The organism is Synechococcus sp. FACHB-909, assembly GCF_014698945.1.
GTDB lineage: Bacteria > Cyanobacteriota > Cyanobacteriia > PCC-6307 > Cyanobiaceae > Cyanobium.
This window is the reverse complement of sequence record NZ_JACJTY010000010.1, coordinates 1-55591: the sequence shown is the minus strand read 5'-3', so window position 1 is coordinate 55591 and position 55591 is coordinate 1. Positions and strand designations below refer to the sequence as shown.

At 67.4% G+C, this 55591-nt stretch carries 55 protein-coding genes and 1 tRNA gene (1 of these 56 cut by a window edge); 20 read left to right on the top strand and 36 right to left on the bottom strand.

The window, feature by feature from the left end:
• Together H6G99_RS14525 and H6G99_RS14520 are read right to left on the bottom strand one after the other, a co-directional pair.
• Positions 1-222: the 5' portion of a phage holin family protein gene (locus H6G99_RS14525; protein ID WP_190612225.1), read on the bottom strand. Its footprint begins 144 nt before the window's first position; only the first 222 of its 366 coding nucleotides appear in the window; it begins with the start codon at positions 220-222; the stop codon falls past the left edge of the window.
• Positions 219-695 carry a glycine zipper domain-containing protein gene (locus H6G99_RS14520; RefSeq protein WP_190612223.1) on the bottom strand — a complete coding sequence of 159 codons (477 nt, stop codon included), beginning with the start codon at positions 693-695 and terminating at the stop codon, positions 219-221. The genes H6G99_RS14525 and H6G99_RS14520 overlap by 4 nt, the downstream gene beginning before the upstream one ends.
• A 100-nt stretch (positions 696-795) precedes the next feature.
• Between H6G99_RS14520 and smc the strand changes: the two genes are divergently transcribed.
• Together smc and H6G99_RS14510 are read left to right on the top strand one after the other, a co-directional pair.
• On the top strand, positions 796-4404 hold the full coding sequence (smc, locus tag H6G99_RS14515) for a chromosome segregation protein SMC (protein WP_190612222.1): 3609 nt from the start codon (positions 796-798) through the stop codon (positions 4402-4404).
• 92 nt (positions 4405-4496) lie between these two features.
• Positions 4497-5699, top strand: coding sequence for a PRC-barrel domain-containing protein (locus H6G99_RS14510; RefSeq protein ID WP_190612220.1), 1203 nt, complete (start codon positions 4497-4499; stop codon positions 5697-5699).
• A gap of 18 nt (positions 5700-5717) precedes the next feature.
• On the opposite strand, the gene msrB is transcribed toward H6G99_RS14510, so the two are convergent.
• From msrB to H6G99_RS14495, 3 genes are all read right to left on the bottom strand, one after another.
• The gene (msrB, locus tag H6G99_RS14505; protein ID WP_190612218.1) at positions 5718-6134 is read right to left on the bottom strand and encodes a peptide-methionine (R)-S-oxide reductase MsrB; all 417 of its coding nucleotides are present in this window, start codon (positions 6132-6134) and stop codon (positions 5718-5720) included.
• A 38-nt stretch (positions 6135-6172) separates the two neighbouring features.
• The gene (locus H6G99_RS14500) at positions 6173-7471 is read right to left on the bottom strand and encodes a glycosyltransferase family protein (RefSeq protein WP_190612216.1); all 1299 of its coding nucleotides are present in this window, start codon (positions 7469-7471) and stop codon (positions 6173-6175) included.
• Between the two features lie 41 nt (positions 7472-7512).
• A tRNA-Leu gene (locus tag H6G99_RS14495) sits at positions 7513-7594 on the bottom strand.
• Positions 7595-7753: 159 nt separating this feature from the next.
• Here H6G99_RS14495 and accC point away from each other — a divergent pair.
• Positions 7754-9103, top strand: coding sequence for an acetyl-CoA carboxylase biotin carboxylase subunit (accC, locus tag H6G99_RS14490; RefSeq protein ID WP_094586633.1), 1350 nt, complete (start codon positions 7754-7756; stop codon positions 9101-9103).
• A gap of 31 nt (positions 9104-9134) precedes the next feature.
• Here the strand turns inward: accC and H6G99_RS14485 are convergent, their stop codons facing one another.
• Entirely contained in the window at positions 9135-9464 is a 330-nt protein-coding gene (locus H6G99_RS14485; RefSeq protein ID WP_190612215.1) for a YggT family protein, read from the bottom strand.
• Between the two features lie 85 nt (positions 9465-9549).
• Between H6G99_RS14485 and psbX the strand changes: the two genes are divergently transcribed.
• The 4 genes from psbX to H6G99_RS14465 all read left to right on the top strand — a co-directional run bounded on the left by psbX (position 9550) and on the right by H6G99_RS14465 (position 11806).
• A complete protein-coding gene (psbX, locus tag H6G99_RS14480; protein ID WP_094586637.1) occupies positions 9550-9672 on the top strand; it encodes a photosystem II reaction center X protein in 123 nt (40 codons plus the stop codon).
• Between the two features lie 79 nt (positions 9673-9751).
• On the top strand, positions 9752-10726 hold the full coding sequence (locus tag H6G99_RS14475; RefSeq protein WP_190612213.1) for a Ycf66 family protein: 975 nt from the start codon (positions 9752-9754) through the stop codon (positions 10724-10726).
• Between the two features lie 55 nt (positions 10727-10781).
• Positions 10782-11303 carry a TolB family protein gene (locus H6G99_RS14470; protein ID WP_190612212.1) on the top strand — a complete coding sequence of 174 codons (522 nt, stop codon included), beginning with the start codon at positions 10782-10784 and terminating at the stop codon, positions 11301-11303.
• A 20-nt stretch (positions 11304-11323) separates the two neighbouring features.
• A complete protein-coding gene (locus tag H6G99_RS14465; RefSeq protein WP_190612210.1) occupies positions 11324-11806 on the top strand; it encodes a TolB-like translocation protein in 483 nt (160 codons plus the stop codon).
• Here the strand turns inward: H6G99_RS14465 and H6G99_RS14460 are convergent, their stop codons facing one another.
• The 3 genes from H6G99_RS14460 to H6G99_RS14450 form a co-directional block, all read right to left on the bottom strand.
• Positions 11807-12025: a CAB/ELIP/HLIP family chlorophyll-binding protein gene (locus H6G99_RS14460; protein WP_190612208.1), complete on the bottom strand. Its 219-nt coding sequence runs from the start codon at positions 12023-12025 to the stop codon at positions 11807-11809.
• Positions 12026-12029: 4 nt separating this feature from the next.
• A complete protein-coding gene (locus tag H6G99_RS14455; protein WP_190612207.1) occupies positions 12030-14051 on the bottom strand; it encodes an ABC transporter ATP-binding protein/permease in 2022 nt (673 codons plus the stop codon).
• A gap of 70 nt (positions 14052-14121) precedes the next feature.
• On the bottom strand, positions 14122-14466 hold the full coding sequence (locus H6G99_RS14450) for a histidine triad nucleotide-binding protein (RefSeq protein WP_190612205.1): 345 nt from the start codon (positions 14464-14466) through the stop codon (positions 14122-14124).
• A 56-nt stretch (positions 14467-14522) separates the two neighbouring features.
• Here H6G99_RS14450 and H6G99_RS14445 point away from each other — a divergent pair, with 56 nt between their 5' ends.
• On the top strand, positions 14523-16061 hold the full coding sequence (locus H6G99_RS14445; RefSeq protein WP_190612203.1) for a YifB family Mg chelatase-like AAA ATPase: 1539 nt from the start codon (positions 14523-14525) through the stop codon (positions 16059-16061).
• 331 nt (positions 16062-16392) lie between these two features.
• Here the strand turns inward: H6G99_RS14445 and rpsU are convergent, their stop codons facing one another.
• The 4 genes from rpsU to def all read right to left on the bottom strand — a co-directional run bounded on the left by rpsU (position 16393) and on the right by def (position 18397).
• Positions 16393-16563: a 30S ribosomal protein S21 gene (gene rpsU / locus H6G99_RS14440; protein ID WP_006172073.1), complete on the bottom strand. Its 171-nt coding sequence runs from the start codon at positions 16561-16563 to the stop codon at positions 16393-16395.
• Positions 16564-16624: 61 nt separating this feature from the next.
• Positions 16625-17467, bottom strand: a complete 843-nt coding sequence (locus tag H6G99_RS14435) for a DUF3747 domain-containing protein (protein ID WP_190612201.1) — start codon at positions 17465-17467, stop codon at positions 16625-16627.
• 122 nt (positions 17468-17589) lie between these two features.
• Entirely contained in the window at positions 17590-17787 is a 198-nt protein-coding gene (locus tag H6G99_RS14430) for a hypothetical protein (protein WP_015109112.1), read from the bottom strand.
• Between the two features lie 4 nt (positions 17788-17791).
• On the bottom strand, positions 17792-18397 hold the full coding sequence (gene def / locus H6G99_RS14425) for a peptide deformylase (RefSeq protein WP_015109113.1): 606 nt from the start codon (positions 18395-18397) through the stop codon (positions 17792-17794).
• Between the two features lie 85 nt (positions 18398-18482).
• On the opposite strand from def, the gene H6G99_RS14420 reads away from it, so the two are divergent.
• The 3 genes from H6G99_RS14420 to H6G99_RS14410 all read left to right on the top strand — a co-directional run bounded on the left by H6G99_RS14420 (position 18483) and on the right by H6G99_RS14410 (position 22222).
• The gene (locus H6G99_RS14420; protein ID WP_190612200.1) at positions 18483-20366 is read left to right on the top strand and encodes an alpha/beta hydrolase family protein; all 1884 of its coding nucleotides are present in this window, start codon (positions 18483-18485) and stop codon (positions 20364-20366) included.
• Positions 20363-21787 (top strand): sodium/glutamate symporter, encoded by a 1425-nt coding sequence (locus tag H6G99_RS14415; protein WP_190612198.1) that lies wholly within the window; start codon positions 20363-20365, stop codon positions 21785-21787. The genes H6G99_RS14420 and H6G99_RS14415 overlap by 4 nt, the downstream gene beginning before the upstream one ends.
• 291 nt (positions 21788-22078) lie before the next feature.
• The gene (locus H6G99_RS14410; RefSeq protein WP_190612196.1) at positions 22079-22222 is read left to right on the top strand and encodes a hypothetical protein; all 144 of its coding nucleotides are present in this window, start codon (positions 22079-22081) and stop codon (positions 22220-22222) included.
• Between the two features lie 839 nt (positions 22223-23061).
• On the opposite strand, the gene H6G99_RS14405 is transcribed toward H6G99_RS14410, so the two are convergent.
• Complete coding sequence (locus H6G99_RS14405) at positions 23062-23259, bottom strand: DUF8635 family protein (protein ID WP_015109473.1); 198 nt, start codon at positions 23257-23259, stop codon at positions 23062-23064.
• A gap of 1347 nt (positions 23260-24606) precedes the next feature.
• Between H6G99_RS14405 and H6G99_RS14400 the strand changes: the two genes are divergently transcribed.
• Both H6G99_RS14400 and H6G99_RS14395 read left to right on the top strand, forming a co-directional pair.
• A complete protein-coding gene (locus H6G99_RS14400) occupies positions 24607-24825 on the top strand; it encodes a helix-turn-helix domain-containing protein (RefSeq protein ID WP_190612195.1) in 219 nt (72 codons plus the stop codon).
• Positions 24822-25640 (top strand): DUF7687 domain-containing protein, encoded by an 819-nt coding sequence (locus H6G99_RS14395; RefSeq protein WP_190612193.1) that lies wholly within the window; start codon positions 24822-24824, stop codon positions 25638-25640. The genes H6G99_RS14400 and H6G99_RS14395 overlap by 4 nt, the downstream gene beginning before the upstream one ends.
• Before the next feature lie 64 nt (positions 25641-25704).
• Here H6G99_RS14395 and H6G99_RS14390 read toward each other — a convergent pair whose 3' ends face one another.
• Together H6G99_RS14390 and H6G99_RS14385 are read right to left on the bottom strand one after the other, a co-directional pair.
• Positions 25705-28116 (bottom strand): Eco57I restriction-modification methylase domain-containing protein, encoded by a 2412-nt coding sequence (locus H6G99_RS14390; RefSeq protein WP_190612192.1) that lies wholly within the window; start codon positions 28114-28116, stop codon positions 25705-25707.
• Positions 28117-29232: 1116 nt separating this feature from the next.
• Positions 29233-31344, bottom strand: coding sequence for a bifunctional aldolase/short-chain dehydrogenase (locus H6G99_RS14385; protein ID WP_199297227.1), 2112 nt, complete (start codon positions 31342-31344; stop codon positions 29233-29235).
• 58 nt (positions 31345-31402) lie between these two features.
• Between H6G99_RS14385 and H6G99_RS14380 the strand changes: the two genes are divergently transcribed.
• Entirely contained in the window at positions 31403-31867 is a 465-nt protein-coding gene (locus tag H6G99_RS14380) for a hypothetical protein (protein ID WP_353617256.1), read from the top strand.
• Between the two features lie 11 nt (positions 31868-31878).
• Positions 31879-32871 (top strand): zinc-binding alcohol dehydrogenase family protein, encoded by a 993-nt coding sequence (locus H6G99_RS14375; protein WP_190612190.1) that lies wholly within the window; start codon positions 31879-31881, stop codon positions 32869-32871.
• Here H6G99_RS14375 and H6G99_RS14370 read toward each other — a convergent pair.
• The 4 genes from H6G99_RS14370 to H6G99_RS14355 are packed head-to-tail and all read right to left on the bottom strand — an operon-like array spanning position 32868 to position 36237.
• Entirely contained in the window at positions 32868-33848 is a 981-nt protein-coding gene (locus H6G99_RS14370) for a class I SAM-dependent methyltransferase (RefSeq protein WP_190612188.1), read from the bottom strand. The genes H6G99_RS14375 and H6G99_RS14370 overlap by 4 nt on opposite strands.
• 21 nt (positions 33849-33869) lie before the next feature.
• Complete coding sequence (locus H6G99_RS14365; RefSeq protein ID WP_190612186.1) at positions 33870-34973, bottom strand: YeeE/YedE thiosulfate transporter family protein; 1104 nt, start codon at positions 34971-34973, stop codon at positions 33870-33872.
• Between the two features lie 26 nt (positions 34974-34999).
• A complete protein-coding gene (locus H6G99_RS14360; RefSeq protein ID WP_190612184.1) occupies positions 35000-35137 on the bottom strand; it encodes a hypothetical protein in 138 nt (45 codons plus the stop codon).
• A 35-nt stretch (positions 35138-35172) separates the two neighbouring features.
• Positions 35173-36237, bottom strand: a complete 1065-nt coding sequence (locus H6G99_RS14355) for a sulfurtransferase (protein WP_190612183.1) — start codon at positions 36235-36237, stop codon at positions 35173-35175.
• A gap of 125 nt (positions 36238-36362) precedes the next feature.
• On the opposite strand from H6G99_RS14355, the gene H6G99_RS14350 reads away from it, so the two are divergent.
• Complete coding sequence (locus tag H6G99_RS14350; RefSeq protein ID WP_094586776.1) at positions 36363-36791, top strand: hypothetical protein; 429 nt, start codon at positions 36363-36365, stop codon at positions 36789-36791.
• 75 nt (positions 36792-36866) lie between these two features.
• The gene (locus tag H6G99_RS14345; protein WP_190612182.1) at positions 36867-37235 is read left to right on the top strand and encodes a cytochrome c oxidase assembly factor Coa1 family protein; all 369 of its coding nucleotides are present in this window, start codon (positions 36867-36869) and stop codon (positions 37233-37235) included.
• 30 nt (positions 37236-37265) lie between these two features.
• On the opposite strand, the gene mtnA is transcribed toward H6G99_RS14345, so the two are convergent.
• Positions 37266-38378 carry an S-methyl-5-thioribose-1-phosphate isomerase gene (gene mtnA / locus H6G99_RS14340; RefSeq protein ID WP_190612181.1) on the bottom strand — a complete coding sequence of 371 codons (1113 nt, stop codon included), beginning with the start codon at positions 38376-38378 and terminating at the stop codon, positions 37266-37268.
• Between the two features lie 13 nt (positions 38379-38391).
• Entirely contained in the window at positions 38392-40032 is a 1641-nt protein-coding gene (locus tag H6G99_RS14335; RefSeq protein ID WP_190612180.1) for an amidase family protein, read from the bottom strand.
• 87 nt (positions 40033-40119) lie between these two features.
• On the opposite strand from H6G99_RS14335, the gene H6G99_RS14330 reads away from it, so the two are divergent.
• On the top strand, positions 40120-41802 hold the full coding sequence (locus tag H6G99_RS14330; protein WP_199297226.1) for a cation:proton antiporter: 1683 nt from the start codon (positions 40120-40122) through the stop codon (positions 41800-41802).
• On the opposite strand, the gene H6G99_RS14325 is transcribed toward H6G99_RS14330, so the two are convergent.
• Positions 41759-42475 (bottom strand): potassium channel family protein, encoded by a 717-nt coding sequence (locus tag H6G99_RS14325; RefSeq protein WP_106222779.1) that lies wholly within the window; start codon positions 42473-42475, stop codon positions 41759-41761. The two genes, H6G99_RS14330 and H6G99_RS14325, sit on opposite strands and share 44 nt — an antisense overlap.
• A gap of 37 nt (positions 42476-42512) precedes the next feature.
• On the bottom strand, positions 42513-45284 hold the full coding sequence (locus H6G99_RS14320; protein WP_190612179.1) for a cyclic nucleotide-binding domain-containing protein: 2772 nt from the start codon (positions 45282-45284) through the stop codon (positions 42513-42515).
• 147 nt (positions 45285-45431) lie between these two features.
• On the opposite strand from H6G99_RS14320, the gene H6G99_RS14315 reads away from it, so the two are divergent.
• Positions 45432-46139 (top strand): class I SAM-dependent methyltransferase, encoded by a 708-nt coding sequence (locus H6G99_RS14315; RefSeq protein WP_190612178.1) that lies wholly within the window; start codon positions 45432-45434, stop codon positions 46137-46139.
• A 6-nt stretch (positions 46140-46145) separates the two neighbouring features.
• On the opposite strand, the gene H6G99_RS14310 is transcribed toward H6G99_RS14315, so the two are convergent.
• From H6G99_RS14310 to H6G99_RS14260, 11 genes are all read right to left on the bottom strand, one after another.
• On the bottom strand, positions 46146-46430 hold the full coding sequence (locus H6G99_RS14310; protein WP_190612177.1) for a hypothetical protein: 285 nt from the start codon (positions 46428-46430) through the stop codon (positions 46146-46148).
• Between the two features lie 12 nt (positions 46431-46442).
• Positions 46443-46802 (bottom strand): endoribonuclease MazF, encoded by a 360-nt coding sequence (gene mazF, locus H6G99_RS14305; protein ID WP_190612176.1) that lies wholly within the window; start codon positions 46800-46802, stop codon positions 46443-46445.
• A complete protein-coding gene (locus H6G99_RS14300; protein WP_190612175.1) occupies positions 46802-47044 on the bottom strand; it encodes an AbrB/MazE/SpoVT family DNA-binding domain-containing protein in 243 nt (80 codons plus the stop codon). Before H6G99_RS14300 ends, mazF begins: the two co-directional genes overlap by 1 nt.
• A gap of 60 nt (positions 47045-47104) precedes the next feature.
• Positions 47105-47830: an oxygen-binding di-iron domain-containing protein gene (locus H6G99_RS14295; RefSeq protein WP_190612174.1), complete on the bottom strand. Its 726-nt coding sequence runs from the start codon at positions 47828-47830 to the stop codon at positions 47105-47107.
• Between the two features lie 95 nt (positions 47831-47925).
• On the bottom strand, positions 47926-48366 hold the full coding sequence (locus H6G99_RS14290) for a P-loop NTPase family protein (RefSeq protein ID WP_190612173.1): 441 nt from the start codon (positions 48364-48366) through the stop codon (positions 47926-47928).
• A gap of 252 nt (positions 48367-48618) precedes the next feature.
• Complete coding sequence (locus H6G99_RS14285) at positions 48619-48933, bottom strand: hypothetical protein (RefSeq protein ID WP_094586796.1); 315 nt, start codon at positions 48931-48933, stop codon at positions 48619-48621.
• Between the two features lie 75 nt (positions 48934-49008).
• Positions 49009-49866 carry an ABC transporter six-transmembrane domain-containing protein gene (locus tag H6G99_RS14280; RefSeq protein ID WP_094586798.1) on the bottom strand — a complete coding sequence of 286 codons (858 nt, stop codon included), beginning with the start codon at positions 49864-49866 and terminating at the stop codon, positions 49009-49011.
• Between the two features lie 40 nt (positions 49867-49906).
• Complete coding sequence (locus tag H6G99_RS14275; RefSeq protein WP_094586800.1) at positions 49907-50194, bottom strand: hypothetical protein; 288 nt, start codon at positions 50192-50194, stop codon at positions 49907-49909.
• 34 nt (positions 50195-50228) lie between these two features.
• A complete protein-coding gene (locus tag H6G99_RS14270) occupies positions 50229-51821 on the bottom strand; it encodes an alpha/beta hydrolase (RefSeq protein ID WP_094586802.1) in 1593 nt (530 codons plus the stop codon).
• Positions 51822-51845: 24 nt separating this feature from the next.
• The gene (locus H6G99_RS14265; RefSeq protein WP_286191180.1) at positions 51846-52724 is read right to left on the bottom strand and encodes a DNA alkylation repair protein; all 879 of its coding nucleotides are present in this window, start codon (positions 52722-52724) and stop codon (positions 51846-51848) included.
• Positions 52705-53754, bottom strand: coding sequence for an alpha/beta fold hydrolase (locus H6G99_RS14260; protein ID WP_199297225.1), 1050 nt, complete (start codon positions 53752-53754; stop codon positions 52705-52707). The genes H6G99_RS14265 and H6G99_RS14260 overlap by 20 nt, the downstream gene beginning before the upstream one ends.
• Before the next feature lie 125 nt (positions 53755-53879).
• On the opposite strand from H6G99_RS14260, the gene H6G99_RS14255 reads away from it, so the two are divergent.
• Entirely contained in the window at positions 53880-54662 is a 783-nt protein-coding gene (locus H6G99_RS14255; RefSeq protein ID WP_190612172.1) for a GGDEF domain-containing protein, read from the top strand.
• A gap of 56 nt (positions 54663-54718) precedes the next feature.
• On the opposite strand, the gene H6G99_RS16650 is transcribed toward H6G99_RS14255, so the two are convergent.
• Entirely contained in the window at positions 54719-55453 is a 735-nt protein-coding gene (locus H6G99_RS16650) for a DUF1214 domain-containing protein (RefSeq protein ID WP_190612171.1), read from the bottom strand.
• Positions 55454-55591: the final 138 nt, after the last annotated feature.

Here is a 55591-nt window from a genome sequence, read left to right as displayed (position 1 = left end):
CTGCAGCCAGCTGAGGCTGAAGGCCTCGCGGATCCAGAGCAGCAGCACCAGCTCGGCCGCCACCAGGGCCAGGGTCATCAGGGTGAGGCCCATGCCGAGCATCACCCCGCCGCCCACCAGGCGCCGCTTTTCCTTATCGGCCTCCTGCAGGGCGATGCGGACGTGCAGGTCCATCACCGAAGTGATCAGGGCCGTGACCCGGCTGAAGTTCGGACCCGTCATGCCGAACGCCGACCCGACGACAGCAGCAGCCCCACCAGCAGCCCCACGCCGGCGGCGATGCCGAGGGCCATCAGGGGCCGCTCCCGCACCGGCTTCTCGATCCGGGGCCGCAGGGTGGTGTTGAGCTCGTCGAGCAGGTGCTCCAGCTGCTCCTCCAGGGGCCGCAGCGAATCCACCACATGGCCCGCCTGCTCACCGGTGACGTTGACCAGATCGAGCAGTTGCTGCTTGACGCCGGCGGTGGTGAGCCCGCTCTGGCGGCTGATCACCTCCACCACGTGGTCGAAGCTGCCCCGGGTGGCCTCCAGGGTGTGGCGAGCCACCTCGGGCCACTCCTTCTGGATGCTGGGCAGAAGGCTCTCGAAGCGTTCGCGGAACAGGTTCTGCGCCTGCTGGGCCTCGCCGCTGCCGGCGGGCGCCGGGCCCGGGGCGGGGGCCGCCGGGGACTCGACAGGGGTGGTGTCCGTTTCCATGGGGCGCTCCGTGCGACGGCTGCACGGCATCACCGTAGGAAGAAGGGCTTGTGATCGTCAGCACCTCGGTTAAATTCGGCCTGCTCGGCGCACGGGCCTGTTGGTTCACATCAATCAGGTCGAGCTCACCCACTTCAAGTCCTTCGGCGGGTCGATGACCATCCCGCTGGAGGAGGGTTTCACGGTGGTGACGGGCCCGAACGGCTCCGGCAAGAGCAACATCCTTGACGCGGTGCTCTTCTGCCTCGGCCTGGCCACCAGCCGCGGCATGCGGGCCGAGCGGCTCCCCGACCTGATCAACAGCGCCGTGCTGCGGGAGGGGAAGGCCGCCGAGACCAGCGTCACCGTGCGCTTCGACCTGGGCGACTGGCAGCCGGATACGGCCGAAGAGGGGCTCGACGTCCCCGAACAGGGCCCCTGGCTGCAGCGGGGCCAGCGGGAATGGAGCGTCACCCGGCGGCTGCGGGTGGCCCCCGGCGGCACCTACAGCAGCAGCTTCAGCGCCGATGGGGTGCCCTGCAACCTGCAGCAGCTGCAGACCCAGCTGCGGCGCCTGCGGGTCGACCCGGAGGGCAGCAACGTCGTCATGCAGGGCGACGTCACCCGCATCGTCTCGATGAGCGCCCGCGACCGGCGCGGCATCATCGATGAGCTGGCCGGCGTGGCCCTGTTCGACTCCCGCATCGAGCAGAGCCGGGGCAAGCTGGACGAAGTGGTCGAACGGCAGGAGCGCTGCCGCATCGTCGAGCAGGAACTGCTGGCGGCGCGCCAGAAGCTCCAACGCGACTGCGCCAAGGCGCGCACCTACCAGGAGCTGCGGGAGCGCCTGCACCAGGGGCGCCTGCAGGAGCAGGTGCTGGCCTGGGAGGAGGCCCGCACCCACGGCCTGGCCCTGGCCGGTCGCCTCGAGAGCCTCGACCGCCAGCAGGAGCAGGAGCGGGAGGCGATCGTCGCCGGCGAAGCCGAAGTGGTCGCCGCCGCCGCCGCCCTCGAGCAGCTGCAGGCGGAGGTGAAGACCCTGGGCGAAGACCAGCTGCTGGCGGTGCAGGCCGAACTGGCCGGCCTCGAGACCAGTGGCCGTGAGCTGGCCCGCCAGGCGGAGCTCCATGGCCAGCAGGCCGAGGAGCTGCAGCGCCGCCGCCAGCAGCTGCAGCAGAACCAGGCGGAGCTGCGCCGGCAGCAGCAGGCCCTTGGTGAGCGGGCCGACGACGGCGCCATCGACCGCGCCGAGGCCCTCTGCCGCGACGCCGAAGCGGCGGTGGAGCTCTCCCGGCGCCGCCTCGGGGAGGTGGCCGGACGTTCCGGCAGCTGGCTGGAGGAGCAGCAGGAGCGCAGCCGCCGGCGCCAGGAGCTGCAGGAGCGCCTCGCCCCCCTGCTGGCCGAACGCCAGCAGCTGGAGGAACGGCTGCGGCAGGCGGGCGAGCGGCTCGAGGAGCTGGGCGGCGAGGAGCTCCAGGAGGACGCGGCCCATGGGGAGGCCGCCGCCGCCCTGGCGGCCCTGGCGGAGCAGGAGCGCAGCCTGCGGGCCGCCCTGGAGGAACGCCAGGAGCAGGCCCGGGAGCTGGCCGAGGCCGTGGCGCTGCAGCAGCGCACCCGCGTGCGGCTGGAGCAGGAGCAGACCAGCCTGGAGCGGGACATCGCCCGCCTCGACAGCCGCCGCGAGACCCTGCAGGAGAGCCGCGGCACCGGCGCCCTGCGCCTGCTGCTGGAGGCGGGGCTGGAGGGGATCCACGGCTCGGTGGCCCAGCTGGGCGAGGTGGAGGAGCGACTGCGGGTGGCCCTGGAGGTGGCGGCGGGGGGGCGCCTGGCCCAGGTGGTGGTGGAGGACGACCGCATCGCAGCCCGGGCGATCGAGCTGCTCAAGAGCCGCCGCGCCGGCCGCCTCACCTTCCTGCCCCTCAACCGCATCCGCGGTGGCAGTGGTGGCTCGGGGGGGGCGGCCCTGCAGCGGGGCAGCGCCGGCGGCAGTGGCGGGGCCGGAGGCCTGGTGGGGCGGGCGGTGGATCTGATCCGCCACGAGCCCGTCTACGCCGACGTGTTCCGCTACGTCTTCGGTGACACGCTGGTGTTCGCCACCCTCGCCGACGCCCGCCGGGAACTGGGCCGCTGCCGGGCCGTGACGCTGGAGGGGGAACTGCTGGAGAAGAGCGGCGCCATGACCGGCGGCAGCCTGCAGCAGCGCTCGGGCCAGCTGGGCTTCGGCCGCAGCGGCGACGGCGATGAGGCCGAGCCGCTGCGGCAGCGGCTGCTGGAGCTGGGGGAGAGCCTGCTGGCCTGCCGCCGCCGTGAAGCCGAGCTGGGCCGGAGCCTGGAGGAGGTCCGGCCGGGCCTGCTGGAGCTGCAGCAGCGCCAGGCCGCCCTCCAGGCCGAGCGCAGCGCCGCCGAGCGCACCCTGGCCCCGCGGCAGCAGCGCCGCGACCAGGTGGCCGGCCGGCGGCGGCAGCTGCAGGAGGCCCACCAGGCCGACCGCGGCCGGATGGGGGTGCTCGAGCAGACCCTGCCGCCCCTGCGCCAGGCCCTGGCGGAACTGGAGGAGGCCGAGCGCGCCGCCAGCGGCAACGACGACAGTGCCCGCTGGCAGGGGCTCCAGGGTGAGCTGGAGCGGGCCGACCGCGCCCTGGTGGAGGCCCGGCGCCAGCGGGACGAACTGGAGGCCGAGCGGCGCGACAGAGCCCTGGGGGCGGAGCGGCTGGGCAGCCAGCTGGAGGCCCTCGCCGGGGAGGAACGGCGGCTGGTGGAGGCGGTGCAGGCCCTGGTGGCCGAGCGCCAGCTCTGGAAGGAACGCCAGCAGGCGGAGCAGGAGCGCCGCACCCTGCTGGAGCGCCAGCAGAGCGAGCTGCAGACCCGCTTCGGCGAACGGCGCCGTGCCCGCGACGGGGCCGAAGCCCACCTGGCCGGCCGGCGCCAGGCCCTGCAGCAGCGCCAGTGGGAGCTGCAGCGGCGCCAGGAGGAGCGGCTGGCCCTGGCCGAAGAGCAGCGCAGCCACGGCCTGCGGCTGGCCCAGATGGAACGGGAGCTGCCCGACCCCCGCCCCGGGCTGCCCGAGGAGGTGCGCGAGGCCGGCCTGGAGGCGCTGCAGCAGAGTCTGCGCAGCCTGCAGCAGCGCATGGAGGCGCTCGAGCCGGTCAACATGCTCGCCCTCGAGGAGCTGGAGCAGCTGGAGCAGCGGCTGGCCGACCTGGACGACCGCCTGGAGGTGCTCAGCAAGGAGCGGGAGGAACTGCTGCTGCGGATCGAGACCGTGGCCACCCTGCGCCAGGAGGCCTTCATGGAGGCCTTCCGGGCCGTCGACGGCCATTTCCAGACGATCTTCGCCGGCCTCTCCGACGGTGAGGGCCACCTGCAGCTGGAGAACCCCGAGCAGCCCCTGGAGGGCGGCCTGACCCTGGTGGCCCACCCCAAGGGCAAGGCGGTGCGGCGGCTGGCCTCGATGTCGGGTGGTGAGAAATCCCTGACCGCCCTCAGCTTCCTGTTCGCCCTGCAGCGCTTCCGCCCCTCGCCCTTCTATGCCCTCGACGAAGTCGACAGCTTCCTGGACGGGGTGAACGTCGAGCGGCTGGCGGCCCTGATCGCCGCCCAGGCGCACCAGGCCCAGTTCATGGTCGTCAGTCACCGCCGGCCGATGATCGCCGCGGCCACCCGCACCATCGGCGTCACCCAGGCCCGCGGCTCCCATACCCAGGTGGTCGGTTTGCCGCCGGCGGCCTGAGCCGACCGCGTGGGCCACAATGGGCCGACCAGGCTGTTCCAGGCCGTGAAGTCGCTCCCGTTCCCCCTGCCGTCCAGCCCCGATCTCCGGATTTGACCTCCCCGATTCCCCCCTCCACCGAGCCCGCCGCCCCCAGCGACCGCCTCTGGCTGCGCTCCGAACTGATGGGCACCCAGGTCATCACCCGGGACACCGGCCGTCGCCTGGGCGTCGTTGGCGAGGTGGTGGTCGACATTGACCGGCGTGAGGTGATCGCCCTCGGCCTGCGGGACAACCCCCTCACCCGTTTCCTGCCGGGCCTGCCCCGCTGGATGCCGCTGGACCGCATCCGCCAGGTGGGTGACGTGATCCTGGTGGATTCAGCCGACTCCCTGGCCGAGGGGTTCAACCCCGAGCGCTACAGCAAGGTGATCAACTGCCAGGTGATCACGGAGTCCGGCGAGCAGCTCGGCCGCGTGCTCGGCTTCAGCTTCGACATCGAGACCGGCGAACTCACCACCCTGGTGATCGGTGCCCTCGGCGTTCCCCTGTTGGGAGAAGGGGTGCTCAGCACCTGGGAGATGCCGGTGGGGGAGGTGGTCAGCAGCGGCCCGGACCGGATCATCGTCTACGAGGGGGCCGAGGAGAAGCTCAAGCAGCTCGGCACCGGCCTGCTGGAGAAGCTCGGCATCGGCGGCGCCAGCTGGGAGCAGGAGGAGCGGGACCGGTTCCGCACTGGAGCCGTTCCGGCCGAGAACCAGCTGCCGGCGGGCCAGCCCACGGTCCAGGAGCAGCGCCGGATCCAGCCGGCCGCCAGCCGCAGCTTCCAGCCCGCCGAGGAGCTGGAGTACGTGGAACTGGAGGAACGGCGTGAGCGGGAGCCCCTGCGCCAGCGCCGCTACCTCGACGACGACCTGCCGGAACCGCGCCAGCGCCCCGAAGCCCGCCCGGCTGATGCCTACGGGCGCGAGGGCGAGCGGCGGGAGCGGGTGATGCCGGACCGCTACGACGACCGCATTCCTGACCGCACCCCCGACCGCAACCCGCCCCAGCGCTACGGCGAGGAGCGCTATCCCGAAGAGCGCTACAGCGAAAACCGCTACGCCGAAGAGCGCTTACCAGAAGACCGCTACTCCGAGGAGCGCTACCGGCCCGAGCGCGGTTACGAGCCGGAGCGGGATCGTCCTGAGCCCCCCCGGGGACGGGAGCCCCAGCGGGACCCCTACGCCCCCCCCGAAGAAGCACCACCCCGGGAGGCCCCCCGCGCCAAGGAGCCGGTGGATGTGGAGCCCGAGATCCTCGACGACCCCTGGTGAGCGGGAGGCCGTCCGGCCTCAGCCCTCGCTGAACTGCAGCGACGCCGAGTTGACGCAGTAGCGCAGGCCGGTGGGGGTGGGCCCGTCGTTGAAGACGTGGCCGAGGTGAGCGTCGCAGGTGGCGCAGCGGATCTCGGTGCGCTCCATGCCGTGGGAGCGGTCGGTGTGGGTGGTGATCGCTCCATCACTCACCCCCTGCCAGAAGCTGGGCCAGCCGGTGCCGGAATCGAACTTGCTGGCGGAACTGAACAGCTCGCTGCCGCAGCAGACGCAGTGGTACATCCCGGTGGCCTTGTTGTTCCAGTAGGCGCCGGTGAAGGCCCGCTCGGTGCCCCCCTCACGGGCCACCCGGTACTGCTCGGGCGTCAGCTTGGAGCGCCAGTCGGCATCGGCGGGGACGGTGCTGGCTGAGGTGGTGGAATCGCTCGGCTGCATGGTGGCGAACCCCGCATGGGGCCATGGTGAGCTGAATCCTATCCAGATCGCACCGGCACACCGGAGCGCTCCGGCGGCGGCAGCAGGCCCCGCACCATGGCCGCCACCGCCGCCACGGCGCCCGGCTGGCCCCGCAGGCTGCGCAGATCGTCGGCCATGGCCGCCAGGCGCTCGGGATGGTCCAGCCAGTCGGCGGCCTCGGCGGCGATCTGGGCCGGTTCGATCGGCCCCACCCGCTCCGGCACCACGGCGCGGCCGGCGGAGATGTTGGGCCAGGCCAGGAAGCCGCGGTGGCGCATCCGCCAGGCGGTGAGGGCCACCCCCACCAGGCGCCGCAGCAGGGGCAGCCGGGCCACCAGCCCCATCCAGCCGTCCCAGGCCTGCATCACCGCCAGGTGCTGGGTGGGCACCAGCACGATCATCGGCACGGCCAGGGCCCCCAGCTCCGCCGTGTTGGCCCCCACCGTGGTGAGCGCCAGGGCGCACTGGCTCAGGGCGGCATGGGCGGGATGGCGCTCCAGCACCAGGATGCGGGTGCCGGCCGCCGTGACGATCTCGTCGCCCTGGAGCTGGGGCTCACCGGCTCCCTGGTGGCGGTTCAGCGGGTTGGAGGGGCCGCCGTAGGCCAGCAGTTCCCGCACCGAGGTGGTGGGGGCCACCGGCAGCAGGAAGCGGCAGCCGGGCCGCAGGGCCGCCAGCCGGTCGGCGGTCTCGAGCAGGAAGGGCACCCCCACCAGCAGCTTGGCCCGCTTCGAGCCGGGCAGCAGGGCCACCCAGTCGCCGGGCGGGAGGGGATCGTCCTGGCGGGCCAGGGTCGAGAGATCGGCCATCAGGTCTCCCACCACCGTGGCCCGCTGCCGCCAGCGGGGGGCCAGGCGGCCGGCGGCGGTGGGCCCCATCACGGCGATGCGGTCGTTCCAGCGGGGCCAGCGGGCCACCCACTCGGCGTAGGTGAGGTGGCGGTAGCCCAGACGGGCCGAGAGCAGCACGGTCCAGAACTGGTCGCCGCCGAGGAACACCACCACGCCCCGCTCGGGCCAGGGGCCGTGGCGGCGGGGCCGCAGCAGCATCCACCAGAACCGGGAGGCCGGCAGCACCCGCTCGAACAGCCCCCACTCCTGGGCCACCCGATGCTCCGCCCCGGTGGCGTTGGGGCACGGGACCAGCACCAGCCGCAGGCTGCAGGGGGCGACGGGGTCCCGGGGCCGCAGGGGCTGCAGCTGATGGAGCTGCTCGGCCAGCGGGCGCACCCAGGTGCTCAGCTCGCCGGGGCCGTTGCTGACCAGCACGATCGCGCTCGCGGCGGCTGGAGCGGAGACCGGCGACGGCTGGGTCAAGAGAACCGCAGGTTCCGGGGGACGGGGCTGGAGAAGAAAAATGCGGATGGCGAGACTTGAACTCGCAAGGCCGAAGCCACACGCCCCTCAAACGTGCGTGTCTACCAATTCCACCACATCCGCGTGGTCGGATCGGGCCGGGGCCTTCACCGACTGAGCAATATACGCACAGGCTTCCCCACCCCCGGCGACCCCTAGGCAGGGGTGGTGCCGGTGAGCACTGATACAGTCCGCCCCGGCACGGCCGCACCCCCGCCAGCCCCTTCGCCCGGACCTGCACGGATGCCCATCGGCAAGCTGCTGATCGCCAACCGCGGCGAAATCGCCCTCCGCATCCTGCGCAGCTGCCGGGAGCTCGGCATCGCCACGGTGGCCGTCTACAGCACGGTGGACAAGAACGCCCTGCACGTGCAGCTGGCCGATGAGGCCGTCTGCGTGGGCGAGGCCCCCAGCAGCCGCAGCTACCTCAACGTTCCCAACATCCTGGCGGCCGCCACCTCCCGCGGCGCCGACGCCATCCACCCCGGCTACGGCTTCCTGGCGGAGAACGCCGACTTCGCCGAGAAGTGCCTCGACCACGGCCTCATCTTCGTGGGCCCCTCACCGGCCTCGATCCTGGCCATGGGCGACAAGTCCACGGCCAAGATCACCATGCAGCGGGTGGGTGTCCCGACGATCCCCGGCAGCGAGGGACTGCTGGAGGATCCCGCCGAAGCCGCCAGCCTCGCCGCGGCCATGGGCTACCCGGTGATGATCAAGGCCACCGCCGGCGGTGGCGGCCGGGGCATGCGCCTGGTGCCCGAGGCCAGCCAGCTCGAGGGCCTGTTCCGGGCCGCCCAGGGGGAGGCGGAGGCCGCCTTCGGCAACCCGGGCCTCTACATGGAGAAATTCATCGACCGGCCCCGGCACGTGGAGGTGCAGGTGCTGGCCGACCGCCACGGCAACGTGGTGCACCTGGGGGAGCGCGACTGCTCGATCCAGCGCCGCCACCAGAAGCTGCTGGAGGAGGCCCCCAGCCCGGGCCTCGATCCCGACCTGCGCCGTCGCATGGGCGAGGCGGCGGTGGCGGCGGCCCGCAGCATCGGCTACGAGGGCGCCGGCACGGTGGAGTTCCTGGTGGACCGCAGCGGCGCCTTCTACTTCATGGAGATGAACACCCGCATCCAGGTGGAGCATCCCGTCACCGAGATGGTGACGGGCATCGACCTGATCGCCGAGCAGCTGCGCATCGCCGGCGGCGAGCCGATCTCCGTCCGCCAGGACGAGATCCACATCACCGGCCACGCCATCGAGTGCCGCATCAACGCCGAGGATCCGCGCCACAACTTCCGGCCGGCCCCGGGCAAGATCACCGGCTGGCTGCCCCCCGGCGGACCGGGGGTGCGCATCGACAGCCACGTCTATACGGGCTACGAGATCCCACCCTTCTACGACTCCCTGATCGGCAAGCTGATCGTCTGGGGGACCGACCGGGACCATGCGATCCGACGCATGCGCCGGGCCCTGTCGGAATGTGCCGTGACGGGGATTCCCACCACCATCGAGTTCCACCTCGCCCTGCTGGATCGCAAGGAGTTCCAGCGCGGTGAGGTCTGGACCAAGTTCGTCGAAGAGGAGATGCTGAACCGCTGAGCGGGCCCCAGCTCAGCCTCCTGACCCCAGCTCAGCCGACTGACTGGCTGCGCAGCAAAGCGAGGGTGACCAGCCCCTGCTGACCCACCAGCAGCTCCCGCAGCAGGCTGACCAGTCCCACCCAGACCACCGGGGTCACGTCGACACCGCCGATGGGCTGGATCAGGCGGCGGGTGAGGGCCAGCACCGGCTCGGTGGGCGCACCCACCACCCGCATCACCCCCTTGCTGAGGTCGATGCCGGGGTACCAGGTGAGGACGATGCGGAACAGGAACAGCAGGGTCCAGCCCGCCAGGACCAGCCCCAGGGCCAGGTGCAGCAGGGGCAGGGGCGCCAGTGCGGAAAGGGCCGGGGCCGTCACAAAGCTCTAAGCGTCGGAACCCCGATCGTAGGAAGCCGCCGTCACTGCCTAGGATCCGCCGAGCTGTCCGGAGCGAACCCCTGCCATGACCCCTTCCCTCGCCAACTTCCTCAGCAGCCTCGGTTGGGGCGCGGTCATCGTGGTGATCCCCATCTCCATCGCCCTGGTGCTGATCAGCCAGAACGACCAGCTCGACCGGCGCCTCTGATCCGGCGGCCCCCCTGCGCCTGCCGATGACACGGTGGGCGCGGTCCTTAGAGTGGGGCCCGTCGCCCGGGTGAACCGCCGTGGTCAACGCCAGCCTCAACTGGGCCAGCATCGTCGGCATCGTCCTGGCGGTCGGTGGAGCCTTCCTCTATTTCATGAGGAGCTTCAAGCCGGCCCTGGCCCGGGACTACGACGTGTTCTTCGCCGCCATCGGCCTGCTTTGCGGCGGCATCCTCTTCTTCCAGGGCTGGCGCCTGGATCCGATCCTGCAGTTCGGCCAGTTCCTGCTGGCCGGCACCACGGTCTTCTTTGCCTACGAAAGCGTGCGGCTGCGGGGGGTGACCACCGAGCAGGCCCGCCGCTCCTCCTACTTCGACGACGAGGAGCCTGCCGCCCCCTTCCGGCCCCGTGGTGGCCTCGGCGGCGGCCGCAGCTGGGACGACGAGCCCGACCGGTTCGATGAGCCCGAACCGCTTCGGCGCCGCATCCCCTCCCGCGAAGAACCCGAAGACGACTTCTACCGGCCGCGCCGGCCCAGCCGGGCCGCCATCCCCGAGCGGGCCGCCAGCCGTCGTGACGAGCCGGACGCCTGGGACAACCCCAGGGGCGAGCGCGCCTCGGGCCGGCCCGAACGTCCCCCCCTCGACGACCGCCCGGACCGCACCGCCGGCCGCTACAGCGCCGCTGGCCAGGGCCGTTCCGCCGCCAGTGATTTCGGCGCCCGTCGCCGTGAGCGCGACAGCGCCCCGGAACCCCGCCGCGGCTCCCGCCCGGTGGCGGCGGCCGATGCGGCGCCCCGCTCCACCCGCCGGGGCACCGCCCCGACGGGCCGTGAGCCCGGCCCCGCGGCCGCCGGCCCGCCGGGAGCCCCGATGGGCACCCCGATCCGCCCCAGCTCCCGCGGCGGCGCCGCCGATGACGTCAGTGATGCCGACTTCTCGCCGATGGCCAGCGGCCGGCCCCGGCCCCCGGCCCCGGAGACCCGACCGCCGGCGACTGAGCCGCCCGCCCGTCCCCCTGGCGCCAGGGACAACAGCTCCCGTTTCGACGACTGAAGCCCCGCGCTGCCGGCTGCGGCGCCCCGCTGGCACCCGCCTGCCCCTGCTGGCCGTGGCGCTCCTGGCCCTGCTGCTCTCCGGCTGCGGCAGCTGGAGCTGGGGCCGTCGCAGCGCCGGTCCGGTGGGCTGGGGAAGCGCTGATCGCACGGATCCTTCCCTGAGCGGCAACGGCCGTTTGCTGGCCAGCGTGGTGCGCCGTGACGGCCGCGACACGGTGCTGCTGCAGGAGCAGCCCTCCGGCACGGTGCTGCCCCTGCGCCACCTGCAGCGGCTGCAGCCCCACCGCTCCCCGTCCCTGAGCTGGAACGGCCGCTATCTGGCCCTGCTGGTGCAGGAGGGCCCCCAGCGGCGAGTGGTCATCGAGGATCGGGCCACCGGACGGCTGCACCGCCTGCCGCTGCCGAGCAGCCTGGCGCCCGACAGCCTCAGCCTGGCCGCCGACGGCCGCCGCATCGCCATCGCCACCGAGGGGGACGGCCGCGCCCGGGTGCAGCTGTACGACCTCACCGCCCTGCTGGAGCCGGACCTGCCCGCCGGTCTGCCCGTGCGGGGCGCGCCGGGTGAGGCCCCATGATGGCGGGGGCCAGCAGGAGGATGAGGACGGCAGCGGTGGCGATCGTGGCGGCCCTGCCGTCACTGCTCGCGGGCTGTATGGGCCCCCTCCCCCAGCCCCTGCTGGGGCTGAACCAGCGCCTCGAGGCCGCCGGCCCCGCCCGGGCCCCCTCCCTTTCCGGCGACTGGCTGGCCCTGATCGTCAGCAGGGGCGGCCGCGACCGGGTGGAGCTGGTGGACCTGCGGCGCCAGCAGCCCGTGCCGCTGCCGGGCCTGGAGCGCCCCGACGCCCAGCCCCTGAGCGTGGCGGTGGATGGCCGCGGTGAGCGGCTGGCCCTGGTGCGCCAGCTGGAGGGGCGCACCGAGCTGGTGCTCTACCGCCGCAACCTGATGGCCCTGCAGCCGGTACCTCTCCAGCCCCCCGGCGTGCCCCGGCGGGTGTCCCTGCGGGCCGATGGCCGGGAGCTGGCGGTGGAGGTGAGCCGCCAGGGCCAGTGGCAGGTGGATCTGATCGCCGTGCCCTGATCAGGGCACCAGGCCCGCCCAGTGCAGGAAGGTGTCGTGGCTGAGGGCCTCGATCAGCAGCACGGCGACGAAGCCGAGCATGGCGAAACGGCCGTTGACCCGCTCGGCGTAGCCACTCCAGCCGAAGGCGGGCACCTCCGAGGTGGTGGCGCTGGTGGCGGGCGGGATGGCGGCCGCCGGTGGGGCGTCGGCTGATGGGGTGGCGGAAGGGTCGCTCATCGGATCAGTCCTCGCGGCCAAAGGTATAGCCGGCCGCCGGAAGCAGGCGCCAGCCGGCGTTGCCATCGAGCTCCAGCACGGTGTCGTGGTAGGCGGTGAGGGTGGGGCGGTGGCCCACGCTCACGAAGGCCATCTCCCGCTCCACCAGCAGTTCGTAGAGCGCCTTCTCCGTGGCCACGTCGAGGGCGCTGGTGGCCTCATCGAGCACCACGAACCGGGGCGAGTTGAGCAGCAGGCGGGCGAAGGCCAGGCGCTGCTGCTCGCCGAGGGAAAGCAGCCGGGGCCAGTCCTGCTTGATGTCGAGGTCGGGATAGCGGTGCACCAGCTCGGGCAGGCGCACCTCCTCGAGCACGTGGCGCAGCTGCTCGTCGCTGAAGCGGTCGGTGGGCTGGGGATAGCAGAGCTGCTCCCGCAGGCTGCCCAGCAGCATGTAGGGCTTCTGGGGGATGAACATCAGCTCGCCCACCGGCGGCCGCTGCACGTTGCCGGCGGCGGGCGGCCACAGGCCGCTCACCAGCCGCAGGAAGGAGGTCTTGCCGCAGCCCGACGGGCCCACCACCAGCAGCCGCTGGTTGGCGGTCACTTCCAGGTTGAGGTCCTGCACCAGCAGGCGGTTGGTGCGTGGCGGCACCAGATCCACATGGCTCACCAGGATCGATTCGGGACGCACGGCGCCGGCCCCGGCCCCCATGGCGCCACCGGCGGAGGCCTGCTCGGCGGCGACGAACTCAGCCATCTCGGCGCTGATCGATTCCACCTTGCCCTGGAAGCCCTCGAGACGGCTGATGGAGGCGGAGAAGGCGGCCAGCCGGTCGATGTTGTTGACGATGTAGCTGACGGAGAACAGCACCTGGGAGAAGGCGATGCTGGCCTGGCCGAAGACGCCGAAATCAACCTCCTTGGCGAAGTAGATCGGCGCGATCACCAGCCAGGGGAGGAAGCGGGAGAAGTAGTCGTAGGAGCGCTGGATGACGCTGATCAACGCCTCCCAGATGATCAGACGGTTGTAGTTGACGATCACCCCGTCCAGCCGTCGTTCCCCCTCCTTCTGCTCCTGGCGTTCGCCCCGGTAGAAGGCGATCGATTCGGCGTTGTCGCGGATGTGGACCAGGCCGTAGCGGAAATCGGCCTCCAGCTTCAGCTGCTGGTAGTTGAGGTTCACCAGCTTGCGGCTGGCAAACACGATCAGGGCCGTGCCGCCCACCGAATAGGCCAGCAGCCACAGGGCCAGGGTCTGGTTGATGCTCCAGAGAACGATGATGAAGCTGAAGAAGGTGAGCAGGGCGGAGATGATCTCCACCGTCACGCTCAGGCTGGTGGCGGTGAAGCTGGCCGCATCCTGGGAGATCCGCTGGTCCGGGTTGTCGATCTCCTCAACGCTTTCATCGTTGGGGTTGAGAACGTAGTAGGCCCGGTTGGTGAGGTAGCGGCCCAGCATGCGGCCGCTGAGCCACTCCCGCCACAGCAGGCCCAGCTTGGGAATCAGGTAGCTCTGGATGGCGCGGATCGGCAGCGCCAGCACCAGGCAGAAGGCGTAGATCGCGACGATCTTCCAGAACTCCTCCGCCTTGTACGCCACCAGGGCGTTCTCGATGTTCCGGGCGATGAAGCTGATGCCGACGTTGATGCCGTTGATCACCAGGATCAGCAGGGCGATGATGCCCAGCAGCAGCCAGGGCAGCCATCGCCCCTGGCGCAGCTTGGCCCGCAGGCTGATGAAGGCGCCCAGGCCGGCGGCGAACAGCACCATGATCACGATGCCGATCGGCCCTTTCCACACCGCCGCCACCTGCTCGGGCACCCCGGGCAGGAAGCGGTTGCGCAGCTCGGGGATCCAGGCCCCGGCCGCGGCCACCACCCCGGTGAGCAGCAGCAGGGTGAAGCCCACCACCACCGCCAGCAGGGCCACCACCAGCAGCAGAAACTGGCCGCTGCCGCCGCCGCCTTCATCGAGGGGCAGGAAGTAGGGCTGGGCCAGGCGCTGCAGCTTGCCCAGCTGCTCGCGAAGGGCCTTCAGGGGGGACATGGGCGTGGGCGGATCGCGCCATTCTCACCGCCGGCCCGACCCGGCCGGGGGCGCGGTGTGCAGCCGGTGATCAGCCCGGCGGCCAGGCCAGCGGGCGGCCGCCGATCACGTGCAGGTGCAGGTGGAACACGGTCTGGCCGGCCTCGGCGCCGCTGTTGATCACGGTGCGCCAGCTCTCGAGCCCCTCCAGCCGGGCCACCTTGGCCGCCACCAGCAGCAGGTGGCCCAGCAGGGCCTGGTGCTCGGGGGTGGCCTCGCCGAGCTGGGCGATCGGCTCGCGGGGAATCACCAGCACGTGCACCGGCGCCTGGGGGTTCACATCCCGGAAGGCGAGGCAGAGGTCGTCGGCGTAGACCTCCTGGCAGGGAATCTCGCCGCGCAGGATGCGGCCGAAGATGGTGTCGCTGCTGGCCATGGGACGCCGCGGAGTGGTCGGGAGGTGGCACTGAACGGGCAGTGGGCTCCGAAGGGATGTTGGCACGGTGCAGCAGCGGGGCCCTGCGGGGCGTGGAGGCCCTGCCGGTGACGGTGGAGGTGGACATCGCCCCGGGGCTGCCGGGGCTGCGGGTGGTGGGCCTGGCGGATGCGGCGGCCCAGGAGTCGCGGGAGCGGGTGCGGGGGGCCCTGCGCAACGGCGGCCTGCGGGTGCCCCTCACCCGGGTGGTGGTCAACCTGGCCCCCGCCGACCTGCCCAAGGCCGGCCCCGGCTTCGATCTGCCCATCGCCCTGGGGCTGCTGGTGGCCAGCCAGCAGCTCGCGGCCGCCCAGGTGGAGGGGGTGTGGAGCGCGGGGGAGCTGGGTCTCGACGGCCGGCTGCGGCCGATCCGGGGGGTGCTGGCCCTGGCCCTGGCGGCGCGCCGACACGGGGCCCGGGCCCTGGTGGTGCCAGCGGCCAACGCCACCGAGGCCGCCCTGGTGGAGGGACTGTCCGTCTGGGGAGCCGACCATCTGGGGGAGGTGGTGGCCCTGCTGCGGGATCCTGGCTCCGCGGCGGCGCCCGCAGCGGCGGTCGCACCGGAGCCGGCGATGCCCGGCCCCGACCTGGCCGAGGTGCGGGGCCAGGCCCACGGCCGGCGGGCCCTGGAGATCGCCGCGGCCGGCGGCCACCACCTGCTGCTGGTGGGGGCGCCCGGCAGCGGCAAGACGATGCTGGCCCGGCGGCTGCCGACGCTGCTGCCCCCCCTGGCGCACCAGGAGGCCCTGGAGGTCACCCAGCTCCACTCCCTGGCCGGACTGCTGGGGGAGGGGGCCGGCCTGCGGCGCCAGCGCCCCTTCCGCAGCCCCCATCACGGCTGCTCCGCCGCCGCCCTGATCGGTGGCGGCGCCGTGCCCCGGCCGGGGGAGCTGAGCCTGGCCCACCACGGCGTCCTGTTTCTTGATGAGCTGGCGGAGTTCCGCCGGGAGGTGCTCGACCAGCTGCGCCAGCCCCTGGAGGAGGGCGAGCTGTGGATCAGCCGCGCCCGGCAGCGCTGCCGCTTCCCCAGCCGTGTGCTGCTGGTGGCGGCCACCAACCCCTGCCCCTGCGGCTGGTACGGCGACCCCAGCCAGAGCTGCCGCTGCGGTGAGGCCCAGCGGCGCCGTCACTGGGGGCGCCTCTCCGGGCCCCTGCTCGACCGCATCGACCTGCAGGTGGTGATGCGCCGCCCGGAGGCCCGGGACCTGGGCGGGGCCTACCGGGAGGCCCCGCAGCAGGGAGCCCCTTGCGGCGAAGCCAGTGCTGTGGTGGCGCAACGGGTGGCGGAGGCGCGCCGGCGGATGGGCGAGCGCAACCCGCAGGGGGCCGCCAACGGCCAGCTGGATGGGCCCTCCCTAGCTGCCGTGGTGGATCCGGCGCCGGAGGCCCTGGCGCTGTGGGAGCGCGCCATCAACCAGCGGCGCCTGTCCGCCAGGGGGGCGGAGCGGGTGCTGCGGGTGGCGCGCACGATCGCCGATCTGGCCGGCGAGGAGCGGGTGGCCAGCGGCGCCATCGCCGAGGCCCTCAGCTACCGCTCCTTCGACCGGATTGACTGAGGGGCCGGATCAACGGAGTGAGTGGCTCGGCCGTAACGAAAGGGCGCTCAGCGGCGCCGGCGTCGCTGGGGGCTGTCGCTGTAGGGCTGCACCCCGATCAGGGGGGGCCGGTGCTGGGCTTCCTCACCGGGGTTTCCCCAGGCGTGGTTGATGGTTTCGGCCAACCAGTGGCCGAAACGCTCAAGCGCTGAGGCAGACCGTGCGTGGCCTGCGGTGGAGGCGACCGGATGGCCCATGGACCCTGCTGCGATGGCCCCTCCAGCCTGGAGGCGGGCGGAGGTCAGGGCAACAGGTACAAGCACCTGAAACGGTGCCCCCAGCAAGGCCAGGCTCAGCGGCGACGGCGGCGCTGCTGGGCCTTGCGCTTGTACTTCTCGGTGGGGGTTTCGTGGTGGCGCAGCCGCTTCAGATCGGCAAAGATGCCCGCCTTGGACACCTGGCGCTTGAAGCGGCGCAGGGCCGATTCGATGCCTTCGTTTTCGCCGACGGTGACCTGGGTCATGAAGTACTGCTGAGACGTTCGCAGCGTTGCACCCTAGCAAGCGGGGCTTCGGGCCCCCGCCTCAGAGCTTGGTGGCGGGGATGGCCGGCGGAGCCACGGGCTGCTGGGCGGCAGCGGGAGCCGGCTCCGTCGCGGGGGCGACGGCCGTGGGGCGGGTCGAGGGAATCACCCGGCGCCCGGCGGCGGCGGGCTTGGTGCTGGGGACTGACGCGGCAGGCCGGCTGGTCGGGGCGGCGGCGGCAGGCGCCGGCGTGCCCGTGGCGGCGGCGGGCTGGGCCGGCAGGGCGGGAGTGCTCGTGGCGGGCTGGGTGGCGGTGGCCGCCGTTCCCGGCCAGCTGTCGGCATAGACGTACAGGTGGCCGAGGTTGCGGCCGCCGAACTGGCGCCGCATCAGCCGCCAGCCGGGCTCCAGGTGGAGCTTGAGGAAGCCGGGCGCACTGCCCCGGGTGCGGGCCACCACCATCTCAGGGCCGGCCCCGGCCTTGGTGGGGAAGGCCAGCAGCAGCATGTCGCCGCCGCTGCGGGTGACCATCAGCCGGTAGGAGGTGGCCAGGTCCTGGCCGCCCACCCGCACCGAGTAGCCGTTGGCGTCGATGTAGCGGTTGCAGATGCCGGTGAAGTCGAAGGTGGCCAGCAGGGGGTTCACCGGGGACGGCAGGCCCGCGCCCACCTCGAAGCAGGGGCGCACCGGCTTGAGCTGCTCGTAGATGTTGAGCTGGGCCTTCTCGCCCCGGGTGCCGATGGGGGCCGCCACCATCAGGAAATTCTGCTGGTCCACCTCGGCGGCGGCGAACAGGGCGGAAGCGCGGACCGGAGCGGGGACGGCGGTGGCCAGGGTGGTCGCCAGCGCCGTCAAGGCCGCCAGGCCTGCGCGGGGAAGCACGGGGAGGGTCACGACGTTCATCGAAGCGGCCTGAATCGTATGAACGGCAACCACCGGAAACCAGCCCATGTGTCCCAATCGGCCGGCCGGTTGTCGGGCCGGCCGGGGGGTCGAAGCGGGGGCGCAGCGGGACCGCAGCGTGCTCAGGCGGGCTTGTTGATCCGGATCGCCACCAGCAGGGCCAGCACCGTGCCCGGCAGGCTGCCAGCCAGGATCCAGCGGGTGGCCTGGACGCCCAGATCGGGGTCGCCGTAGGAGAGCTCGAAGATCGAGCCGGTGGCGGCGATGCCGAGCAGGCAGGCCAGGCCCAGGAAGAGGCCGGCCAGGGGTTTCATCGGCATGGGATCAGCGGATCGACTGGACGTCGGAGCGGCGGAAGCCCTGCTGCTGCAGGCCCTCGTTGAGGCTGAGCTCGTCGGTGACCCGATCGACGAACAGCACGCCGTTGAGATGGTCCATCTCGTGCTGGATGCAGCGGGCCAGCAGGCCGTCGGCCTTGAGGCGGCGGGGGCGGCCCGTCTCGTCGCGGAAGCTCACCTCCACCACCGACGGACGCACCACATCGAGGTAGACCCCGGGGATGCTGAGGCAGCCCTCCTCGTAGGTGTTGAAGGAGGCCCCGGCGGCGGTGATCTCCGGGTTGATCAGCACCAGTGGCGGGGTGGCGGCCTCCTCCAGATCCAGGTCGATCACGAGCAGCTGGCGATGCACGCCCACCTGCGGCGCCGCCAGGCCGATGCCCTTGGCGGTGTACATGCTGCGCAGCATGTCGCGGGCCAGATCCCGGATCGAGGCATCCACCTTGCTGATCCGCCGGGCCGGGGCCCGCAGCTCCTTCGAGCCCAGCTTGTGAATCTCCAGCGGTGGCCGCTCCACCGGCACCTTCGGCACCAGCACGGAGTTGCCGCCCTGTTCGGCCGACCGTGCCATCTGGGCGAAGCTGCGGGCCAAGTCGTCACCTGAAACGATGGCTGGATTCTAGAAGCAGCCTGCGGAGGACTCGGTGGGGGCGCAGCCATGGCGGGACACGGAGCCCTTGCCCGTCGAGCTGGCGGTCGGCCGGACGGCCGGTGTCGCCGAACCGCGGCTGGAGGGCGGGCGCCTGTTCTGGCTGGAGCAGCGACCCGAGGAGCGGGGCCGCACCACCCTGATGGGGCGAGGCGGGGCCGGCGACGCGGCCGTGGACCTGACCCCGGGGACCTGGAACCTGCGCACCCGGGTGCACGAGTACGGCGGCGGCGCCTATGCGGTGGCGGGCGATCAGGTCGTGTTCGTCGACGACGGCGACCGCTGCCTCTGGCAGCTCGACCTGGCCGGCCCCAAATCAACGACGGCCGCAGGCGCACCCCGGCGGCTCACCGCCCCGCCCGACCCGGAGCGGCCGCGGGCCTTCGCCGATGGCCTGATCGACCGGCGGCACGGTCGCTGGATCGGCGTGATGGAGCAGGACGGCCTCGACCGGCTGGTGGCCGTGCCCCTGGCGGGCGGTGAACCGGAGCTGCTGCACCAGCCGGCCGACTTCTGCGGCTACGCCGTGCTGGCGCCGGACGGCGGCCACCTGGCCTGGGTGAGCTGGGAGCAGCCGTTCATGCCCTGGGAGCGCAGCCAGCTCTGGCTCGCCGCCATCGACGCCTCCGGGCAGCTGGGCCAGGCCAGGCCCATCGCCGGCTCGACGGCCGGGGATCCCCAGGGGATCTCAGTGTTCCAGCCCCTCTGGCTCGACGACGGCTCCCTGGTGGTGGCCAGCGACCGCAGCGGTTGGTGGAACCTGGAACGGCTGGCGGACGTGGCCGCCCTGGGGCCGGACTCCCCGCCCCGCTGGCAGCCGCTGTGTCCCATGGAGGCGGAGTTCGGCACGCCGCAGTGGGTCTATGGCCTGCGCACCACGGCCTGGGACGGCACGGGGCTGCTGACGGCGGTCTGCCGCCAGGGGCGCTGGGAACTGGGCCGGCTGGGCCTCGACGGCGGCCCCTGGGAGCCGATCCCCCTGCCCTTCAGCGACCTGGCGGCCCTGGGCGCCGAAGCGGGCCGGCTGGTGGCAGTGGCCGCCGCCCCCGCCATCGGCCAGGGGCTGCTGGAGCTGGACACGGCCAGCGGCACCTGGGAGCACACGCCGGCCGCCCCGGCGCCGCTGGCGGCCGAGGCGATCAGCCTCCCCGAACCCCTCTGGTTCGATGGCCACGGCGGGGCGCCCACCCAGGCCTGGTACTACCCGCCCCGGGGCGGCAGCCGGGCCGATGCCCCCCTGCTGGTGAAGGGCCACAGCGGCCCCACCGCCATGGCCGGCACGGGGCTGAATCTGACCATCCAGTTCTGGACCAGCCGCGGCTGGGGGGTGGTGGATGTGAACTACGGCGGCTCCACCGGCTTCGGGCGGGCCTACCGCGAGCGGCTCGACGGCCAGTGGGGCGTGGTGGACGTGGCCGACTGCGCCGCCGCCGCCCGGGCCCTGGTGGCGGCGGGCCGGGCTGACCCAGCCAGGGTGGCCTTCGAGGGCGGCAGTGCCGGGGGCTTCACGGTGCTGGCGGCCCTGTGCTTCACCGACGTGTTCACGGCGGGCGCCGTCCGCTACCCGGTGACCGATCCGCAGGCCCTGCTGGCCGTGGAGCATCGCTTCGAAGCCCGCTACACCGAGACCCTGATCGGCCCCTGGCCCGGGGCCCGGGCCCTCTACGAGGAGCGCTCGCCGCTGGGGCATGCGGAGCGGATCACGGCGCCGGTGGTGTTCTTCCATGGCCTCGACGACCGGGTGGTGCCGGCCAGTCAGAGTGAGCGGATGGTGGATGCCCTGCAACGACGCGGACTGGAGACGGAACTGCACCTGATTCCCGGGGAGGGCCACGGCTTCCGTGAGCGCGGTGTGCGCACCGCGGTGCTCGAGGCCACCGAAGCCTTCTTCCGCCGCCAGTTCCACCTGTGATCGCATCGCTGGTGCCGGGGGTGGTGGATCGGGTGGAGTGGCTGGCGCTGGCCCTGGCCGCCCTCACCGTGCTGCTGCTGATCGGCGCGGGCATCGGCGGGCTGCTGGGCATGAAGCGCTGGGGACTGCCGGAGGCCCTGCTGGCGGGCGGCCTGGGGCTGGTGGTGGCCCCGGCCGGGCTGCTGCCCCTGCTGCCCCAGCGGGTGATCGACCTCTGGGACCAGCTGCCCCTGCCCCTGCTGACCCTGGTGTTCGCCACCCTGCTGCTGGGCAAGCCGCTGCCGAAGCTGGGGGGCCTGTGGCGCCCGCTCTCGGCCCAGGTGCTGCTGGCCCTGACCCTGGCCTTCGGCCAGTTCCTGGTGGCGGGGCTGGCGGTGCTGCTGGTGCTGCAGCCCTGGCTGGGGGTGAGCCCGGTGATGGCCTGCCTGATCGAGGTGGCCTACGAGGGGGGGCACGGCTCGGCCGCCGCCATGGGGCCCACCTACGAGCGGCTGGGGCTGGAGGGGGCCCAGGCCCTGGGGCTGGCCATGGCCACCGTCGGGCTGCTGGTGTCCACGGTGGTGGGCGGCCTGCTGGTGGTGCTGGCCCGGGCCCGGGGCTGGCTGAAGTTCCCCGACGCGCTGCCGGTCGAGGAGGCGATGGCGATCGTCGAAGGGGAGACACCGCCGCTGCAGGAGGTGTCGGTGGATCTGCCCATGGAGGAGGGCACCGTCGAGGTGCCGGCGCTGTGGCGGCAGCTGGCCGACTGGGCCGTGAACCTGGGCCTGGCGGGGGTGGCGGTGCTGTTCGGCTGCGGGGCGCTGGCGGCCCTGCGGTTCGTCGCCGACGCCAGTGGCGGGGTCTTCGCCCTGGTGATCGACGCCCTGCCCGTGTTCCCCCTGGCCCTGGTGGGCTCCCTGCTGGTGCGCCTGATCCTGGAGAAGAGCGGCCAGACCCAGTGGGTCTCGACCGCCATCCAGGGGCGGACCGGCACCCTCTCGGCCGATCTGCTGATCACCGCCGCCACCGCCTGCCTGGACCTGAGCCTGCTGGCCCACGACTGGATCCCCCTGACGGTGCTGGCGGTGGCGGGCCTGCTCTGGAACCTGGGGGTGATCCTGCTGCTGGCGCCACGGATCCTGCCGAGCGACTGGTTCGAGCGGGCGATCATCGAATTCGGCCAGGCCACGGGGGTGGCCGCCAGCGGCCTGCTGCTGCTGCGCATGGCCGACCCGGGCGACCGCAGCCAGGCGGTGACGGCCTTTTCGATCAAGCAGCTGCTGCTCCAGCCCCTGCTGGCCGGGGGCGTGATCACCGTGGTGGCGCCGCTGGTGGTGGATGGCTGGGGCCTGCCGGCCTGGACCGGCCTCTGCCTGGGCCTGGTGGTGCTCTGGAGCGGCCTGGGCCTGTGGCTGGCGGCGCGCGCCCGGGCGGCGATTTAGCTGATCCACCTCAGAAAGGTGTTCAGTGAAAAGGTGCAGGCAGGCCGCTCCGGGTTGAGATGCGACTCACTAACCCAGAGATACCAAAAATTAACTCGGCCACCAAAAAGTACGACTGACCCATCGAGGTCTTCTCCTAGATCTGATCCGACTCATGGCCTATGACCGCAGCCCTGCCGAGCTCGCCACCGAGAAAGACATCTGGCTGCGCTGCGCGTATCTCTGGCTGGCAAGCTAGCGCTCAGGCGGTTCATCTTCACTTGGGTATCGACGAAGGGGCTCCCGCAAGTCATGGATCTACGCCGTCAGCGGCTGCACCTCTGGCACACCGCCCGGCTGCGGCGGGCTCCCTTCTCACCCCTGGCCCGGGCCCACAGCCGGCTCGGCCTGGGGCGATTGGAGAACGTGGAACCCAAACCACCCGAGCCGCGGTAAGCGTTAATGCGGCCAGGTGACCTAATGTAGATGGAAGTCAAATCACAGGCCTGGTTCCGAAAGATGGGCCACCGCATCACCAGTGATTGCCCATAGGGGGCTAAAATTCGGCGTCGGCTTCGACAAGCCCAATAGAGGCCTGGACGTCGTCACAAGGCTCGCTTACGGCGAATTGCTGGCAGCTAAGCAGCATCAACCGGTGATCGGCGATCTCAGCCGTGGATTTGGATGGTGCAACAGTCTGGGATGCCGCTGCGCGAAAGCCAAGGGTCCGAGTGCCAGCTGGTAAAGGGAAAGAACGACCCCGCCTATGCCTACAAGGAGTTCGCCACGGACTGCCGAACGCTGGAGTCTCGGAACATCTTCATAAGACCTTCAACGCCAAAAATGACAATCCAGCAAGGCACATCCGGATGCTATGCGTAGGATGAGCTTTCGCCAATACCTTCCATAGTTTCGAGCAATCTGACAGGTAAGCTCCAAGCCACCTCGGGATAGTTACCCGCATCAGGGAGGAATGCGACTTAGCGGTTTGTTGAGTTGATGGGTTAAACAAGATTATAACGGATCTAGCTGCCCATCGGCGCGCAGAATAGACTTTTCAGCGATCTTATACATAGAGGCTATTCGCGGAAAGCTCGAGTGGACTGAGCAAAGGATCCACCATTCTCCGCAAACCTGGATTTTGCCAAAGAGATTTTGAAGCCAGAGTCCTCGCCGCTAACAGGGATGACGTCAACCAAACAATATCTGGCCTGCTGTGCAAGGCAGAAAGTCGCCAGCAAGGAACTGCTACCTTTTGTTGCTCCAGAATAGGATTAGCCAAGAGACGTCGACAATCAGCCGTCACCATCCTTCTTGCGCGATCCTTTGCCCTCGAGCAACTCAAGCAGTGCTTCCATCTGGGCCATCACCCCCCTAACCTCGCCTGCTTCAGGCAATAATCCATCTTCCATGACCCCCTGGTGCATCTCACGCAACTCCTGTCGAATGTAACGGAGGTGACTGACAACCTGTTCGCGCTTGGACTGAGACATTGAACGAACTCCGGACCACCACCCCCTTTTACCTCATCGCCGATTTTTCAACGTCCGAAGCAGTCCCTGACTTGTTCTCAGAGGCCGGAGCCCACTCGGTCTGGCAAGCTTCAGGGCCAGAAAATGGGCTGATACCGAAGGGCAAGGGATCCTGCACGGGGGATCTTGAGGGGTCTTGTTTTAGCGTATTTGCTTCACGAAATCAGCGCGGCCGAGAAAAGGTAAATAGATGATACAGACCCAAAGCTGAAAAGGCAAGTATCAATCGAGCCGAGAGCCGAGTAAAGATATGATGATCCTACTATACCATGAAAGGCGAGCTTGGCATACTAGATGCCTGCGCCGAAAGCTCGGTGGGCCTGAAGGGATGGGATCAGCCATCTGAAGAAGTGCAAGCACCAAAGGCACTAAAGCTGATGTTGAGAACTGACTCTGAAGGGCTAAATCCCTTCAAAGCATCCACGCGATCAAGACGCCTTCCCCTGCCAATATCAGCCGGCTGCACTCTGACATCCCAATGAACTACCATCATGCCTGAGGGATGGGCGAGGGCGCGAAGACCAGGCTGATCAGAAAGAGAAGAACTCAAGCTTCGGTATTGCTAGTCGAGCATCGCTTCCTAACATAGTTCCGATGTCTCAGCCAGTTATCAGCAGACGATCTCAGACGCCATATCATGTTATACCAAGCTGTGAACAGGCCTGGAAAAGCGCAAGGCTCAATAGAAGGGTAAATCCTACCGTCCCTGATCACCACCTAGCCCAGGCGAGTTTCCATGAAGTCCAATACACCCCATGATTATGTCAGCTGCCAATTAGAATTATGGCCAAGAATGAAGAATCAGTCTTCAGAAATGATTGACGTTGGGGGTTGGTAACGCCAACCAAGAAGAACTTCTTTGGCCCCTCGATGCAGACACTTACCTGCTTTAGCCTGTGTCTTCACCAGCATCAGACGCGGCCGTGCCACCACTGGCATCAACAATCACACAGGCAAAGAAGTCTTTCATTCCTGTGGTCACTTCTCGACAGCCACACTAGGTTAGCTTCAAAAATTGTCGATCGCATAAGTGGCGAGAAGTCAGTTCAGCAGATCCGAATTGGCAGATCATCAATAGTGGGACGGTTTAAGACATAAATGGAATCGTGTACAAGCAGTATCTGAGGTGAGCGATTCCCTCCTGGGACTCAGCTGGTCGAAAAGATGGGGAAACCATCGCTAAGTCGATCCACAAAGTCGTCCTAAACACCAAGAGACAGAGCTGTGCTCATAGGCTCTGAGCTGTACTCATAGTCTCTGGACCGATAGGCGCTCAATGCTTATGGTGAAAAAGACAAGCCAATTCAAATGTCAGATGAAATCAAGATCATTGGTCTCACAATCCGAGAGTTTAGGTTGAAAAAGGGCTGGACTCAAGAGGCCTTAGCCAATGCATCTGGCCTACATCCCTCTTACATCGGCAGTGTAGAGCGTGGCCATCGAAATCTTGGGCTATTAAATCTTTTCAAGATTGCACGAGCACTCTCAGTTCATCCAACAGATCTCTTCGCACGCATTGAACGATGAGGCCAGATCCAAGATTCAAGTCAAAGTGCGGGAGATTCTGGGCATATGTAAAGTTTTTGTCGGAACAGGCTGGATACAGTAAGCGAAAAAGCGGAGTATTGCGAACTTATGCTAAAGAAGAATTGCTTGAGATATGTTCTGATCAGAAGATTTTGCCGCCGTCCAACGAGCTTTTGCTAGAGATTATTTCATACATGAACTGGAGGGCGGATCTTCTCAACTTAAACATTTCAAAGTTGTTTATGGACAGAGCAGAGGCCGAAAGAGCCTTTATCGACATAAAGGCACGAACATTGCCCACTAAGGCGCTTCCAATGAATAAACAGAAGGGAGAAAAAAGGCATCATGCTTACCTTGCATGCATCGTAGCCATGATTGCTGAACACGAGTTAGGTCCTAGCGGATTTATTGATGATGCACGAAGACTTTCTATTCTAACATCTGCAGACGGCCTAGAGAGAACATTCTCAAGGCGGTTTGACGGCGCGATTCCAGATACTAGGAATCCAATCGCCGTTTGGGAGATAAAAGAATACTATGGAACTACTACTTTTGGAAGTCGAGTTGCAGATGGAGTTTATGAAACTCTCCTTGATGGGTATGAGATTGAACTCGCTCAGAGAGAACTTGGCGCTTCAGTCTTCCATTTCCTGTTTATTGATGATCGTTATACTTGGTGGGACTGTGGCAAGTCTTATCTATGTCGCATGATTGACATGCTTCATACTGGCCATGTGGACCAGATCTTTTTTGGGAAAGAAGTACTGACAGAATGGAGGAAGACACTTATTGAATTGAAGACGCTGGCTTCATGAATTGAGCTTTATCGCGAATCACGGGAATGGGAAGAATCAGAATTAATCCGTAATGATATAAAGTTCACCCACCGCTAAGAAGTTCGCTGACAATTTTGTTTATTTCGGCTTCAATTCCAATAGTACTCAGTCCGGCACCAGCAAGCTTGTGTGCCGTTACCGATAATGAGCTCAGCTCCAGATGATTCACGCTTTGAGAGTTATATTTGCGCATTGAAATATAGTCCATGATATGCGTAGAAGCGTCGGTGCCGAGGTATCTGTTAAGAATACCTGAAACGACATCAGATCCCAAAAATGCACAAATATAATGAGCTTCTTCGGAACTTTCACAAGGAATAATGATTGCTTTTTGGTCTGGTATCGTAATCTGATCACCAGAGTCATCTAGCACTGAGATATTCAGGGATCGTTTGTAGCCAGTGTGCTGCCAAACTACTTTAATTGGACTAAATGTGTACGGGCCAATACGGTAGACTTCATAGAAAGGGCCTGAGCATCCCCATCTATGATACTCCTTTCTTGATTCTAAAGAACTCTTAAATTGACACAAGAAAGAAAAAGCCTTTGGATATAGTTCTCGAGCGATATTAGCTTGTATTGCCTTTTTGGGATGAGCGGGATCATACATTAATAGAATTCTCTTACTTGGACAGGCCTTCCATTTCTTCATGTCTGTTCCACATAGCAATGGGAAGACGACCGCTGATTCAACTTCTGCTGTAATAATTTTGCTTGAGCTACGTCTTGATTTTCCAGTATTTTGAATTGTCACAAACTCACCCCTTTCAGCTAGTAGATTTAGCTGGAGAATTGTATTGGCTCCCCCTGTATTGACGCCGCCACGTGCCCGATAATCACTCTTTCCAATATTGACATCAAGTGAACTACTGCCTTTGTCATATTGAACTATTGGAGAAGTTGGATCTCTTGGATTAATTGGGCCTCCCGTAGCTTCTTCATTAGTAAACTGGCCATTGTTAGACCGTGCCCATCGGTTATATTGAATTGGGAATGAAACACATCCGTCAAGTCTGAATACCCCTAGAGAAGTTCTATTGACCGCGTCAGGGAAGACCTTTACCTTGGAAAAGTCATCCAGCCGTATTAATCTAAAACTTCTTCCACTAGAAGTTTTAAAGCTTCTAAAGCCTTGGCCCGACAATCTACTTTGGAACAGCGATAACGGGAGAACAAATATCATAATTGCATTTGGTGATGCGAATCGCTCAGCCGATCGATAAACGAATAAGGATGAGAAGTCTGTTTTTCCTGCGGCGACTTTCGCATTCCAGCCTTTACTAGTAAAGAGAGATGATGTCGACCATTGGGGAGCTACTCTTTCTCGATAGATTGGGCTCAATCCGTCCCATGATATCCATGGAGGATTACCGACCAACACATCAGCATTTTGATTTTTTGTAGCAGAAAAGAAATCATCAATATAATTCAGCAGTGACACTCGAAAAAGATTTTTATCATTGGAGAGCAAGCAGAGGTTACTTACGATTTCTTGAGTAGCCTCGACGAGCGATTCGTCATTGACTACAAGGTTTCCAAAAAGGTTGATACTGTATGCGTGAGGTGAAAAAAGGAGAGGTGCTTCATAGTCGATGACTGGATCAACGACTGAATCAGCAAGACGCACGTCAAATTCAATTCTCACACAAGAGCCGCTAAGGACTGCTCTGGCATATCTTAGATTAGCAGTACAGAATAAGACTGCTACAGGATTTATGTCGAAACCACAAAGCCTGGCTTCTATACTTTGCCCACTATCGGCCAAATCAGCGGCGTAGTGCGCCAAGAAGCCTCCCGATCCGACAGCTGGATCCAAAACATGGAGATTACGCTTATCACGTTCTATCTCCCTGTGAGCATTCCCTATCGCATAGTCGATCAACCACGAGGGAGTGTAGTATTCACCAAGGAGATGCCTCAACTGAGGGGGCATTACTTCTTGATAGAGCCGCGCCAAGAAATTAGAAAACTGCTTGATCGCTACAGATGACTTATTGGAGTATTGCCAGTTACTTGTTGACAAAAGAGCATCAAGCTCAATTGGTGAAGCAAGGGTGATGCATTCCAGCCACCCAAACAAGGTGCCTGAGTATATTGGCTTGTGGTCATTCCCTTCGATCTGCAGAATTTCCATTATCCAGTTTAGCAATAGTGCACAATACGATTGCGCAAAGAATAAATTACATCCATGAGAAGTTGGCGGCATTATCTCACCTAAGATCGTATCAGCTTGCTCAATATCAAAATAGGATTTACAGTGCTCTCTCCATAGAGCAAACCAAGGATTGCTCTTGCCCCAGATTTGACTTGCTTTGGCCTCTAGAGCAGAAATCGTGCTTATGGCGAAACTTGATTCGAGAGAAAGATGATGAATGATGCGAGAAACAAGAACATCAAGTGCCGCTGAATTTTCTTGGAGGGCTGAATCAGAATCAGCCAGACTAACGTCAACCATGCACGGTCGAAAGCACGTAGAACTAGTGTACTACAATGAAGGCCTCTACCGCATAGAGGCTTGGAATGTATTGGTGGTTACACGGGTGTTGGTGCCTGCAGCTGAGCCTGCCGCATGGGGGGGCGCACTCAGTCTTTAGAGCACCTACAGCCGTTATAGATCTTCAGGCCGGCTTGTGGCAGCCATGTGAGAGAGGCTGATGTGCATGTCGGCATAACAGCGGCCCACTCCCCCCAGCATCGTTATCCTAAATTTGCTTAACCTTGTCATCGGCCCGAGTGAGTAGGACCTGGGCTTCTTCACTTAGCATCAACTCAACTTAACTTCGCTTTCTATACAAGGGACTTGAAGAAAGGGAATTACTCCTCGAGGACTCGTTGGCGCGCGACAAACTTACTCTTGTACCATGCAACCACAGGGCCCAGGTGGCCAATCGTTGCCAATAATTACATGCCGGGTAGCCCCTTTAGGCAAGTAATCCAAGTAACAACATCAAGCGCCAGGCTAACATTTGTCCAGGATCTTCCGGGGCTTGAAATTGATCACCGGTGTGAGATTCCCAATCCGCTGGAACCCTCTGCCGGCTGTTACTTTCTGACAGGTATCATGTTCTCCGGCTACACCCGCTGGCGAGGATGACGCTTCTGGTTGAGATCCAGGGTTGGCAGCAGATTTAACCCAATGCGCCACATCGCATGAGCCCGCATAGCGATCGTCACCAGCAGCAATTGGGCGATCTTCCGGAGGGGACTCCGCGGGTACCTGAGGTCAACAACCTTCTGCAATTGCAGTGGAACAAACGTCCCGCGCTTGCTGCGCAAAGAATCGCGTCGATCTACTAAAGCCGATGACCCCCCTGAGCGAGACGCAACAGCCTCAGCAAGCCGTGAAATTACTGATGACGTCTCTTGGAGCCATTTGAGCGAGGGTAGTGCACTCCTCGAGTCCTGCTAAATCAGACGTCGCCAATCGATGCTTGTTAGGCAGGACATTTGAGAGTGTATGGGTAGTGATGTGAAATTCGGCTTCTTGGCCGCACAACAACCGTGTCAGCCTCACAACCCTTTGTCAGCCGGAACAGACTGGCGGAACCACACAGTTAGCTAGTCAACACGGTCACCTCACCATCGCCGCCACGTTGCCGCCATCGACGGTGAGCACGGCGCCGGTGGTGCGCGGCATCAGGGCCAGGGCCACAAAGGCGTCGGCCACGTCGCTGGCGCGCACCTCGGCCCCCAGCAGGTTGCCGGCCATGTAGAGCTCCTCGCTGAGGCCGCGGGCGGCGGAGCGCTCCTTGATCATCGTGTCGTCGAGCAGGCCGGAGCGAATGCGGTCGGCGTTGATGGCGTTCACCCGCACGGCGGCCTCCCCTTCCTCGAGGGCGTACTGGCGCACCAGGGCCAGCAGGGCCGCCTTGCTGATGCCGTAGGCGCCGAAGTTGGGGCCGGGGTTGAGGGCCTGCTTGCTGACGTTGAACAGCAGCTGGCCCCCCAGCACCGGGCGGCCGCCGCCCTCGGGGAGGTCCTGGGCGCGGAACACCGCCAGGGCCGCCTGGGCCACGTGCTGATGGGCGAAGAAGTTGAGCTCGAAGCTGGCCCGCAGGTCGGCGTCGGCCAGGGTGGCCATCGGGCCGGTCCAGGCGGCACCGGCATTGCTCACGACGATGTCGAGCCCGCCGAAGTGGGCCGCCACCGCCGCGACGGCGGCCTGCACCGCCGCCGGGTCGGTGACATCACAGGCCGCGGCGAGGGCCCGCTTGCCGCAGGAGGCTGCCACCGCTTCGGCCGCCTCCCGGTCGAGATCGAGCACGGCCACCTCGGCCCCGGCGGCGGCGAAGGCCCGGGCGGTGGCGGCACCGATGGCGCCGGCGCCGCCCGTCACCAGCACCACCCGGCGGGCCAGGGGCTTCTCGGCCGCCTTGCCGAGCTTGGCCTGCTCCAGGCTCCAGTACTCCATGGCAAAGGTGTCGGCCTCGCCCACCGGCGCGAAGCGGCCGATGGCTTCCGCCGCCAGCAGGGTCTGGGCCCAGGCCTCGGCGATGTCGGCCACGGTGGCCGCCTCGGCGGCCGACTTGCCGATGCCCACCAGCCCCAGGCCAGGGATCGCCGCCACCCGCGGCAGGGGATCGAGCGCCTTCTTGGCGCCTCCGGGGGCGGCGTTCTGGCGCTGGAAGTAGGCGCGGTAATCGGTGGCGTAGGCCTCCAGGGCCTGCTCGAGGGAGCGGCCCCAGGCGGCCAGGGCCGGGCCGTCGCCACCGGACGGCAGGGGCGGCAGCACCAGGGGCTGGGCCTTGGTGCGGATCACGTGGTCGGGGGTGGCGACGCCGCGGCCGGCCCAGTCCGGCAGTCGGGCGTCGTCGCTGATGGCGCGGGCCAGGGGGGTGTCGCGCAGCGCCAGGATCCAGTGGGGACGGACGCCGGCGGCGACGGCGGCCCGGCCCAGGGCGCCCCGCAGCACCGGCAGCACCGCCGCCGCGGCAGCGGGGCGCTCCGGCACGGCCACGGCGTGCAACGAGCGCTCGCCCCGGGCCAGGCGCTCCTCGGCCCGCCGCACCAGGTCGATCATCCGGTCGTAGCTCTGCTCGGCCGTGGCGCCGAACGAGAACAGGCCGTGCTGCAGCAGCACCATGCCCTCGGGCTCAGTGCCGCCGGCCGCCGCGGCCTCATAGGCCAGGGCCGCCGCCTTGGCCAGGGCGAAACCGGGCATCACGTAGGGCACCAGGGCCACCCGATCGCCGTAGACCTCGCGGCACACCTCGGCCGCATCGGGCTGGTCGGCCAGGGCCAGCAGGGCGATCGAGTGGGTGTGGTCGACGAAGGTGTGGGGCAGGAAGGCGTGCAGCAGCGCCTCCACCGAGGGGTTGGGGGCGGCCGGATCGATCAGGTTCTGGCGCTGGGCCGCCACCATCGCCTCATCGCTGAGGGACTCCAGGACCCGCAGGCCCTGCAGGGGCTCCAGCCGCACCGCCGGATGGCCCGGTGGCTCGATCGTGCCCAGGTCCCAGCCCGATCCCTTGACGCACAGCACCCGGATCGGCTCGCCCAGCAGCCCGTGCACGGTGGTCTTGACCGAGGTGTTGCCGCCGCCGTGCAGCACGAGCTCGGGGTCGGCCCCCAGCAGCCGGGCCGAGTAGGTGCGCAGGGCCAGGTCTTCGTTCACCCCCTGGTCGCCGTAGCGGGCGATCGCCTCGCGGGCGGCGGCATCCGACCAGCGATGTTGCACGGCCATGGGGCGAAACGGGGACTCTGGGGGGAGACTACGGGGAGCGATCCTCCAGGGGCTGCCCGTGTCCATCCGCTGCCGCCGCCGCTGCCGCCGCGAGGTCCTGAAGCCGTGGGCCGGCGGCGCCCTGCTGCCCCTGATGCTGGCCATTGGGGTGATGGTGGGGGTCGGGGTGGCGGCCCCCGCCTCGGCCCAGGCGATCCCGCCCCAGATCCCCCGCGACGGCTGGAAGGACTGCGAGTACAACGACAAGCCCCTGGCCTGCGTCGATGAGCAGCTCCCGGGCGGCCTGAAGATCCGCTGGAAGGATGGCCAGTCCATGACCTACCGGGCGGTGTCCGCCAAGGGCAAGGACTCCAGCGGCAGCGACCTGCTGCGCGATCGCCTGGGGGGGATCTGGCGCCGGGAGCTCTACGTCCAGGGCAACATCACCCTCACCAACGAGGCCAACGGCAACCGGATCTTCGTGCCGCTGCGCTTCCCCTGCAAACCACCCCTGAAGGGAGAAGTGGGCTACTGCCGCTACTGACCCCGCCCGCCATGAGAGCGATTCTCGCCACCCCGGCCCTGGTGGACACGGAACTGCCGGAGCCCGTCCCCGGCCCCCACGACCTGCTGGTGCGGATCGAGGCGGTGGCGGTGAACCCGATCGACACCAAGCTGCGGGCCGCCGTGGGCGAAGGGGATCCGCCCCGGCAGCTGGGCTGGGACGCCGCCGGGGTGGTGGCGGCGACAGGGGAGGGGGTGGGCCGCTTCCGGGTCGGGGATGCGGTGATGTTCGCCGGTGATGCGGGACGGGCCGGCTGCAACGCCGAGGCCGTGCTGGTGGACGAGCGGCTGGTGGGCCACAGGCCGTCCCGGCTCTCCTGGGCCGAGGCGGCCAGCGTGCCGCTGACGGGGCTGACGGCCTGGGAGGCCCTGTTCGAGCGGCTCGACCTTGATCCAGCCGGTGGCACTGGGCGGGGCCGCAGTTTGTTGATCCTCGGCGGCGCCGGCGGGGTGGGCTCGATCGCCATCCAGCTGGCCCGGCGGGCCGGGGCCGTGGTGATCGCCAGCGCCTCGCGCCCGGAGAGCGCCGCCTGGGTGCGGGAGCTGGGGGCCGACCACGTCGTCGACCACCAACGGCCCCTGGCCCCCCAGCTGGCCGCCCTGGGCTACGAGGTGGTGGATCTCATCGCCAATTTCAGCGACACCGACGCCTACTGGGAGGTGATGGCCGAGCTGATCGCCCCGCTGGGGTCGATCGTGGCGATCGTGGGCAACCGCCACCCCCTCGACCTCAATCGGCTCAAGGCCAAGAGCGTGACCTTCGCCTGGGAGTTCATGTTCAGCCGCTCCCAGTTCCAGACCGCCGACATGGGGCGGCAGGGGGAGATTCTCGACCGGATCGCCGAGCTCTTCGAGGCCGGCGAGCTGCGCCCCACCCTGGGCCGCACCCTCAGCCCCATCAACGCCGCCAACCTGGCGATCGCCCACGCCCAGCTGGCCTCCGGCCGCACGATCGGCAAGATCGCTCTGGTGGGCTGGGACTAGGCCAGCCGCGCCACCAGCACCCGGTGGCGGGGGTCGCAGGCCTCCCGACGCACGTCGCGGAAGCCGGCCTGCTCCAGGGTCCTGGGCAGATCGAGGCTGAAGTAGTCGGCCAGGTAGGGCTCGGTGCTCTTGAGCAGGGTGGCGATCGGCGCCGGCAGGCGGCGGATCACATCGGAATCGGGGTCCTGATCCACCAGGGCCACCACCCCGCCGGGCCGCAGCAGGCGGGCCGCCTCCCGCAGCACCGCCTGGGTGGCGCCTGCGGGCAGCTCGTGGCAGACGAACTGGAGGGTGATCAGGTCGACGCTGGCCGCGGGCAGGCCGGTGGCTTCGGCGGCGGCGTGGTGCCAGCGGTGGATGCGGCCGCCGGGGTCGCGGACCCTGGCCACCGCCAGCATCTGGGGGGAGAGGTCGAGACCTTCGACGGCCACATCCGTGCCCTCGCGCCGCTCCAGCCAGTCCTTGAGGGCCAGGGTGCCGACGCCCACCGAGCAGCCGATGTCGAGGGCACTGTGCACCGGGCCGGTGAGGCTGGGCTCAATCGCGGCGAAGATGGCGTCCCGCAGCCGCCGCTGGGCGTCCTGGGGCTCCAGGGTTTCCCCCGGCCACACCCGCAGGGCCATGGCATCGGTGGCTTGCTCCGCCTCACCGGCCGCCTGCCAGCAGAGGTTGCCCTCCTGGTAGGCGTGGAAGCGGGCCCGGTAGTAGGCCGGCGTGGCGGTGGCCCCATCCGTGCTGCTGGCCAGCAGCGGCTCGGCCTGCCGCACCAGCTCCTCGCGACGGGCCCGCCAGGCGATGCCGCGGCGCTCGGCGGTGCGGATGATCAGCTGGCGGGCCTGCAGGAACAGCAGCCGCCGCAGGGGCTCGACCGCCAGCAGCCGGTCGATCAGCCAGCCGAGGGGATGGCGCGAGGCCACCCAGTTGGGGGGCGGGGCGGCGGCGGTCAGGGCCGAAGCGGCGGGCTGGGCCTGGGCCATGGACGGCGAAGGGGCGGCGACTCAGTCTGACGGGGCTGCGGGGCCCGGCGCCGGGCGCAACCGCAGCGAGGCGGCGAAGCCCGCCAGGGCCACCGCCAGCCAGATCCAGCCGTGCAGGCTGAAGCTCATCACCCCGCCCAGGAAGGCATTGACGTTGCACCCCGAGGCCAGCACCCCGCCGTAGCCCATCAGCAGGCCGCCGAAGCCACGCCGGGCCAGGTCCGGCAGGGGCTCGGACCGCTCACCGCGCCAGCGGAAACGTCCCTCGGCCAGGGCGGTGGCGACGGCGCCGTAGAGCAGGCCCAGATCGACGAGCACGGCCTCGTTGAACAGCCAGGCCTCCGGCCCCGCCAGCAGGGCCTGGCCCCGGGGACTTGACCAGAACAGGCTGGTGCCTGGATCCCAGCCCAGGGCCTGGGCGGCGTAGGCGCCACTGAGGGCCAGGCCCCAGAGCACCTTCCAGGGCTCGGCCGTCACCAGCAGCAGGCCCGTGGCCAGCAGGGCCACGGCGATGGCGCCGCCGTAGAGCCGGCGGCTGGGGGAGCGCCACGGCACCTGTCCGCTCCAGCGCGTCAGCAGCACGGCGATCAGGGCCATGAAGGCGAGCTGCAGGGTCAGGGCGCCCAGCAGGCCGAAGAGCTCAAGGCCGACCGGGGACGGCAGGCGCGGCAGGGGCAGGGCCGCCAGCTGCGGGGCGTGCAGGGTGCCAAGGAAGGCGCCGACGACCAGGCCGATCAGGGCGGCCAGCACGCCGCCGCCACCGCGGGAGGTGGCCGCCAGGGTGCCGCAGCCGCAGGCCCGGGCCCGCTCCATACCGATGCCGAACAGGAAGGCCCCGGCCAGGAAGGGCAGGGAGAGGGGGGTGGCCAGCAGCTTCGGCTGCAGGCCGGTGAGGGGCTCGGCGGTGAGCACCAGGGCCATGGCGATCACCAGCAGCGCCGCCAGCAGCAGCTGGGCGAAGACCGGGTGGGGATCCCGCCGCTGGATCAGCCGGCGATAGCCGGAGGCGAAACCGAAGCCGGAGCGGACCAGGGCGTGGCCGAGGCCGCAGCCCAGCCCCCAGACCAGGGCCGAGGTGGGTTGCCGAACCGCCAGGGCCGCGGCCACCGCCACGGCGAGGGCCACGGCGAGTGCGGCAGGTGGGAAACGCCTCAACGCTTCTTCGCTTTGGTTTGGGATGGGGACTCGCTGCCGGTGTCACAGGCGAGGGCTGCGGCCGGTGGGAGCAGCAGCACCAGCAGCACGCCGGCCAGGGAAAAGAGCCGGGTGGCCTGGCGAAGGAAGGGCATGGCCATGGAGAAACGGGGTGGAGCTGGACGTGGGATCAGCGACTGCTCACCAGGGCCGGACTGCCTTCCGGCCCAACGGCGATCGGCAAATTGGAGGCACTGTATTCGGTCCAGGAGCCTTCATAGATCCGCACGTTGGGGTACTTGAGGACGTGCCTGAGAGTGAGGAACTGCAGGCTGGCCTCACGGCCGGTGCTGCAGGAAATGATGATCTCCTTGTCGGGGGTGATGCCGCGGCTGACGAGAAGGGCCCGGAGCTCTTCGGCAGACTTCAGCTTGTGGGCGTTCTTCTTGGTTTCATCGGCGTTGTTCGCTTCGGTGAACGCCTGCCAGGGGATGTTCCTGGCCCCGGGGATGTGGCCGTTGCGGATGAAGGTCTGGTCGGTGCCCTCGAACTGGGCCTTGGGACGCGGGTCGATGATCACCACGTTGCTGCGGCCAATCAGGGGCTGCAGCTCCTTGAGGGTGATGGCCAGGCCCTTGACCGTGGTGGGCCGGAAGCTGCCGGCCTGGAAGGTGGGGAACGCCTTGGTGGTGCTCTGGCCGGCCGCCTTGTAGCCGCTGAGGCCGCCATCGACGATCGCGACCTGACGCACGCCGCTCTTCTCGAGGATGTAGGAGACGAGGGCGGTGCCGAGCACGTCGTTGCCGTCGGAATAGACGAGCACCGAATCCCGGTTGGAGATGCCCGCCTCGCTCAGGAGGCTGGCGAGCTTGGTGGGACCCCAGATCTGGAACGGCAGGCGGCCGTTGGGGCCACGGAAGGCCTGCTCGGAGAGGTGGACGGCGCCGGGCACGTGGCCACCGATGTAGGAGAGCGGCGGCACCGGGCGAACATCCAGCACCTTCCAGCGGCCCGAGCGGGCGGCGTCGGCCGCCTGCTCGGGGGAGAACACCTGGAAGTTCGTGCCCCCCGCGGCCAGAGTGGTGACACCAGCGCTGGCCTGGGCGGGAGCGGCGGCCTGGGCCTGGGTGGCGGGGGAGCTGCCGATGCCCAGCGTGGTGGCGGTGGTGAAGGCGGCGGCGGCACCGAGCGCGGCGGACACCAGCAGACGCCGGGAGAGGCGGAGCCTGGGGTGGCGGGCCCTGGAAAACGTCATTGAACACAAAGGTGATCGATGAACCGATCTTAGAAGAACGGTGGGCGCATCTGGTTGTGGGCGTAGCAACAGTGGGGCGCTCCTGGTGTTCCGGGCTACCTTTTCTTCCATCCCGCGACCGAACCATGCCCTGGCGTCCCCGCCTGCTGGCCCTCTCCACCTCCCTGCTGGTGGGAGCCGGCGCCCTGGTCGGCGGGGCCGCCCTGGCCACCCCGGCCGGATCGCTGCTCAAGGGCCTGGCGCTGCCGCTGCCCAAGCCGGCGGCCAGCCTGTTCGCCGCCAACGCCATCGGCCAGACCAGCCTCAACACCCAGCTGCCCGGCAAGCCGGACGAGCTGCTCGCCAAGGTGAAGGCGTCCCTGGCCAAGCAGGGCTACAGCGAGCGCAAGATCAACACGGTGGTGGGCCCCTGGGGCTTCAACCTGGTGCTCGATCCCCCGGCAGGCACCAAGGTGGACGGCACCGCCGACGGCAAGGCCGCCGCCCTGGTGCTGCAGGCCACCGCCATCGGCCCCAACCAGCTGAACCTCAACGTTCGCTTCGAAGGGCTCTGAGGGGTCACGGACCCGAGTCACCCCACGGACAGCACCCCGGCCCCCAGCTGGTGGGCCCGCCACTGGAAATGGCTGGTGCCGGCGGGCTGCCTCACGGGCCTGGCCGGCGTGGCGGGCTTCATCGCCCTGATCGTCAGCCTCGTGTTCGGGCTGCTCAAGTCGACCACGCCCTACAAGGAGGCTCTGGCCAAGGCCCAGCAGGATCCGGTGGTGATCGGCCGGCTGGGCACACCGATCCAGGGGGGCTTCCTCGTCTCCGGCAACGTCAGCCTCTCCGGTGGCACGGGGGAAGCCCAGCTGGCCATTCCCCTGCAGGGGTCCAGGGGCAGCGGCACCCTCTACGTGGAGGCCCGCCAGAAGTCCGGCACCTGGACCTACTCCACCCTGACGGTCCGGCCGGATGGGCCCGGCGAACCCATCAGCCTGCTGCGGCCCTCGCTCTGAATCGGGCCCCGGGCGGCGACGGGCAGCGGCTCAGCCCGCGGCCACCGGGTCGGCGTAGAGGGCCTGGAGGCCCGCCTCGCTGGCCGGTGCCACGCCCCGCTCGGTGATCAGGGCCGTCACCAGCCGGGCGGGGGTGACATCAAAGGCGGGGTTGAAGCCGTCGCTGCCGTCGGGCACCAGCTGCACGCTGGTGGGCTCCCCGGCCGCGGGCTTGCCGGCGATGCGGGTCACCTCCAGGGGGGAGCGGGCCTCGATCGGGATCTCCTTCACCCCGTCGCCGATCGACCAATCAATGGTGGAGGCGGGCAGGGCCACGTAGAAGGGCACGCCGTTGTCGTGGGCGGCCAGGGCCTTGAGGTAGGTGCCGATCTTGTTGCAGACATCGCCCGTGCGGGTGGTGCGGTCGGTGCCGACGATCACCGCATCCACCTGGCCGTGCTGCATCAGGTGGCCGCCGGCGTTGTCGACGATCACGGTGTGGGGCACCCCCTCTCGCCCCAGCTCGAAGGCCGTCAGGCTGGCCCCCTGGTTGCGGGGGCGGGTCTCATCGACCCAGACGTGGATCGGCAGGCCGGAGCGGTGCGCCTTGTAGATCGGCGCCAGGGCCGTGCCCCAGTCGACCGTGGCCAGCCAGCCGGCATTGCAGTGGGTGAGCACGTTCAGGGGCTGGCCGCGGCGCTCCTCGGGGCGCCGGGCGGCGATCTCCTGAAAGAGGCGCAGGCCGTGGTCGCCGATCGCCTCGCACATGGCCACGTCCTCCTCGGCGATGGCGGCCGCCTCGGCCCTGGCCGCCTCGGCGCGCTGCTCCGGTGCCAGGGGCAGCACGGCGGCCCGCACCCGCTCCAGGGCCCAGCGCAGGTTGATGGCGGTGGGGCGGGTGGCATCGAGGCGCTCGAAGGCCGCGGCCAGGGAGGCGTCGGAGGGGTCGGCCTCCAGGGCCAGCATCAGCCCGTAGGCCCCGGTGACGCCGATCAGGGGAGCCCCCCGCACCACCATGGTGACGATCGCTTCGGCCGCCTCCTCGACGCTGGTGAGCGAACGGGTGACGAAGCGGTGCGGCAGCAGGGTCTGGTCGATGACGCCGACCGAGCGGCCGCCCTCCTCCAGCCAGATGGTGCGCCAGGGCCTGCCGTCGATGTTCATCGGAAAGGGGGAGTCATGGGGACGCAGGGGCCGTGGGCGCCGGTTTTGATTTTCCGCCATCACCGGGCCGGCCCAGAAGGTCGTCGGTGAGGCGGCGGAAGCGGGCGGGCTCGAGATCCCCGAGGGCCTCGCCGCGGCGGCTGCGCCAGGCGTTCCAGCCCAGCAGCGGCACCAGCCGGTTGTGGCCGGCCAGATCCAGGGGGGACGCCAGGGGGACCACGGGTCGGGGGGCCGGCAGCGGCCCGCGGCGGGCCTCCAGCAGGGCGGCGATGGCGACGAGGTCCTCGTCCCGGCCGCTGGCGCCGAGGATCTCCAGGCCCACGGGCAGGCCGCGGCCATCGACCGCCACCGGCAGGGCCACCGCCGGCAGGCCGCTGGTGCTGCTCACCATGCAGGTGATGGCGGGCGAGGGCTGCCGCTGGGCGCCACCGCGCCGATCCGGCAGCAGCAGCAGGCCATCGAGGCGCTGGGCAAACAGGGCTTGCTCCAGCCGGTGGCGGTTGGCGGCCATCCGCCGGCGCGCCCGCGCCTCCGCCGCCGGATCGCTGGCCATCAGGTCGCGGCATTCGGCCGGGGTCCATTCCGGCGGCAGGCGGCCGGAGCCGCAGATGTCGTCCCAGCTGCGCCGGCTGCCGGGGTAGCGGGCCAGCTGGGCATCGATGCGGCGCCCCGACCCTTTCACGAAATCCGAACCCAGTCGGGTGTCGAGCCCCGGCACCACCAGCGCCTCGACCACCTCCGCTCCGGCCGCCCGCAGCAGCTCCACCGCCTGCCGCAGGGCCGCCGCCGCCGCCTCGGTGGTGGGCGCCAGGTCCTGGTCGCCGGCCCTGGCCAGCACCGCCAGCCGCCGGCCGCGCAGATCCGGCGGGGCCACCGCCTGCTCGGAGCGCCAGGTGGGATCGAGCACCGCCAGGCCCCTGGCCAGCAGGCCCGTGTCGCGGGCGATCAGCCCCGGGGTGCCGTTGACGAAGCCGAGCGGCAGCAGGCCGGCGCTGGAGAAGCGCCCCTGGGTGGGCCGTAGGGTCACGGCGCCGTTGTAGACGGCCGGCAGGCGCAGGGAGCCGCAGTTGTCGCTGCCGAGGGCCAGGGGCACGAAGCCGGCCGCCACGGCCACGGCGGATCCGGAGGAGGAGCCCCCCGGGCTGAGCCAGGGGTCGTAGGCGTTGCCGACCCGGCCCGCCGCCCCCGACAGCCCGCGGATGCCGAAGGCGAACTCGTCCATGGTGGTGGTGCCGACCACGATCGCCCCGGCAGCCCGCAGCCGCGCCACCGCCTCGGCATCGGCCGCGGGCTGGTTGCCCAGCAGGGCCAGCGACCCGGCCGCCATCGGCTGGTCGGCGCTGGCGAAGTTGTCCTTCACCGCCAGCGGCAGGCAGTCGAGGGCACCGGCGGGGGCGCCCGCCGCCCGGGCGCGGTCGAGGGCGGCGGCCTGCTCGAGGGCGTAGGGGTTGAGCTGCTGGAAGGCGTTGAGGGGCGGCCCGGAGCCGGTGGCCAGGTTGCGGCCCAGGATCTCCCGCTGCACGGCGGCGATCCGGGCCACGCAAGGCGGCTCGGCCTCCCGCCCCACCGCCGGAGCCTCCGCCCATGCAGGGGAGAGCACCGCCGTCAGGGCGATGGCACACCCGATACCGCCCACATCGATCCCCTTGGGCAAGAGCCTGCCGCCCCCAGCGCCTGCCCAGCATCGCAACGGCCCGTCCGCCCCGGCCAGGGCGGCCCAGGGTGGCCACCTGAGCCAATAATGGGGCTCCGCGATCGAACTGAGCGGACCGAAGACCCCAACCCCGCGGTGGCCGACTTGAACGAGATGGGGCTGGCCATGGCGACGGTGGCGGGCGGCGGCGCCAGCGCCGGACCGACGGCCGGATCGACGGCCGGTGGCATCCCCGAACTGGTGAGCCTTTCGATCGTGCTGCTGCTGCTGGCGACGGCGGTGGCCCTGATCGCCCAGCGGCTGCGGCTGCCCTACGTGACCGGCCTGGTGCTGGCGGGCCTGCCGTTCACCGAGGTGTTCTCGCGACGGATCGGGCTCGATCCCTCGCTGGTGCTCAATCTCTTCCTGCCGATCCTGATCTTCGAGGCGGCGATCAACACCGACATCAGCCGGCTGCGCAGCACCTTCAAGCCGATCGCGCTGCTGGCGGGGCCGGGCTCCCTGGTCGCCTCGGGGGTGATCGCGCTGCTGGTGCATCTGGTGCTGGGGCTCCCCTGGATCCCTGCCCTGCTGGTGGGGGTGATCCTGGCCAACACCGACACGGTGTCGATGATCGCGGTCTTCAAGGAGATCCGGGTGCCCGCGCGGCTGACGACGATCGTGGAGGGCGAGACCCTGTTCAACGATGCGGCCGCCCTGGTCAGCTTCAACCTGCTGCTGCTGATCCATGCCTCGGGCTCGATCACGGTGGCGCAGGGGCTGCGGGAGATGGTGGTGGTGGCGGTGGGTGGGGTGCTGGTGGGTGGCGTCCTGGGCTACCTGTGCCTGCCGGTGTTCCTGCGCCTCCACGATCCCCTCAGCTCGCTGCTGCTCACGGTGCCCCTGGCCCTGGGGACGTTTCAGTTCGGCCAGTTTCTGGGGGTCTCCGGTGCGGTGGCGGTGGTGATCGCCGGGCTCGTCTTCGGCAACCAGGGCCTGCCACGCAGCGACACGGCCACCGACCGGCTCACCGTGCTGAATTTCTGGGAGTACGCCGGATTCATCGTCAACACCTTCCTGTTCCTGCTGATCGGCCTCGAGATCAACCCCCTGACCCTGTGGACGTCGCTGCCGGCGATCGCCCTGGTGGTGCTGGCCTACCAGCTGGCGCGGGTGCTCACGGTGTACGGGCTGCTGGCGCTGCTGCGCCGCTTCGATCGACCGATCCCCCTGCGCTGGCAGCACGTGCTGGTGCTGGGCAACATCAAAGGCTCGCTCTCGATGGCGATGGCGGTGGCGATTCCCCTGTCGCTGGCCGGCCGGAGCGGCATCATCGAGCTGGTGTTCGGCGCGGTGCTGTTCTCCCTGGTGATCCAGGCGCTGGCACTGCCCTGGCTGATCGGACGCCTGAACATCGCCCAGGTGTCACCGGTCGGCGCTGAAATCGGCAGGCTGCAGATCCAGCTGATCGCCTCCAAGGCGGCCCAGGAGGAACTCGACCGGCTGCTGAAGTCCGGGGTGCTGCCGAAGACCGCCTACGAGGAACTGTGGGCCTCCTACCAGGCGCGGGTGGCGGCGTCCGAACGGGTGCTGCGGGAGGCCTACAGCGAGGGGCGCTCCGGCCCTGATCAGCCCGGGGCCCGACCGCTGGAGGCGATCCGGAGACGCCTGCTCCTGGCCGAGAAGGGGGCCCTGATGGAGGCGCTCCGTAAACGCATCGTGCCGGACGATCTCGTGCAGCCCTTCGTCAGAGATTTGGATGAGAAACTTCTAGCGCTGGACGACGACTAGCGCTGAGGCCGAGATAGTCGATCAGCGGGTGCACGAACTCCGGCCTGGTGACCACCAGGATCGTGGATCCGGCCTGGAGCACGGTGTTGCCGTTGGGGATCTCGACGCTGGCCTCAGGATTGAGCTGGTAGCCGATGATCAGGGAGCCGCTCGGGAAACGGGGATCCTGGGCGATCGCGGCGACGCTGCGGCCGGCCACGGAACAATCGGCGGGGACCGGCAGCTTGAGCACCTTCACCTGGCCCTGCTCGAAGTGCATCATCGATTCGACATCGGGATATTCGATCGCATTCGCCATCGTCGCCACCGCCAGATCGATGGTGCTGATGATGTGGCTGGCTCCCGCCAGGCGGTAGGCCTGGAGGAACTCGCGATCGCGCATGCGCGCCACGATGTGGGAACTGCCGTAGCTGCGCGACAGGGTGATCAGGGCCAGGTTGAGGGCATCGTCCCGCAGGGCGGCCACCACCGCATCCGCCTTGCGGATGCCGGCTTCGATCAGCACGGTGGAGCTGACGGCGCTGCCCTCGAAGGCCATCACGCCGATCTTCTCGCGGGCGAAGCTGCAGGCCAGCGGATCGATGTCGATGATCGCGATGGTGTGGCCGAGCTGAAGGAGCTGGCGGGCCAGGCCCAGCCCCATCATTCCCGCCCCGCCGATCAGCACGTACATGGGCGTGATGGTACCAACGGCGCCGGGGACTCCGGACTCAGGAGACTCCCGCCCGCATCAGCCGCTGCAGCTGGCCGCTCTCCAGCTCCAGCACCCGGCGGGCGAAGTCCGGATCGCTCTCCAGCACTGCATCGAAGGAATCCACCGGCACGGCCAGCAGGCGGGTGCCGTCGGCCTCGGCCACGATCGTGCTCTCGGAGGCGCTGTGGGTGAGCACCTGGAGCTCGTCGAGCACCCGCCCGGGCTGGAGATCCTCCACCCAGGTGCGCTGCCCGTCCCGGTGCAGGACCCGGGCCCGGCCCTCGATCAGCAGCAGCAGTTCGCGGCAGGTGTCGCCCGTCTCGGTGATCAGCTCACCCTTGGCAAAGGTGCGCACATCGGCCTGGGAGGCCAGGGCATCGAGGGTGTCGGAGTCTGAGCGGCGGAAGAAATCGCTGGTGGCCAGGAACACGCGCTTCTCCAGCTCCGGGAAACCGCGCAGGTCCGGGGGACCGTCGAGGGCCTCGACCGCCCGGGCTGTCTGGCGCAGCAGGGCCGGTGCCCCCGGCACGCCCAGTCCGGCCGCCATGGAGCGGGCCCGGCCGCCATCGAGGCAGGCCGTCAGGAACAGGCCGGCGGAGGCGAGGGTGGGACTGGAATCGGCGACCAGGGTGGCCAGGAAGCTGAGGGTCTCTTCGACGGGCACCTCCAGGGAACAGGAGGGGGCCTCCCCACCGGGGTGGGCCAGGGTGCCTGCGACGCCCGCCGGCAGGCGGGACTCCCAACCCTCCCGGTGCAGCAGTTCCGGCAGCTCCAGGGGGGCGATGGCCTGGAGGCGCTGCACCAGGGCCGGCACCGCCGGATCCTCCTGGAGGGTGGCCAGGCCGTCGAGGATCGCCCGCAGGGTCAGCTCCTTGCGCAGCTGCAGCCGGTCGTCGAGCAAAGCGAGCACGGCGGACTGGTGGCGCAGGGCGCTCTGGTGCAGGGCCCGGTAGCCGTCGGTGAGGGCCGGCAGCCGCTCCAGCAGCCGCTCCACCTTGTGGATCGCCGCCGCGGCGGGGGAGAGGTCGTCGAGCACCTGCTCCTCCTCGCGGGAGGAGATGCCGTACTCGCGCCGCAGGGCCTGCAGGGAAGCGCCATCGGGGCCGCCCGCCACCGGGCCGCTGCCGAGGCGCTGCACCAGCATCAGCCGCTCCAGCGACTTGCGGTAGCCGCTGAGGCGGATCTGGTCCTCCAGGCTGCGGCGGCTGTCGGGATCCAGCAGGCCGGGATCCTCCACGCCGAGTTCATCGAGCACCTGACGGTGCTCGCCGTCGCTGATGCCGAGGGAGAGGCGCATCTGCTTGAGCACCTCCAGGCTGCTGGCGGCGTTGACGAAGCCTTCCTCGAGGGCTTCCCGCACCACGCCCTTGTAGGCCTCGAGCCGCTTCTGGCCGGTGAAGCCCGGCAGCACCTTGGCCAGCACGTACACCTCCTCGGTGCCCAGGTCGGCCAGGGAGCGGCCGTCGAGGAAACGGCCCACGTCCAGGTCCATGCGGGTGAGCTGCTTGCGGAAGCGCTCGGCCAGGTTCTCGCGGCCGTAGAGGTCGGGGGAGCGGTTCCAGGCCCGGTAGAGCCACAGGGTGCTGACGGCCACCAGGGTCACGTCGAACAGGTACTGGACCCAGTCGGGAGCCAGCAGCAGCAGCGGCCGGCCGGCGAACAGGAAGAAGAAGTTGAACACCAGGAAGGTGGCCACCACGAACACCCGGTGGCGGATCCGCTCGCGGTCGGGCTCGGCGCCGCGGCGCCGCACCCGGCTCCGCAGGGCCGATTCGATCGCCCGGCCGGCGAGGGTGCCGAGCCAGGTGCACAGCCCCAGGAACAGGGGCACCGCCACCAGCTTGGGCACGTCGATCGGCTGGCCGAACAGGTAGAAGCCCGGCCGCAGCAGCTGGGCCAGCTGGTCCTCCTGGCGCAGCCAGACGCCGGAGAAGTAGTAGTCCCAGTTGCCGGCGTAGACGTAGTAGTAGACGAAGTAACCGAACACCAGGCCCAGGTAGCCGTAGCGCTCGAAGGCGAAGGCGGGGGAGGGGAGCTTGGCCCAGTAGAGGCGCTCGGCGTCGATGTCGATGCAGGGCTGCTGGCAGGCCACGCAGGCGCTCTGCTCACTGCCGTCGGGCTGGACGGTGCGGCACATCGACTGGGTGATCGGCGTGCTGGCCATGTGGGCGCGGCTACCCAGCAGGCCGGTGGGGGTGGAGAAGACGCTCTGCACCGGTGCCATCGGGCAGAAGTACTGGCACCAGCTCTTGCCGCCGTAGAGCCAGCCCACCGCGATGGCACAGACGATGGTGAACGTGAGCCAGGCGAACAGCACCAGGCGGTCGGCATTGAAGAAGAGGATGCGGCCGCAGAGGCCCACGAACAGCCAGCCGAACTGCAGCCGGGAGTAGTGCTTGCCGAGCCAGGAATCGCCCGGCACCTTGGCCAGCTGCAGGCGCTTCTCCCCCGTCTTGGGGTTCACCTTGGCGATCTGGCGCTGCAGCCCCAGGGCACGGGGGATCTGGGAGAGGAAGGAGAGCGGGCAGATCCGCCGCCACACCTCATGGCCAAAGACCAGCAGGATGAAGATCCCCGAGGGCACCACCAGGCCCCAGAACAGGGTGGTGCCCAGGGGATAGGGGGTTTCCGGCAGGCAGGTGCCCTGCACCGTCACGCAGGCCTCCGGCAGCCGCAGGGGGCTCCAGGGGTGGTCGGGCTCGGTGAAGCGGGGCGTGAACGGGTCGTAGAGCAGGGAGAGGATGATCAGCAGCCAGCCGGTGGTGAGCGCCCAGCGCACCAGATGCATCCGCCGTTCCGTCACTGAATAACTCGCGCCGTGGCGCCAAGGTGGCGCTGACCATAGCGATGGCCTCCGAAAGCTGACTGGCTGGCGGTGCCGTGGGCCGGGGGCTGCCATCCTCACGGTGGAGGCTGAGGCCCGCGACACCACCGGATGGACTTCTTCGATCGCCAGTGGGCCACCTACCGGGCGGTGGTGGACCACGACCTGATGCAGCACCGGGCCCTGACGGAGGCCCTGGGCCAGGCGCTGGAGGCCTGGCTGGCGGCACGGCCGGCCGGCTCAGCGGCGCCCCGGATGGTGGATCTCGGCTGCGGCGACCTGGCCGTGATGGCGCCGCTGCTGCGAGGCCTGCCACTGGGCTCCTACCTGGGCGTCGACCTCTCGGCTCCGGTGCTGCCCCGGGCAGCGGCCGCCCTGGGCCCGGTGCCCTACCCCTGCCAGTGGCGGGAGCAGGATCTGCTGGCCTGGGCCGAAGCCGAACCGGGGCCCGAACCGGTCGACCTGCTCCATTCCGCCTTCGCCATTCACCATCTGGGCGACGATGACAAGGCCCGCTTCCTGCGGCTCTGCCGCCGCCATCTGGCCTCGAACGGCCTGTTCCTCTGGGCCGACGTGTTCCGCCCGCCCGGGGAAGACCGCCCGGCCTATGTGGCGCGCTATGTGGACCGGATCCGCAGCGACTGGGGCGTGCTGGCGCCCGAGCAGCAGCAGCCGGTGATCGACCACCTCAGCCAGTTCGATTTCCCGGCGGATCGGGAGGCCATCCGCGGGGTCGCCGAGGCCTGTGGCTGGCGGTGGCAATGGCTCTGGCAGGGCGACCACCAGGCCGAAGCCCTGGCGGTGCTGACGGCGGCGTAGCGAGCATCATTCACGCCCGACGAGGCTGCGCACGATCAGCAGCAACGCAACGAACAGGCTGGCCCATGCAGCCGCTGAGCCGAAGACAATGACAAGACAATCCCCAACGCGTCCGAAACCGCTCCCGAAAAGCAGAGATCCGTTCAGGACGACAAACAGCCCGACGCCGGGGATGAGGATGGGTGAGGCGGCACGACCCGGCGGCAGTGCGTAGGCGACCGCAGCGATCAGGCCGAAGGCTGCGAAGCTCTGTGCCCACAGCGTTGAGAGGGTTTTGAGTCGCAGGGGCATGGGCTGTACTGGCTAAGGCTTGCCATGAGTGCCTGGGTCAAGAAGCGGTAGGAGCCTTGCAATAACCATGGCCAAGACATCAAACGAAGCCTGCTCAATCAGCCTGGCCTTTCTCGCACGCCAGTCAAGGCTTTTGAGCTGATCGGCAAGAACGACGCCAACCACAGCGCTGTTCTCCTGCAAGAGCACCTCAAAAGGATATCCTTTGACTCTGGATGTAACTGGACAAAACAAAGCCAAGCCAACCTTGGCGTTGTAGGACTTTGGCGAGATCACAAGGGCCGGACGCCTTCCAGCCTGCTCACTACCCGACTGTGGTGTGAACTCCAGCCACACCAGGTCGCCACGATCAGGGATATACGCCGGGGACATCAAAAGATCTCCAGACCAACAGCCTCTCCTGTATCGACGGAGGAATGGAGATTCTCGGCCGTCACTGCCTCCAGGAGATCATCCAGATTGAGGCGCGTGGGAAGGGCAGGCTTCACAACCAACTCTCCATCCTTGGCGCTCAGGCTAACCTCAGCGCCGGCACCAAGACCAATCTGCTCAGCCAGACCGCGCGGGATCCGCACGCCAAGGCTGTTTCCCCATTTTTGGACTCGCGTCTGCATGGGAGCGTCGCGGCTATACGTGGACTATACCCGTTGTGGATGCAGCCGCACCACTCCCCTTCAGCCCCCCTCAAACCCCTCCTGAATCACCCCCGCCAGATCGCTCAGCATCTGCTCGCTGTTGCCGGTGAACGAGGAGCCGTGCATGACGGCCAGCGTCTGCGGCTGCAACGCAGCCAGCCCCGCAAGCAGGCCGGCCGAACGGCTGGTGTAGGGCATGTAATCGGCCAGGGGGCCACTCTGCATCTGCTGCATCGCCTGGCGCGCCGGTCCGATCAGATCGGAGGTGGTGACGGCGGCGACATCGCCGAACTGGTGGAAGAGATCGGAGCAGAACAGGGTGCGGCGGCTTTCCTCGAACAGCAGGCCGGCGTCCCAGCCATGGGGGAGATGGGGCGTGCGGTGGAAGCGGAAGCGGTACTGGCCGGTGCTGAGCACATCGCCCTCCGCCATGCCACGGGCGGGGCGGAGGGCGAAATCATCCACGCTCACCAACTTGCCGACGAGGGTGCAGACCGGCTGGGCCTGGGGCGCCAGCTCCAGCCAGTGGTTGAGGCCACCGATCTCATCGGCTTCGAAATGGCTCCAGGCGATGTGGCGCAGCTGGGTGGGATCGATCAGCGTGGCCACGGCGTCGCGCAGGGCCGGAAACATGCCCTTGAGCCCGGCGTGAAACAGCAGCGGCTCCTCGTCGCGCACCAGGAAGTGGTTGAACTGCAGATCGAATTCCGGCACATGGACCGAGAGCCGGAACAGGTCGGGGGCGATCTCAGAGACGACAACCATGGTTCAGCTGATGGGCCCAACGCCATGATGCCGTGCTGACGGAACCTCATCGAGACGTTGGATCCCGAGCACCGGAGCGATGCCAACGTGGCCAACTAGGCCGCCCTCGCGGGTCCTTCGCTCAATCCCATGCGTCCCAGCACAACGGCAGCCTCCGATCGCGATCGGCACCGGACCAGGTTGGCAGGTGCCCACGTCGCCAGGAAGCGTTCAATCCGCGGCCGCTCTTCTTGGCGCAGCAGGGCCAGGAGAGCCTTCAACCTCCAGGAATCACAGCAACCGGCAGGCAGCTCAGGTCGGGGTGTGACGCGATGCCTCCAACCTCGCTTCAGGCCACTCCACAGAGCCAACCAACCCGAATAGTCGAGATAGATCACAAGATCTGCAGCTTCCAAGATCTTCTGGGAGTACGCATCAATCCAACCTTCGACGATCCAGGCATCCGTTCTGAGGATGGCCTGCAGCTCCGCATCGATCGCCTCCAGGCTGCGTTCGGCCCAATTCTCAGCCCAGATCAGACAATCCATGTGATGCAACGGGATCGCCGATAGCCGTGAGATACAACGTGCCAGGGTTGTTTTCCCAGTGCCACTGATACCAATGAGAGCAATCTTCCGGTGCCTCACCGCTCCGCGTCAGCTTAATGATCCCCATTTCAGACCAAGACGCCGCTGTCAAACGCCATTGAAGTAAATCGTTAAGAGCCAATTAAGGGCCGGCGGCCGATTCGGCTTGCCTGCCCTGGGGAGAGTGGCGCCAGCCCGGTGGGATGGGTCCACAGCACCCAATCAGGGCCCATTCGACTGCATCGTCTCCAGAGACGCCTGACACTTCGCCGCTGACTGGTAGATGAAAACTTCACCCCGGGGCAAGGCGTCGCACTTGTGGTACTGGGAGGGAAGCCCGAAGGCGTAGCCGGCCGGCGAAAACTCACAGCGGGTGAATCTCGCCGCCTCCTGCGACGTGATGCGATGGCATGTGGTGGACGTCGGCTTGAGGGCGTCGAAGCCGTAGCCGCCCTGCACGGGAAACTCGCCGGCCGAAGCGGCGCCGGGCACCGAAAGCAACAGGGCCGCCAGCAGAGGTCGCAGGGTGGTGGCCATCGCGCCAGAGCCGGTGGAGCAAGAGCTTGACGCTAAGCGAGGTGACCCGTCCGCTCCATGAGCTGCACCGTCCGCTCAATCGGCTGCCTCTGCGTTGCCCAGCCGCGCCCGGATGTCGCGGAGCCGGGCAACGTTGTTCACCAGCGCCGGAGCGCTGTCGAGGCCCTCGAGGTAGTCGAACACGTAGGCGAGCACGGCATAGATGGCGCCGGCACTGAAAGACGCCGATCGGGTGAAGTCGATCAGCAGCACCACCAGGGCCACGATCGTGGCGAGCTCCGTCACGGTCCAGGTCCACGATTCGCTGTCGGAGAGCTGCACATGCCAGCGCCGCACCCGGCCGAAGTGGCGCCGCAGGCGCAACGGCCGCGCCGCCTCGATGTCCTCGATCTCGCGCTCGATCTGGTCGTTGAGGCCGCGGTGCAGGCGCAGGGCGCGCCGCCAGTACCAGCCGTTGACGAGCCCCATCGGCAGCAGCACCGCCATGGCGATCAGTCCGGCCTGGAGGTCGTAGGTGAACAGCATCACCAGCGAGCCCACCACCGTCACGACCTGGGAGAACATCGCCGGCACGTCGGCCTCGAAGAAGCCGACCATGTCGCGCATCATCTCCACCCGCGCCGACACGATGCTGGTGCCATGGCCGAGGCGCTTCTGCTCGGCCACGGTGCGCACGGCGAGGCGGGCATAGAGGCCCATGAAGACCCGGGTATCGAAGCGCTGCCGCACGAAGGCCGTGACCAGGTGCACGAGCCACACGGCGATCAGCGCCGACAGGCCCCGGTAGCTGCCCTTCAGCAGCCCATCGACCGCCCAGCCGGTGATCGCCGGATAGGAGAGCGTGCAGAGGTTCTCCAGCAGGGTCAGGGAGTAGGTGCCGGCGATCGACAGCCGTTCACCGGGGGAGAGGGTGGAAAGGAGCGTCTGCGGCATCACCGGGCCCTGATGTCCCCAGCCTGCCTGCTTCGGAGGCTCAGAGCCGCGACCAGCGCAGCAGGCTGAGGCCCCCCAGGGCGATCGGCAGCAGTCCCGTCACCACGACGAACCAGGTGCCGTCGTCTGGCGCACCCAGCAGAGCCTCCTTGCCCTGGAGCAGCACCAGAGCGCCACCCAGAACAGCCAACAGGCCAGCCACCACGATCCAACGCTGACGCCTGCGGCCGGGGCCTGTTCTGGCAAAGGCCAGCAGCCCCACGCCCAGTGGCAGCACGGTCAACGCGTAGTGCACCAGCAGCGGGACGAGAAAGGAGAGGAACGTCATCGCCTGGAGGGCAGGGGTTGGCAGTTACCAGCGATCACTCAACGACGAATACCGGCTTGACCTGGGCCAGGCAACGGCTGTCGGGTGATTGCTTCGGGTTGGCCAGAAAGTCTGAAGCGATCTGTGTCACGCAGGCGGCGGCGGCCATCCCCGGCGGCGCAAACAGCGCCCCATGGCCGACACCGGGGAAGGTGAACACGTAGGCGGTGGTGAAGTTGCTGGCCACGGCTTCGCCGTAGGGGGCTGGTGTGACCGGGTCGTCGCTGCCGTTCAGCACCAGGGTGGGGATCTGCGGATTGGCATAGACAAAGGGAGGTTTCTGCTCCACCTGGAGCACGTCGCAGGCGTTGTTCACCGCTTCGGCTTCACGCAGACCCAGGGGGAGCAACTGCGGGTAGGGCGGCGGCAGCACCTGGGAGGGCTGGAGGCGAACCGATCGACCCCGGGCACAGACGACCGTGTGATACATCTCCCTGGCCCCCCTCGGTTCGAGATCCGACAGGGATTCGGCGATCCAGCCGAAGTTGCCCTGGCTGGCGGCATCAATGAAGCGGGGCAGGGAACTGCCGCGGGCCGATTCACCGGAATAGGGCCGGGCGAGATAGGGCACGACGCCCGTGATGAACGCGTTGCCGTCGAGCTGGGTAGTGAAGGTCTGCTTGCTGGAGGGAATGGTGAGGGTCAGGGGCACGGGCTTCTGGTTGAGCCGATCGACGATCCCCAGAAACGTCGTCTCCAGATTCGGGTAGGCCGCGTTGCACTGTTGGTCCTGCGCGCAGGCGCGGAACACGTTCCTCAGGGCATAGCTGAAAGTATGACTTGAGGCCAGATTGAAATCCAGATCCGGCCGCACGACGCCATCGAGGATCACGCTGCGGAGTTTGGACTTGTGCCTGTCGGCCTGGGCGATGACGTATTGCCCCAGCAACGTGCCGTAGGACACCCCGTAGTAGTTGAAGACCGGATAGCCCAACGTCTCGACGACGGTGTAGATATCGGCCGCATTCTCGCGGGTGTTGAAGGCGCTGGGATTGATCCCCTGGGCCTTCAGGCGAGCGTTACAGGCCCTGATCCAGCTTGGGTCGGTGTAGCTCTGCTTCCCCTGCGCCACAGCGATGGTGTGGGTATTGAGTTCAGGGCAGAACAGGAAAGGCTTGGCGAACCTGGTGCCCCGCTCTTCCACGAAGATCAGATCACGGCCCTGCAGCAAGGCCGGCAGTTCGGGGTACTTCGGGAGAGCCCCATTGGCAATGTCGCCGATGGTGGAATCCCCAGGTCCGCCTTGCTCCACGAACAGGGGATCGGCCGCCGGGCTTTTTCCCGTGCTGCGGGTGCGGACCACGCCGAGCTGGATGGTGCGTCCCTGGGGTTTGGCATGCTGCTCGGGGACGGTGACGTAACCGCAATCCGACTGGGCGGCGATGGCGGCGGGCACGTCGAAGGTCTTGCAGTCGACGGATGTCCATGCCGGGCCGAACTTGGCCGCAGCTTGCGCTGCATGGCCAGGAGCGGAGCCGCCTGCAGCGACGACAGCTATGGCGAGGAAAGCGAATCGGAAGGTCTGAGTTGATGCCAACCACCCATCAAGGGCTTGTTTGGAACGCAAATCAGAACAGTCGTTCTTCATTCGACGTCAAGAACTGATTGGATGCTAGCAAGCTTTTTCACGGATCTTCCTTGCCCGTGCATCTCCCTGCTTGGAGGGATAGCGAACCGCATGGCGGATCAACCACTGAAGGTCTGCGGAGGCGCCGTCCTGCAACCAACGCTCACAGGTGGCATAGACGAGATCCGGATGGTCTTTGGCGATGTCCCCCAGGTGGTTGGCAACGCTGCGGCGGACGTACAGCGATGGATCGTCTTTCAGGGATTCAAGGATGGGCAGTGTTGGCCTTGGGTCGGCAATAAACGAGGCAATACGTTTGCCCCATGGGAGCCTTGGGCGCGTCCCCTCGCTGCAGAGGCGCCGCACATGCGGGTTAGGGTCGGCAATCCACTGGCCCACCTGCTCCAGCGTGCGCTCTTGCTGCTGGATCAGGAACGTGCGGATGGCAAACTCCGCCGTGAATCGCATGGTCAACGCATGCAAAGCCAGCATTGACGCCACAAAAGGGTCGTTGCCGCTGTTGTGTTGTTCATGCTGCCCATATTCAGAAACGAAGAAACTGTGGGGAAGATAGAAAAAGCCTGCCACGCCCAAGTCTTCTGTGTCTGACTTCTCCGGCGTCAAGGACGCCATGAGAACCCTGATCGCCTCCTCATAGTTCCCAGGCAGGAATTCGTGGAGCGCCTTGGCGATGTGCAAACCGCGCTGCATGATGGCCAACGGTTCAAGGCCGGCCAATGCGGATTCACAGAATCGGCTGGCCGGGAAGTCTGCATCGACGTACTGAATATTCTGCGCCAGACACTCAATGGCCTCCTGACCCAGCAGGAGCTTCAGAGGCGTGCCCTTCTGAATGGATCGCGGTGCTGAAGGGATGGTGGGTCCTTGAGGCGCCATGGAGGTCCTATCCATGCCCATGGCCATCGAGATCGCTGGCCACCTGAGCCAGGATCTCGTTGGCATGGCTGAGGGCAATGAAATGGCCTCCGCCGCTGATGGAATGCCAGATGGCTCCGGGGGTTTGGTCCGCCACCGTCCTGTTGATGGGTTCAGGCACCAGTTTGTCATCCGTTCCCTGCCAGAAATGCACCGGACGCGTCACTGTGGTCAAGTCGAAGGGCCAGGCCTCGTAGAGCATTGTGGCGTCAGCGACCAGTCCCTCGGCACCCTGACGAAAACACTCACGCGATGCCTCCAGAAAAGATTGGCAGACTCCCTCATCGGACAGCACCTTCTGATCAGAGGCACCAATCGACTTCTTCAGCGCCTGTAGATAGCTGGCCTCAAAGCGCGTCGCACTCAACCCCAGAAGTTCATACATGAGCCTGAAGCCAGGGTGGAAGTGCAACGCCAGGCGCCCCCCAAGCGCATCAACGCTGCTTTGGTATTTCGCGGCCCAGTTAGCTCCAAACGTTCCGTAGCTGGCACCGGCGATGCAGCTGACATGGGCCAGACGGGCAGGATCCAGGTAGGCGGCGGCGGCAAGTGCCCACGGGCCCCCTTCCGACCAGCCGGTCACCGCGAAATGCTGGGCACCGAACGATTCGGCCAGGGCCAGGAGGTCATTGGCCCATGACGCGAAGCTGCGGCCAGGCTGAGGGTCAGACCCACCGATGCCAGGCCGATCCACACAGACCAACCTCAGCCCATGGGCCCTTGCAGCCGTAGCGAAGAGATTCGCCTCCAAACGGCTGGAGGGCCCTCCGTGGTTATGGATGACCAACGGTCCAGAGTTGTCGCCGGTTTCCAGATAGGCAAGGGTTCGGCTGCCAACCCGGAGGCTTCCTTCACGTGCCAACTGTACGTCCTCTTTGGAGGTTATCCAGGCCGGCAGCATAACCTGAGCCATTGCCGTTGCGGAAGGGCCTGACAACGCAGGGGCCTTGCGAGGTCGTTTGATGTCACGCTTGCGAAAGAGACAAACCGGCTGAATGGAGCCGCAAACGATCACCACCGACTCTAATCAAAACATCACAGCATTCTCCGCCCCGATGATTTATGCTGTAGCGATCGTACTCAGAACTACATGACGCCGGTCTTTTTCGCCGCCTCCTTTCATTGGCCAACTGATTCTTGGTCATGACAACGGCCGCCCCTGGCACTCAAACAGCTAAGACCTGGCGAAACGCAGTCTTCGGCATGGGGCGTTATCGCTCCGTACTCGCGATCACGTTGTTCTCTGTTCTGATGTCAGTCATGATTACTGGAGTAATCATGACCGTGTTTTGGTGGGAGGGAAGAGATGTCCTTCTAAAGTCATTACTGATAGGCGCCATTGTTCCCGGAATCGTTGCGCCTTTAGCAAGCAGTTTCGCTGTCAGGCTCTTACTTGAGCTGGAGGATCTACAAACCCAGCTCTTAGAGATGGTCAACCGTGACCCCCTAACGAAGGTGTACAGTCGCCGCTATCTTCTGGACTGCCTCGAGATCGAGCCAGAAAGAACTCTGCACACTGATGAGCCAATGTCGCTGCTAATTCTTGATGTTGATAATTTCAAGTCAGTCAACGATTGCCATGGGCACATCAATGGAGATATCGTCCTGAAGAAGATTGCTCAAGTTTGTGAATCCACCCTCCGCCCCCACGATGTCATTGCACGTTTCGGTGGCGAAGAGTTTGTCGTCCTTCTTCCGAACACACCCTTGCCAGAGGCGTGCACTGTCGCTGAACGGATTCGAGAGAATGTGGCCAATGCCACCATTGAACTGACCTCTGGAGAATCTATTCGCAGCACGGTGAGCATTGGCATCAGCCCATTTAGCCCGCCAGACCCGAAGTGCATCAACCTGCTGTCAAGAGCAGACAAGGGATTATACAAAGCGAAAGAAAACGGTCGCAATCAGTGGGCGATCGCGGACTAGCGCCTCCACTCAGCAGCGCGTATTCGTCAAGCGATTCAGTTGTGCATAAGCGTGGTTCACTTGACTTCTGTCAAGCGTGGCAGCCTCCATGTTCCCTTCAGGACTGGATCCTTAGGGCCATACAAGCGCGCCACGAAGAAAAAGGGTCCAGCTGGCGCAGGCAACCAATTCGAGACCTTGTCCGCTCCTGGATTCTCGCTCTGGATATAGATCTCCAGGGATCCATCGGTTCCCAGCTTCAGTCCGGATGTGCGATCACCGATCGAATAGCGTTGAATGGGGTTCTCCACAAGCAGGCGTTCCGGCAGCTTGTACATCGTCACCGACCAGAACTCCGTCACCGGTGGCAGCTGGCCCGGTTCGAATCGCAGCACCCATCGCTTGCGCCCATCAAGCACTTGACCGTTGGGCCCGGTCTGCTGGGTGGCATAGAAGGCCTCTTCACTGCTGTTGCCATAGATCCCCAGCATCGCTCCCATCGAGCGGAACGTGAGGTAATCAGACCCCAGTTGCTGTCGGCTGCCGAAGAATCCCTGGGAGCTGGTCTGTTGTTGGGCCTTGGCCTTGAGCTCCTGGCTGGCCTCGGCCACCCCTTCCTCCAGGGCGGTGCGGAGCTTCGGGTCCAGCTTGGCCGGATCAAAGGGCAGGCCGGGGCCGATGCCGATGCGGGCGAACCGGGCACGCATCGGCAGCTCCGATGGCACGGCGGGCATGAACGGCAACAGGGCGTTGAGGTAGGTGATGAAGCCGATCCCTTCCGCTTTGCTGGCATCCCAGGCGGGCCAGGCCACCACTGGGGCGGGCGGAGGCGCTGGTTGGCCCGTGAAGCGCGACAGGGGCGTGAGGACGTATTGGCCCTGGATCGCCTTCAGGGCGGGGATGTCATCGGGCCCGTTCAACTGGGTGCGGGTGAGGGTGCCGACGAAGTC

What these genes read in the sequence shown, in the direction of transcription:
- H6G99_RS14445 (WP_190612203.1), top strand. Translation starts at nt 14,523, where the DNA reads ATGTTGGCACGGTGCAGCAGCGGGGCCCTGCGGGGCGTGGAGGCCCTG.
- H6G99_RS14255 (WP_190612172.1), top strand. Translation starts at nt 53,880, where the DNA reads ATGACAACGGCCGCCCCTGGCACTCAAACAGCTAAGACCTGGCGAAAC.
- psbX (WP_094586637.1), top strand. Translation starts at nt 9,550, where the DNA reads ATGACCCCTTCCCTCGCCAACTTCCTCAGCAGCCTCGGTTGGGGCGCG.
- H6G99_RS14355 (WP_190612183.1), bottom strand. Translation starts at nt 36,237, where the DNA reads ATGACGTTTTCCAGGGCCCGCCACCCCAGGCTCCGCCTCTCCCGGCGT.
- accC (WP_094586633.1), top strand. Translation starts at nt 7,754, where the DNA reads ATGCCCATCGGCAAGCTGCTGATCGCCAACCGCGGCGAAATCGCCCTC.
- H6G99_RS14520 (WP_190612223.1), bottom strand. Translation starts at nt 695, where the DNA reads ATGGAAACGGACACCACCCCTGTCGAGTCCCCGGCGGCCCCCGCCCCG.
- H6G99_RS14435 (WP_190612201.1), bottom strand. Translation starts at nt 17,467, where the DNA reads ATGAACGTCGTGACCCTCCCCGTGCTTCCCCGCGCAGGCCTGGCGGCC.
- H6G99_RS14390 (WP_190612192.1), bottom strand. Translation starts at nt 28,116, where the DNA reads ATGGTTGACGTTAGTCTGGCTGATTCTGATTCAGCCCTCCAAGAAAAT.
- H6G99_RS14385 (WP_199297227.1), bottom strand. Translation starts at nt 31,344, where the DNA reads ATGGCCGTGCAACATCGCTGGTCGGATGCCGCCGCCCGCGAGGCGATC.
- H6G99_RS14325 (WP_106222779.1), bottom strand. Translation starts at nt 42,475, where the DNA reads ATGTACGTGCTGATCGGCGGGGCGGGAATGATGGGGCTGGGCCTGGCC.
- H6G99_RS14270 (WP_094586802.1), bottom strand. Translation starts at nt 51,821, where the DNA reads ATGAAGAACGACTGTTCTGATTTGCGTTCCAAACAAGCCCTTGATGGG.
- H6G99_RS14300 (WP_190612175.1), bottom strand. Translation starts at nt 47,044, where the DNA reads ATGCAGACGCGAGTCCAAAAATGGGGAAACAGCCTTGGCGTGCGGATC.
- H6G99_RS14310 (WP_190612177.1), bottom strand. Translation starts at nt 46,430, where the DNA reads ATGCCCCTGCGACTCAAAACCCTCTCAACGCTGTGGGCACAGAGCTTC.
- H6G99_RS14315 (WP_190612178.1), top strand. Translation starts at nt 45,432, where the DNA reads ATGGACTTCTTCGATCGCCAGTGGGCCACCTACCGGGCGGTGGTGGAC.
- H6G99_RS14395 (WP_190612193.1), top strand. Translation starts at nt 24,822, where the DNA reads ATGAGGCCAGATCCAAGATTCAAGTCAAAGTGCGGGAGATTCTGGGCA.
- msrB (WP_190612218.1), bottom strand. Translation starts at nt 6,134, where the DNA reads ATGCAGCCGAGCGATTCCACCACCTCAGCCAGCACCGTCCCCGCCGAT.
- mazF (WP_190612176.1), bottom strand. Translation starts at nt 46,802, where the DNA reads ATGTCCCCGGCGTATATCCCTGATCGTGGCGACCTGGTGTGGCTGGAG.
- H6G99_RS14360 (WP_190612184.1), bottom strand. Translation starts at nt 35,137, where the DNA reads ATGCCCTTCCTTCGCCAGGCCACCCGGCTCTTTTCCCTGGCCGGCGTG.
- H6G99_RS14450 (WP_190612205.1), bottom strand. Translation starts at nt 14,466, where the DNA reads ATGGCCAGCAGCGACACCATCTTCGGCCGCATCCTGCGCGGCGAGATT.
- H6G99_RS14285 (WP_094586796.1), bottom strand. Translation starts at nt 48,933, where the DNA reads ATGGCCACCACCCTGCGACCTCTGCTGGCGGCCCTGTTGCTTTCGGTG.
- H6G99_RS14400 (WP_190612195.1), top strand. Translation starts at nt 24,607, where the DNA reads ATGTCAGATGAAATCAAGATCATTGGTCTCACAATCCGAGAGTTTAGG.
- H6G99_RS14320 (WP_190612179.1), bottom strand. Translation starts at nt 45,284, where the DNA reads ATGCATCTGGTGCGCTGGGCGCTCACCACCGGCTGGCTGCTGATCATC.
- rpsU (WP_006172073.1), bottom strand. Translation starts at nt 16,563, where the DNA reads ATGACCCAGGTCACCGTCGGCGAAAACGAAGGCATCGAATCGGCCCTG.
- H6G99_RS14375 (WP_190612190.1), top strand. Translation starts at nt 31,879, where the DNA reads ATGAGAGCGATTCTCGCCACCCCGGCCCTGGTGGACACGGAACTGCCG.
- H6G99_RS14370 (WP_190612188.1), bottom strand. Translation starts at nt 33,848, where the DNA reads ATGGCCCAGGCCCAGCCCGCCGCTTCGGCCCTGACCGCCGCCGCCCCG.
- H6G99_RS14350 (WP_094586776.1), top strand. Translation starts at nt 36,363, where the DNA reads ATGCCCTGGCGTCCCCGCCTGCTGGCCCTCTCCACCTCCCTGCTGGTG.
- H6G99_RS14465 (WP_190612210.1), top strand. Translation starts at nt 11,324, where the DNA reads ATGAGGACGGCAGCGGTGGCGATCGTGGCGGCCCTGCCGTCACTGCTC.
- H6G99_RS14405 (WP_015109473.1), bottom strand. Translation starts at nt 23,259, where the DNA reads ATGTCTCAGTCCAAGCGCGAACAGGTTGTCAGTCACCTCCGTTACATT.
- H6G99_RS14280 (WP_094586798.1), bottom strand. Translation starts at nt 49,866, where the DNA reads ATGCCGCAGACGCTCCTTTCCACCCTCTCCCCCGGTGAACGGCTGTCG.
- H6G99_RS14275 (WP_094586800.1), bottom strand. Translation starts at nt 50,194, where the DNA reads ATGACGTTCCTCTCCTTTCTCGTCCCGCTGCTGGTGCACTACGCGTTG.
- mtnA (WP_190612181.1), bottom strand. Translation starts at nt 38,378, where the DNA reads ATGAACATCGACGGCAGGCCCTGGCGCACCATCTGGCTGGAGGAGGGC.
- H6G99_RS14330 (WP_199297226.1), top strand. Translation starts at nt 40,120, where the DNA reads ATGGGGCTCCGCGATCGAACTGAGCGGACCGAAGACCCCAACCCCGCG.
- H6G99_RS14455 (WP_190612207.1), bottom strand. Translation starts at nt 14,051, where the DNA reads ATGTCCCCCCTGAAGGCCCTTCGCGAGCAGCTGGGCAAGCTGCAGCGC.
- H6G99_RS14265 (WP_286191180.1), bottom strand. Translation starts at nt 52,724, where the DNA reads ATGGCCATGGGCATGGATAGGACCTCCATGGCGCCTCAAGGACCCACC.
- H6G99_RS14410 (WP_190612196.1), top strand. Translation starts at nt 22,079, where the DNA reads ATGGATCTACGCCGTCAGCGGCTGCACCTCTGGCACACCGCCCGGCTG.
- H6G99_RS14295 (WP_190612174.1), bottom strand. Translation starts at nt 47,830, where the DNA reads ATGGTTGTCGTCTCTGAGATCGCCCCCGACCTGTTCCGGCTCTCGGTC.
- H6G99_RS14430 (WP_015109112.1), bottom strand. Translation starts at nt 17,787, where the DNA reads ATGCCGATGAAACCCCTGGCCGGCCTCTTCCTGGGCCTGGCCTGCCTG.
- H6G99_RS14460 (WP_190612208.1), bottom strand. Translation starts at nt 12,025, where the DNA reads ATGAGCGACCCTTCCGCCACCCCATCAGCCGACGCCCCACCGGCGGCC.